This window comes from Glaciimonas soli (assembly GCF_009497155.1).
GTDB classification, from domain to species: domain Bacteria; phylum Pseudomonadota; class Gammaproteobacteria; order Burkholderiales; family Burkholderiaceae_D; genus Glaciimonas; species Glaciimonas soli.
Window position 1 is genome coordinate 115,343 of sequence record NZ_WINI01000006.1, and the last position, 57,671, is coordinate 173,013.

The 57,671-nt window shown below is 48.9% G+C and carries 52 protein-coding genes (2 of these 52 running past the window's edge); 19 read left to right on the forward strand and 33 right to left on the reverse strand.

The features are described from left to right. The 5 genes in view from GEV47_RS11690 to rfbB are tightly spaced (at most 2 nt apart) and all read right to left on the reverse strand, a layout consistent with a single transcriptional unit that may run on beyond the window. A protein-coding gene (locus GEV47_RS11690; RefSeq protein WP_153234955.1) for a flippase crosses the window boundary here: on the reverse strand, positions 1–80 show its start. 1,198 nt of this gene lie to the left of the window's left edge; only the first 80 of its 1,278 coding nucleotides appear in the window; it begins with the start codon at positions 78–80; the stop codon falls past the left edge of the window. Then, entirely contained in the window at positions 80–1,009 is a 930-nt protein-coding gene (gene rfbD / locus GEV47_RS11695; protein WP_153234956.1) for a dTDP-4-dehydrorhamnose reductase, read from the reverse strand. Before rfbD ends, GEV47_RS11690 begins: the two co-directional genes overlap by 1 nt. Next, positions 1,006–1,551: a dTDP-4-dehydrorhamnose 3,5-epimerase gene (gene rfbC / locus GEV47_RS11700; RefSeq protein ID WP_153234957.1), complete on the reverse strand. Its 546-nt coding sequence runs from the start codon at positions 1,549–1,551 to the stop codon at positions 1,006–1,008. The genes rfbD and rfbC overlap by 4 nt, the downstream gene beginning before the upstream one ends. A gap of 2 nt (positions 1,552–1,553) precedes the next feature. Beyond that, positions 1,554–2,447: a glucose-1-phosphate thymidylyltransferase RfbA gene (gene rfbA / locus GEV47_RS11705; RefSeq protein WP_153234958.1), complete on the reverse strand. Its 894-nt coding sequence runs from the start codon at positions 2,445–2,447 to the stop codon at positions 1,554–1,556. Further along, positions 2,444–3,526 (reverse strand): dTDP-glucose 4,6-dehydratase, encoded by a 1,083-nt coding sequence (gene rfbB / locus GEV47_RS11710; protein WP_153234959.1) that lies wholly within the window; start codon positions 3,524–3,526, stop codon positions 2,444–2,446. The genes rfbA and rfbB overlap by 4 nt, the downstream gene beginning before the upstream one ends. Before the next feature lie 489 nt (positions 3,527–4,015). On the opposite strand from rfbB, the gene GEV47_RS11715 reads away from it, so the two are divergent. Continuing rightward, complete coding sequence (locus GEV47_RS11715) at positions 4,016–4,879, forward strand: symmetrical bis(5'-nucleosyl)-tetraphosphatase (protein WP_228124679.1); 864 nt, start codon at positions 4,016–4,018, stop codon at positions 4,877–4,879. A 1-nt stretch (position 4,880) separates the two neighbouring features. Here GEV47_RS11715 and GEV47_RS11720 read toward each other — a convergent pair whose 3' ends face one another. From GEV47_RS11720 to GEV47_RS11780, 13 genes are all read right to left on the reverse strand, one after another. Next, positions 4,881–5,633, reverse strand: a complete 753-nt coding sequence (locus GEV47_RS11720) for a lysophospholipid acyltransferase family protein (protein ID WP_153234960.1) — start codon at positions 5,631–5,633, stop codon at positions 4,881–4,883. Between the two features lie 11 nt (positions 5,634–5,644). Next, positions 5,645–6,940, reverse strand: a complete 1,296-nt coding sequence (locus tag GEV47_RS11725) for a dihydroorotase (RefSeq protein ID WP_153234961.1) — start codon at positions 6,938–6,940, stop codon at positions 5,645–5,647. A gap of 1 nt (position 6,941) precedes the next feature. Next, positions 6,942–7,901 (reverse strand): aspartate carbamoyltransferase catalytic subunit, encoded by a 960-nt coding sequence (locus tag GEV47_RS11730; protein WP_153234962.1) that lies wholly within the window; start codon positions 7,899–7,901, stop codon positions 6,942–6,944. 3 nt (positions 7,902–7,904) lie between these two features. Beyond that, positions 7,905–8,426, reverse strand: coding sequence for a bifunctional pyr operon transcriptional regulator/uracil phosphoribosyltransferase PyrR (pyrR, locus tag GEV47_RS11735; RefSeq protein ID WP_153234963.1), 522 nt, complete (start codon positions 8,424–8,426; stop codon positions 7,905–7,907). Between the two features lie 59 nt (positions 8,427–8,485). Next, positions 8,486–8,866 carry a Holliday junction resolvase RuvX gene (gene ruvX, locus GEV47_RS11740; protein ID WP_153234964.1) on the reverse strand — a complete coding sequence of 127 codons (381 nt, stop codon included), beginning with the start codon at positions 8,864–8,866 and terminating at the stop codon, positions 8,486–8,488. A 27-nt stretch (positions 8,867–8,893) separates the two neighbouring features. Next, entirely contained in the window at positions 8,894–9,532 is a 639-nt protein-coding gene (locus GEV47_RS11745; protein WP_228124680.1) for a YqgE/AlgH family protein, read from the reverse strand. A gap of 260 nt (positions 9,533–9,792) precedes the next feature. Continuing rightward, the gene (locus tag GEV47_RS11750; protein WP_153235062.1) at positions 9,793–10,194 is read right to left on the reverse strand and encodes a DUF3224 domain-containing protein; all 402 of its coding nucleotides are present in this window, start codon (positions 10,192–10,194) and stop codon (positions 9,793–9,795) included. Between the two features lie 147 nt (positions 10,195–10,341). Then, positions 10,342–16,344, reverse strand: coding sequence for an Hpt domain-containing protein (locus GEV47_RS11755; protein ID WP_153234966.1), 6,003 nt, complete (start codon positions 16,342–16,344; stop codon positions 10,342–10,344). Between the two features lie 172 nt (positions 16,345–16,516). Continuing rightward, complete coding sequence (locus GEV47_RS11760) at positions 16,517–18,763, reverse strand: methyl-accepting chemotaxis protein (RefSeq protein ID WP_153235063.1); 2,247 nt, start codon at positions 18,761–18,763, stop codon at positions 16,517–16,519. Between the two features lie 441 nt (positions 18,764–19,204). After that, a complete protein-coding gene (locus GEV47_RS11765; RefSeq protein WP_322741619.1) occupies positions 19,205–19,816 on the reverse strand; it encodes a chemotaxis protein CheW in 612 nt (203 codons plus the stop codon). Between the two features lie 54 nt (positions 19,817–19,870). Then, the gene (locus tag GEV47_RS11770; RefSeq protein WP_153234967.1) at positions 19,871–20,242 is read right to left on the reverse strand and encodes a response regulator transcription factor; all 372 of its coding nucleotides are present in this window, start codon (positions 20,240–20,242) and stop codon (positions 19,871–19,873) included. A 104-nt stretch (positions 20,243–20,346) separates the two neighbouring features. Further along, complete coding sequence (locus GEV47_RS11775; protein ID WP_228124681.1) at positions 20,347–20,829, reverse strand: response regulator; 483 nt, start codon at positions 20,827–20,829, stop codon at positions 20,347–20,349. A gap of 285 nt (positions 20,830–21,114) precedes the next feature. Then, complete coding sequence (locus tag GEV47_RS11780) at positions 21,115–21,267, reverse strand: rubredoxin (protein WP_153235065.1); 153 nt, start codon at positions 21,265–21,267, stop codon at positions 21,115–21,117. Between the two features lie 98 nt (positions 21,268–21,365). Between GEV47_RS11780 and thiD the strand changes: the two genes are divergently transcribed. Together thiD and hemL are read left to right on the forward strand one after the other, a co-directional pair. After that, entirely contained in the window at positions 21,366–22,238 is an 873-nt protein-coding gene (thiD, locus tag GEV47_RS11785) for a bifunctional hydroxymethylpyrimidine kinase/phosphomethylpyrimidine kinase (RefSeq protein WP_322741620.1), read from the forward strand. 82 nt (positions 22,239–22,320) lie between these two features. Continuing rightward, positions 22,321–23,613: a glutamate-1-semialdehyde 2,1-aminomutase gene (hemL, locus tag GEV47_RS11790; RefSeq protein WP_153234968.1), complete on the forward strand. Its 1,293-nt coding sequence runs from the start codon at positions 22,321–22,323 to the stop codon at positions 23,611–23,613. Positions 23,614–23,687: 74 nt separating this feature from the next. Here the strand turns inward: hemL and corA are convergent, their stop codons facing one another. From corA to mpl, 8 genes are all read right to left on the reverse strand, one after another. Then, positions 23,688–24,653 (reverse strand): magnesium/cobalt transporter CorA, encoded by a 966-nt coding sequence (gene corA / locus GEV47_RS11795; RefSeq protein WP_153234969.1) that lies wholly within the window; start codon positions 24,651–24,653, stop codon positions 23,688–23,690. 106 nt (positions 24,654–24,759) lie between these two features. Next, positions 24,760–25,455 carry a monofunctional biosynthetic peptidoglycan transglycosylase gene (gene mtgA / locus GEV47_RS11800; protein ID WP_153234970.1) on the reverse strand — a complete coding sequence of 232 codons (696 nt, stop codon included), beginning with the start codon at positions 25,453–25,455 and terminating at the stop codon, positions 24,760–24,762. A gap of 151 nt (positions 25,456–25,606) precedes the next feature. Beyond that, positions 25,607–26,431 (reverse strand): shikimate dehydrogenase, encoded by an 825-nt coding sequence (gene aroE / locus GEV47_RS11805; protein WP_153234971.1) that lies wholly within the window; start codon positions 26,429–26,431, stop codon positions 25,607–25,609. 17 nt (positions 26,432–26,448) lie between these two features. Next, the gene (locus GEV47_RS11810) at positions 26,449–27,345 is read right to left on the reverse strand and encodes an energy transducer TonB family protein (RefSeq protein ID WP_322741621.1); all 897 of its coding nucleotides are present in this window, start codon (positions 27,343–27,345) and stop codon (positions 26,449–26,451) included. A gap of 79 nt (positions 27,346–27,424) precedes the next feature. Beyond that, the gene (locus GEV47_RS11815; RefSeq protein WP_153234972.1) at positions 27,425–29,521 is read right to left on the reverse strand and encodes a ribonuclease catalytic domain-containing protein; all 2,097 of its coding nucleotides are present in this window, start codon (positions 29,519–29,521) and stop codon (positions 27,425–27,427) included. A gap of 37 nt (positions 29,522–29,558) precedes the next feature. Beyond that, positions 29,559–30,170, reverse strand: coding sequence for a chorismate--pyruvate lyase family protein (locus GEV47_RS11820; protein ID WP_153234973.1), 612 nt, complete (start codon positions 30,168–30,170; stop codon positions 29,559–29,561). Further along, a complete protein-coding gene (locus GEV47_RS11825; protein WP_153234974.1) occupies positions 30,170–30,754 on the reverse strand; it encodes a YqiA/YcfP family alpha/beta fold hydrolase in 585 nt (194 codons plus the stop codon). Before GEV47_RS11825 ends, GEV47_RS11820 begins: the two co-directional genes overlap by 1 nt. After that, positions 30,754–32,175, reverse strand: a complete 1,422-nt coding sequence (gene mpl, locus GEV47_RS11830; RefSeq protein ID WP_153234975.1) for a UDP-N-acetylmuramate:L-alanyl-gamma-D-glutamyl-meso-diaminopimelate ligase — start codon at positions 32,173–32,175, stop codon at positions 30,754–30,756. The genes GEV47_RS11825 and mpl overlap by 1 nt, the downstream gene beginning before the upstream one ends. 110 nt (positions 32,176–32,285) lie before the next feature. Between mpl and GEV47_RS11835 the strand changes: the two genes are divergently transcribed. The 10 genes from GEV47_RS11835 to GEV47_RS11880 all read left to right on the forward strand — a co-directional run bounded on the left by GEV47_RS11835 (position 32,286) and on the right by GEV47_RS11880 (position 40,973). Then, positions 32,286–32,921 carry a hypothetical protein gene (locus GEV47_RS11835; RefSeq protein ID WP_407646237.1) on the forward strand — a complete coding sequence of 212 codons (636 nt, stop codon included), beginning with the start codon at positions 32,286–32,288 and terminating at the stop codon, positions 32,919–32,921. Positions 32,922–32,965: 44 nt separating this feature from the next. Further along, complete coding sequence (locus GEV47_RS11840) at positions 32,966–33,490, forward strand: TlpA family protein disulfide reductase (RefSeq protein WP_194270655.1); 525 nt, start codon at positions 32,966–32,968, stop codon at positions 33,488–33,490. A gap of 139 nt (positions 33,491–33,629) precedes the next feature. Next, a complete protein-coding gene (gene aroQ / locus GEV47_RS11845; RefSeq protein ID WP_153234977.1) occupies positions 33,630–34,067 on the forward strand; it encodes a type II 3-dehydroquinate dehydratase in 438 nt (145 codons plus the stop codon). Positions 34,068–34,286: 219 nt separating this feature from the next. Beyond that, the gene (accB, locus tag GEV47_RS11850; protein ID WP_153234978.1) at positions 34,287–34,751 is read left to right on the forward strand and encodes an acetyl-CoA carboxylase biotin carboxyl carrier protein; all 465 of its coding nucleotides are present in this window, start codon (positions 34,287–34,289) and stop codon (positions 34,749–34,751) included. Positions 34,752–34,985: 234 nt separating this feature from the next. Next, a complete protein-coding gene (gene accC / locus GEV47_RS11855) occupies positions 34,986–36,356 on the forward strand; it encodes an acetyl-CoA carboxylase biotin carboxylase subunit (RefSeq protein ID WP_153234979.1) in 1,371 nt (456 codons plus the stop codon). Between the two features lie 84 nt (positions 36,357–36,440). Beyond that, complete coding sequence (gene prmA, locus GEV47_RS11860; RefSeq protein WP_153234980.1) at positions 36,441–37,352, forward strand: 50S ribosomal protein L11 methyltransferase; 912 nt, start codon at positions 36,441–36,443, stop codon at positions 37,350–37,352. A 2-nt stretch (positions 37,353–37,354) separates the two neighbouring features. Continuing rightward, positions 37,355–38,806, forward strand: coding sequence for a DUF3426 domain-containing protein (locus GEV47_RS11865; protein ID WP_153234981.1), 1,452 nt, complete (start codon positions 37,355–37,357; stop codon positions 38,804–38,806). A 201-nt stretch (positions 38,807–39,007) separates the two neighbouring features. Further along, the gene (locus GEV47_RS11870) at positions 39,008–39,949 is read left to right on the forward strand and encodes a carbohydrate kinase family protein (RefSeq protein ID WP_153234982.1); all 942 of its coding nucleotides are present in this window, start codon (positions 39,008–39,010) and stop codon (positions 39,947–39,949) included. A gap of 136 nt (positions 39,950–40,085) precedes the next feature. Beyond that, positions 40,086–40,322, forward strand: a complete 237-nt coding sequence (locus GEV47_RS11875; RefSeq protein ID WP_153234983.1) for a hypothetical protein — start codon at positions 40,086–40,088, stop codon at positions 40,320–40,322. 108 nt (positions 40,323–40,430) lie between these two features. After that, positions 40,431–40,973, forward strand: coding sequence for a peroxiredoxin (locus GEV47_RS11880; RefSeq protein WP_153234984.1), 543 nt, complete (start codon positions 40,431–40,433; stop codon positions 40,971–40,973). A 74-nt stretch (positions 40,974–41,047) separates the two neighbouring features. Here GEV47_RS11880 and GEV47_RS11885 read toward each other — a convergent pair whose 3' ends face one another. Continuing rightward, positions 41,048–42,298 carry an MFS transporter gene (locus GEV47_RS11885; RefSeq protein WP_153234985.1) on the reverse strand — a complete coding sequence of 417 codons (1,251 nt, stop codon included), beginning with the start codon at positions 42,296–42,298 and terminating at the stop codon, positions 41,048–41,050. 162 nt (positions 42,299–42,460) lie between these two features. On the opposite strand from GEV47_RS11885, the gene GEV47_RS11890 reads away from it, so the two are divergent. Next, positions 42,461–43,393, forward strand: coding sequence for a hypothetical protein (locus GEV47_RS11890; RefSeq protein WP_153234986.1), 933 nt, complete (start codon positions 42,461–42,463; stop codon positions 43,391–43,393). Between the two features lie 112 nt (positions 43,394–43,505). Here the strand turns inward: GEV47_RS11890 and GEV47_RS11895 are convergent, their stop codons facing one another. Continuing rightward, positions 43,506–44,114: a glutathione S-transferase C-terminal domain-containing protein gene (locus GEV47_RS11895; protein ID WP_153234987.1), complete on the reverse strand. Its 609-nt coding sequence runs from the start codon at positions 44,112–44,114 to the stop codon at positions 43,506–43,508. Between the two features lie 167 nt (positions 44,115–44,281). Between GEV47_RS11895 and purB the strand changes: the two genes are divergently transcribed. Next, the gene (gene purB / locus GEV47_RS11900; protein ID WP_153234988.1) at positions 44,282–45,649 is read left to right on the forward strand and encodes an adenylosuccinate lyase; all 1,368 of its coding nucleotides are present in this window, start codon (positions 44,282–44,284) and stop codon (positions 45,647–45,649) included. A gap of 256 nt (positions 45,650–45,905) precedes the next feature. Continuing rightward, complete coding sequence (gene ggt / locus GEV47_RS11905; RefSeq protein ID WP_153234989.1) at positions 45,906–47,729, forward strand: gamma-glutamyltransferase; 1,824 nt, start codon at positions 45,906–45,908, stop codon at positions 47,727–47,729. A gap of 568 nt (positions 47,730–48,297) precedes the next feature. On the opposite strand, the gene secF is transcribed toward ggt, so the two are convergent. The 5 genes from secF to queA all read right to left on the reverse strand — a co-directional run bounded on the left by secF (position 48,298) and on the right by queA (position 54,049). Next, positions 48,298–49,242 (reverse strand): protein translocase subunit SecF, encoded by a 945-nt coding sequence (gene secF, locus GEV47_RS11910; RefSeq protein ID WP_153234990.1) that lies wholly within the window; start codon positions 49,240–49,242, stop codon positions 48,298–48,300. A gap of 110 nt (positions 49,243–49,352) precedes the next feature. Continuing rightward, the gene (secD, locus tag GEV47_RS11915; protein ID WP_153234991.1) at positions 49,353–51,224 is read right to left on the reverse strand and encodes a protein translocase subunit SecD; all 1,872 of its coding nucleotides are present in this window, start codon (positions 51,222–51,224) and stop codon (positions 49,353–49,355) included. Between the two features lie 96 nt (positions 51,225–51,320). Next, on the reverse strand, positions 51,321–51,668 hold the full coding sequence (yajC, locus tag GEV47_RS11920; RefSeq protein ID WP_153234992.1) for a preprotein translocase subunit YajC: 348 nt from the start codon (positions 51,666–51,668) through the stop codon (positions 51,321–51,323). A 190-nt stretch (positions 51,669–51,858) separates the two neighbouring features. Further along, on the reverse strand, positions 51,859–52,986 hold the full coding sequence (gene tgt / locus GEV47_RS11925) for a tRNA guanosine(34) transglycosylase Tgt (protein ID WP_153234993.1): 1,128 nt from the start codon (positions 52,984–52,986) through the stop codon (positions 51,859–51,861). Between the two features lie 10 nt (positions 52,987–52,996). Beyond that, on the reverse strand, positions 52,997–54,049 hold the full coding sequence (gene queA / locus GEV47_RS11930; RefSeq protein ID WP_153234994.1) for a tRNA preQ1(34) S-adenosylmethionine ribosyltransferase-isomerase QueA: 1,053 nt from the start codon (positions 54,047–54,049) through the stop codon (positions 52,997–52,999). Positions 54,050–54,235: 186 nt separating this feature from the next. On the opposite strand from queA, the gene recG reads away from it, so the two are divergent. The 3 genes from recG to ubiA form a co-directional block, all read left to right on the forward strand. Continuing rightward, positions 54,236–56,347, forward strand: a complete 2,112-nt coding sequence (gene recG, locus GEV47_RS11935) for an ATP-dependent DNA helicase RecG (RefSeq protein WP_153234995.1) — start codon at positions 54,236–54,238, stop codon at positions 56,345–56,347. 8 nt (positions 56,348–56,355) lie between these two features. Continuing rightward, positions 56,356–57,303: a LysR substrate-binding domain-containing protein gene (locus GEV47_RS11940; RefSeq protein WP_153234996.1), complete on the forward strand. Its 948-nt coding sequence runs from the start codon at positions 56,356–56,358 to the stop codon at positions 57,301–57,303. 61 nt (positions 57,304–57,364) lie between these two features. Beyond that, positions 57,365–57,671: the 5' portion of a 4-hydroxybenzoate octaprenyltransferase gene (gene ubiA / locus GEV47_RS11945; RefSeq protein ID WP_153234997.1), read on the forward strand. It continues 548 nt past the right edge of the window; 307 of the gene's 855 nt are visible here — the first part of the coding sequence; it begins with the start codon at positions 57,365–57,367; the stop codon falls past the right edge of the window.

Genomic DNA, 57,671 nt, shown 5'->3' on the forward strand with positions numbered 1-57,671 from the left:
TAGGGGATTGTTATTACACCAAGCAAAAATGGTAATCCACTACCTACTAAATTCCAGACTGTATTACGCTTTAAAGACATTAGACATTATCTCGCTTGAGACATTCATGAAGGCTACGCTCCCAACTATTAACGGGCGCGCTTAATAAGGCTTCTAATTTCGCAGTATTTAGTTGTGAATTAGCAGGTCTAGGTGCTGGTACCGGGTAATCCGACGTGCCGATTGACAGAACAGTAGGGGCATTTTTTTTCAAATGTCCATCAGTTGCAGCTTCAATAAAAATCTGCCGGGCAAATCGGCACCAAGTTGTATATCCAGAATTGACCAGGTTATAAACACCAGCGATTGCCGATAAGCGAGAAGCTGCATCGTCGTGATTTGATGATGTGATTAACTGCTCTTTAATCAACTGTGCGGTCGTATCAGCAATCCAGCCCGACCATGTCGGCGAGCCCCACTGATCATCAACTACTTTCAACTCATCGCGCTCATTTCCCAGTCTCAGCATAGTCAGCAAAAAATTCTTGCCATACGTGGAGTACACCCAGCTGGTACGCAAAATCAAATGCGCGCAACCACTGGCGATAATGGCTTGCTCTCCGGCTAATTTTGTTTTGCCATATACGTTGATTGGATTCGGAACATCATCTTCCGTGTATGGTTCGAATGCCCCTTGTGAGTCTCGCTTGGTGCCATCAAACACATAATCCGTGCTGTAATGAATCATCGCCGCGCCAATTTTCCTGGCTTCTTCTGCCATGACTCCTGGCGCAATACCGTTAACCAGCATTGCCAACTCAGGCTCGCTTTCAGCCTTGTCAACTGCTGTATATGCGGCTGGATTGATGATCAGATTCGGTTTAACTGTCCGAATCACATCGCGCACTTGATCCAAGTTGGACAAATCCATCTGACTACGGTCAACCGCAATAATTTCGCCGAGACCTTGTAAGCTGCGTTCAAGTTCATAACCAACCTGACCGGTCTTACCTGTTACCAGAATCCTCATGCAAAAACCTCGGCATCGGCCAATAATTTACCGATTTGATCTTTACCAGAAAGTAATGGCTCGCCGGTTATCGGCCATTGAATACCGACGGCGGGATCATTCCATAAAATCGAGCGCTCGAATTCCGGTGCCCAATAGTCTGTCGTTTTATATAAAAACTCTGCATTATCGCTAGTAACCACAAAGCCATGCGCGAAGCCTGGCGGTACCCATAATTGGCGCTTATTCTCAGCCGACAACACGACACCGACCCAATGACCAAAAGTTGGCGAGCTTTTACGAATATCCACCGCAACATCAAATACCTCACCCGCGACCACACGCACTAACTTACCTTGTGGTTGCTGAATTTGATAATGCAAACCACGCAAAACATTTTTTGCTGATTTGGAGTGGTTATCCTGAACAAAATTTGCAGTAACGCCCGTCAATTCGAGGAAGCGACGTTCGTTGAAACTCTCGTAAAAAAAACCTCTGTCATCACCAAATACTTTTGGCTCAATGATGACAACATCTGGTATTGCTGTAGTTTGAATTTGCATAATTAATAAACCTTTTCGGTCAGTAAGCGCAGTAGGTATTGCCCATATCCGTTTTTCTTTAACGGCTGTGCCAAGGCTTCAAGCTGAGCTGCTGTGATATAGCCCCGACGGAAGGCGATTTCTTCTGGACATGCTACTTTCAATCCCTGGCGATTCTCTATGGTTGCGATAAATTGGCCTGCTTCCAATAGCGACTCATGTGTGCCGGTATCTAGCCATGCCATCCCACGGCCCATTAATTCAACGTTGAGTCGATTATTTGCCAGGTAAGCGCGATTGACATCAGTGATTTCTAACTCGCCGCGTGGAGATGGTTTGATGCTGGCGGCAATATCACAAACCTGTTGATCATAGAAATACAAACCTGTGACGGCATAATTTGATTTTGGTTGTAGCGGTTTTTCTTCTATGCTGACAGCGCGGCGGTTGTTATCGAATTCGACCACGCCGTAACGCTCCGGGTCATGTACATGATAGGCAAACACGGTTGAGCCCTCAGTACGCGCAGACGCGGCACGGAGTTGGCTCTCAAAATCGTGGCCGTAGTAGATATTGTCACCAAGGATCAATGCTGACGGTGCATCACCGACAAATTCACGGCCGATAATAAATGCCTGTGCCAATCCGTCGGGTGTTGGTTGCACCGCATATGTTAGTTGAATACCCCATTGACTACCGTCACCTAACAACTCTTTGAAGCGCGGCGTATCCTGCGGCGTCGAAATGATCAAAATTTCGCGGATGCCCGCCAACATCAAGGTCGTCAGCGGGTAATAAATCATTGGCTTATCGTAGACTGGCAGTAACTGCTTGGATACTGCCATCGTGACCGGATATAAGCGCGTTCCGGAGCCGCCGGCGAGAATAATACCTTTACGATTTTGTACAGTGGTCATTTTGCAACTCCCGCTGTCGTTTGACGCTCCTGATAATTTTTTGCTACCCATTTCAAATAGTCGCCAGATTGCACATCACTGACCCAGTCCTGATGATCCAAATACCACTGTACCGTTTTGCGGATGCCAGTCTCGAAAGTTTCTGCTGGTTTCCAGCCTAATTCGCGCTCAATCTTGCGTGCATCAATCGCATAGCGCCTGTCGTGGCCTGGGCGATCTGTAACGTAAGTGATCTGATCGCGATAACTACCTGCTGCTTTAGGATCAAGCTTGTCCAAAATGTCGCACAGTACATGCACCACGTCGAGATTAGCTTTTTCATTCCAGCCACCGACGTTGTAAACTTCTCCCGGTTGACCGGCTTCCAGCACACGGCGAATAGCCGCACAGTGATCACTCACATAAAGCCAGTCGCGCACTTGTTGACCGTCCCCATAAATCGGTAATGGCTTGCCTGCGCGGGCGTTAGTGATAATCAGCGGAATTAACTTTTCTGGGAAATGATACGGACCATAATTGTTAGAGCAATTGGTGGTTAATGTCGGTAAGCCGTAAGTGTGATGATACGAGCGTACTAAATGATCCGAGGCAGCTTTAGATGCCGAATAAGGGCTGTTAGGTGCATATTGCGTGGTTTCAGTAAATGGCGCATCGTTTGCGCCTAGCGTGCCGTACACTTCATCAGTAGAAACGTGCAGAAAACGAAATGCCGCTTGTTCCGCCGCGGGTAAAGCGGTCCAATGCGCACGCACAGCCTCAAGCAGGCCGAAGGTACCATTAACGTTAGTTTCAATAAATGCGGCTGGACCGTGAATCGAGCGGTCAACATGACTTTCCGCTGCAAAATGCACGATGGCGCGCGGTTTATGTTCTGCGAGCAATGCCGCAACATGTTCGGTGTCACCAATATCGCCCTGTACGAAAATATGGCGCGGGTCTTGGTTAATAGTTGCCAGATTATTCATGTTTCCCGCGTAGGTTAACTTATCGAAATTAACCACTGGCTCGTCGTTTTGTGCCAGCCAGTCAAGTACAAAATTCGAACCTATAAAACCTGCACCGCCAGTAACAAAAATCATTTTATTATCCTAATACGATTGCGTAGAAAGCAGCCCTTTTGAACATACAGAAAGGGCGCAATAAAGCGCATATAGTGAATACATGTTAGCAAGCCGGGATTATCCACCATTGCAGATAAAAAAGAGTTATTAAATAGGCACTAATCGAAACATTGACACATCCCGTTACAAACAAATCGCCAATAAATACCTAATTTACAAATACTTGTATGTAAATTCCAACTCCTTAACAGGTGCCCGCGACTCGTGGCACCTGAGCCCGGCGCACAGGAATAAATTATGTGAAACGACGCATAATTTAGAACCGGAGAAAATATAAATTTTATTCGAATGTTTTGGAAATAATTTATCCTCTTCTATCTCACAGATTTAAGCGCGTACCCGCGGAAAACGCTATCTTCATGCCGAAATATTCACGTAACAACAATCCAGATAGGTAAGGCGCAAGTCGCCAGCCGGGATAAAATCGATGCATTCGATAATATGCTGATGAAGCGCATCAATAACTCCGACCCTATGACCTCCACGCCCTCCAATCTTTATGCCATCGGTGACTTACAAGGTTGCCATAGCAGCCTCGTCGCATTATTAGAACGTATAGAGAGCATTACGCCGAATGCCCAATTGATTTTTGTGGGGGATCTGGTCAATCGAGGCCCCTCGTCGCTGGCAACGTTAAGATTGATTCGCTCTCTCGGCGCTAGAGCGCAGGCAATATTGGGCAATCACGACTTGCACTTGCTGGCAGCCGCTCATGGCATACGCAAACTGCATCGCAGCGATACATTGGATCCGATACTCAATGCTCCCGACCGCGATGAATTGCTGGAATGGCTGCGGTATCAGCCATTGGCGCTACTGCAAGATCAACATTTGTTTGTACACGCAGGTGTGTTGCCGCAATGGTCTGGCAGCAAAACTTTCGCATTGGCGCAAGAAGTTGAAGCCAAGCTGCGAAGCACAGACTGGTTAGATTTTTTGGGGGAAATGTACGGAAATCAGCCCGCGATGTGGAATGATGCGCTAACGGGCAATGCGCGTTTGCGCTGCATCGTCAATGCATTGACCCGCATACGGTTTTGCACTGAAGCTGGCGAAATGGAATTCGCTGCCAAAGAAAGTGCCGGCTCCGCTTTACCCGGCTATTTGCCATGGTTCGATGCGCCACAGCGACAAAGTAACGATGTCACTGTGGTGTTCGGTCACTGGTCAACCCTCGGCCTGACTTTACGTCCCAATCTGATCGGTTTGGATACCGGCTGCGTGTGGGGTGGAAAATTAACCGCAATACGCTTAGCTGATCGCGCCGTGCTTCAGGTCGATTGCCCTCAAGCGCAAAAGCCGGGTAAATAATTTACAGTGCTTCTTTCGTTTGTCCAAGCGCCGCAGCAATCGACGCATGGGCCATCGTCGCCAGTTCTCGTCTATGCTTAGACGTGCTTGTCAGCGGTGTTAATTGAATCAACTCGGCCTGCATCGCTGGTGCTTTCAATATCGTGACCATACTTTGCGCGAACGTCATATCACCAATAAAATCTGCGGCGGGATGCAAGCTGCCATCGGCATTCAGATAACGTACAGCATATGGTTGAATCTGCGCCTGCGCATCAATTGCCGCCTCGAATAAATTCGCATGGAAAGGCAATACACCGCCTTGCGCGGCAGTCGTCCCTTCAGGAAAAAAAGCCACTCGCTCTCCTGCCTGAATGCTGTGCACCAATCCCTGAAATATCCGCCGCACATCGCTTTGCTTGCCACGCGCAATAAAAATTGTCCCGGATTTATCGCACAACCATCCAATTAATGGCCAGCTACGAATATCCGATTTGGCGACAAAACGACACGATTGCACTGAGTTGATCACAAATATATCCAGCCATGACACATGATTGGCAACGATCAAAGCATGTGATGCCGCCGCCAACTGAGCAGGATTATGGAGCTGCACGCTGACTCTGCAAATGTCCAATAATTTGATCGACCAACGACGAATAAGCCGCCCTCGCCCTGCTGTACCGATGAAAGGAAAAATGAAAGCACAGGTCGATAAACCAGCGATCAAATGCAATATCACGCGCAGCAAACGACAGAACAAAACAAAACGCATACTCTTCATGCTTATTGAGCGCTACGCACGTACGCAATATGGCCGGCAACGATAGTGGCCTGTACCTGGCCAGTCAATTCGTAACCAAGAAACGGCGTGTGTTTACCTTGACTTGCCAAAACCTTGGCATCGACCTTCCAGCGCACCGCAGGATCAAAGACGCAAACATCGGCTACACTGCCAATCGCCAGCTGCCCTGCGGACAAACCTGCAACTTGCGCTGCATCAGTGGTCACTTTTGCCAAAGCACGACTCAGCGCATGCTTGCTGTTGTCAACGTTTTCATCGGCCCATTTCAGCGCCAATGACAATAGCAATTCCAATCCGGTTGCTCCAGGTGTTGCTTCACCAAACGGCAACAGCTTTTCATCATCATCGACTGGTGTATGGTCCGAACAAATCGCATCTATCGTCCCATCCAATAAGCCTTGACGGATCGCATCACGATCCCGTTGCGCACGGAACGGTGGCGTCATGCGCGCATTGGAATCGAAGAAGCCAATATCGACTTCCGTCATATGAATATGATGTGCGCCGACATCGCAGGTAATCGGCAAGCCTTCTTTTTTAGCAGCACGAATAAGTTCAATTCCCGCTGCGGATGAAATGCGGCAAATATGCACGCGTGCGCCAGTAGAACGCACCAATTCAAAAATGGTGTAGAGACGTATGGTTTCGGCCATCACTGGCACCCCAGACAATCCTAAGCGCGACGCCACCGCACCACTGTTGGCAATCCCGCCATCTGCCAAATACGGATCTTGTGGTCGTAACCACACGGCGTAATTAAACGTCTGTGCATACTGCATCGCACGCAGCAAAACCCGTATATCCAAAATCGGTTCTTCTGCCTGAGAAAAAGCGATGCAACCAGCTTCCGTCAGCTCGGCCATTTCTGTCAGCGCTTCTCCCTTCAAGCCCACAGTCAACGCCCCCAATGGATAGACATGCGCCTGGTTTAAAGACTTGGCCCTATGCTTCAGCATTTCCACCAAACCCGGCTCGTCCAACACCGGATCGGTATCCGGTGGGCATACCAAACTGGTGACGCCACCTTGCATCGCGGCTTGCATTTCAGATTCCAGCGTAGCCTTATGTTCATACCCTGGCTCTCGCAAACGCGCACTTAAATCAACCAAGCCTGGCGCGACGATCAAACCATTCGCATCGAAAACTTTATCCGCTTCAAAATCTTCGGGCGCTTGTCCAATGCCGACTACTTTTCCAGACGAAATAAAGAGATCTTGTTGTGCGTCGATACCGTTTGCGGGATCAATCAAATGACCATTTTTAATATGCAATTTCATCTTAATTCCCCGCCAAAATACTCATTACCGCCATCCTCACCGCAATCCCGAATGTCACTTGCGGTAAAATCACCGCCTGTCCACCATCAGCAACAGCAGAATCAATTTCGACACCACGATTCATTGGCCCCGGATGCATCACAATCGCATCAGGTTTTGCCAACGCCAAACGTTCTTGAGTCAGGCCATAATTCTTGAAGAATTCTTGTGACGATGGCAGCAACGCGCCCGTCATCCTTTCATTTTGCAGACGCAGCATGATGATGACATCGACACCTTTCAAGCCTTCATTCATATCGGTAAACACACGCACACCCATTTGCTCCAAACCACTCGGCAGCAAAGTGCGCGGGCCGATCACGCGCACTTCCGGCACGCCCAAAGTGGTCAGAGCATGAATGTCAGAACGCGCTACACGACTGTGCAATATATCGCCAACGATCGCCACTGTCAGATTGGTGAAGTCTTTTTTATAGTGACGGATGGTGTACATGTCCAGCAAGCCTTGCGTCGGATGCGCATGACGCCCGTCGCCGGCGTTGACCACATGGACATGTCCTTGCTTGGTATCGATCAAATGTTTGGCAATCAGATACGGTGCACCAGATTGCGAGTGGCGGACCACGAACATATCTGCATGCATCGCCGACAAATTGTCGATCGTATCCAATAATGACTCGCCCTTGCTGGCAGAGGATGCGGAGATATTCAGATTAATCACATCGGCCGATAAACGCTTGGCAGCAATTTCAAACGTGGTGCGGGTGCGGGTCGAGTTTTCAAAAAATAAATTGAAGACGCTTTTTCCACGCATCAACGGCACTTTTTTTACATCTCTGTCACTGATGCCTACAAACGATGATGCGGTATCAAGAATGTTTGTGATCACAGCCGGCGGCAATCCTTCGATCGTCAACAGATGTTGCAATTCGCCGTTTTTATTTAGTTGAGGATTAAGCATGGATTATTTATGGTCGTCAGTATGCAAAGTCAATGAAAGTGTGCCGTCATCAGCACGATGAAGTTCCAGCGATTCGCCAGTTTTAAGAGTTACTGTATCGGCGAAAAAATCAGCCGCAATCGGCAATTCCCTACCACCACGATCAACCAAGGCAGCCAACATGATTTTGTGCGGGCGGCCATAATCAAACAGTTCATTAATCGCCGCACGTGTAGTACGCCCGGTATAAAGCACATCATCGACCAGCAAAATCGTCGCGCCATCCACATCGAAAGAAATCTGCGTTGGCTTGATGTCCGTACGCAATCCCTTTTGAGCAAAATCATCGCGATAAAAAGAGACGTCGATAAAGCCCAGACGGCCACTATTTTCCAACTTCAGTGCTTTCATCAGACGTTCGGCAAGCCAGGCACCGCCGGAATAAATTCCGACAATGGCAACGTTATCCGCATGCGTCAGGCCAGCTTTGACTTGCGCTTCCAACACTTGATACAGTGCTTCGGCATCGAGTTTTTTATTTGTCATGTTCTATATTTCTTAAAGTAAGTAAGCCGGCATAAATATTTATGCTCGCTTGCTTAGGTCTACAGATCATTAAAGTATTGCTGCAAGATGATGGCCGCAGCCTGATCATCAATCATTTCACCGCGCTGATGTGTAATCACCGCTGAAGAGTAACGCTCATCCACCAATACCGTGTCGACTCCGTAACGTCCTTGCAATTGATTCGCAAAACGGCGGCAACGTACACTCATTTCGTGATCCGCTCCATCGGGATGCAAGGGCAAACCAACGATACAGCGTGCCGGTTGCCACTCCTTGATCAGCAGCGCAATTTCTGCAAACTTCGCATCGTTACTCACGGCGCTGATAATCGTTAAAGGCTGCGCTTGCCTGAGCAAGGTATTTCCGACGGCAACGCCAACGCGTTTCAGCCCAAAATCGAAGCCTAGTATGGTTTCCATTGCATTCAAATCACAAACTCCCTGGGCTTACGCACGTCCAGATCCTGCCGATAACAGATACGGATCGATCCCCAACAATTTTATTGCGGCCGCAAATCGCTCCGCAATCGGCATTCCGAAAATGATCTCCGGATCGGCCGCAACAGTTAACCAATCATTACGTGCAATTTCATTTTCCAGTTGTCCCGGTGTCCAGCTCGAACAGCCTATGCTGACCAACATCCGCTCCGGGCCAATTGCATGTGCAACCTCTTCCAACACATCTTTGGAAAAAGTAATTGCGACTTGATCGCTCACTTTTACGGTGGAAGAGTAGGCAGTAGGTGGTGAATGCAAAACAAACCCGCGCTCGGCTTGTACCGGCCCACCAAACATGACCGGACGCTTGGTCAGAGGCAGTGTAATTTTGTCACCCTTATCGGCGCTGGCATTTGCACTCGTCATGCGTTCCATTAACGGCGATATCTGTGGCGACACAACGTCATCCGAAATCAGTTTCAGATCTATCCGCTCCAACAAGATGTCCATCGTCATATCGGTGGCTTTATTGATCACCACCCCCATAGCACCATCGGCATTATGCTCACAAAGAAACACGACCGACCCGCCAAATATGGGGTCTTGCATTGCTGGCATCGCTATCAGGAAGTGATTGCTCAAATCCATCTGCAAAGGTTCGGAAAATTTAAGGGCTGCCGTCTCGGAATCGGACGGGGATACGGGAGAGGAAACGCTCTTTTTTGTCTGTTGCTTAGTCATCCCGCCATTTTATCAGTTTTGAAATTAAGGCTGACGCAAAACAGGACTGACGATTGCATTTTGTATTCATATTAAAAATGCAAGCAGAAGAGCAATGAATGACAACTGAAATGACAGCATTAGCGCGCACGCCATGACAATTCAATTTGGCGCGTATTCTCGTTACATCACTCTAGCGTGTAGACGAAGGTATAAGTATGCGTTTTATCCGGTGCAATAATGATATCCATCTTGCCGGCAAGCCCCTTCAATTCGCCGGTCCCGGAGTCTGGAACAACGGTAACGGATAGCTCTGGAACGCCTCGAGTCATTGTGCCGCTGTGCTGCAGCACAAAGCTGCCTTCACGTCCGCCCAGCTTCCCGGTAACGCGCTCCAGCGCTACGTAACCCGCAGAGCCTTTGACCTCCGATTGCACGGCCATCATCTCGCCCTTGCTGGTGGCATCAAGTTCGCCATGAAACTGCTTGTCTATTGTCATGCGACCAACATGAGAAGCCGCCGCCACATCGCTATCCGGCTTCTGCGGCGCCAGCGTCACCTCAAATGTACCGCTGGCGTGTTGCGTCATGCCCGCTATATCCATTGTTCAAGTTCCCCCTGAAGAAGAATTTTTACAACGCCACCTCTTAGTAATCTCGCATAACTGTTTAGACTAGGCGCTCCGACGCAGACAGTACGATAGTACGGCAAGGCGGAAGCAACGACGTATAAACCGTTATGCGGGAATACTTTTTTGCATAAATCCACTAATCGCGCTCAACAAAGCATCTTCCTGATACGGCTTACCAAGATATTCATTGACGCCCAATTCCATCGCATAAGCCCTGTGCTTGGTAGCGGTACGTGAAGTGATCATGATAATAGGGATATGACGCGTGCGTTCATCACTGCGAATGTTACGCGTCAAATCGAAGCCGTCCATCCGCGGCATTTCAATATCCACCAACATCACATCCGGCGTAATCGCCTGCAGTTGCTGCAACGCATCGACACCATCTTTTGCCAACACGACTTGATACGATTCGCGCATTAACAAGCGCTGTGTGACGCGTCGCACTGTCAACGAATCATCGACCACCATAACGATTTTTTGCGTGCGCAGGCCTTGCTCTAACTTGACAGTCGGTGCGATGACTCTGGCTTCCATTTCAGCTACAGCACCAACGCCTTCGACAGCATGAACAGTTTCCGTGGTCATGCCCGAGCGAGGCGCGCGTACTTCTTGCGCAAAGCGCTGCGCTAATGGCACCGGATTCAAAATCAACACGATGTCGCCAGAACCGAGCACTGTCGCACCGACAATACCGATCATACGAGACAATTGCGGTCCAATATTTTTCACCACCACCTCGCGGTTACCAACAATCGTATCCACGTGCAGTGCGACGCGATTATTGACACTGTTACCGCTTTTTAAAATCACAATCGGTGTGTATTGCTGCGCCGCCGGAACGGCTTCATGCTCGCCCAATAGAGCCGACAGATAATGCAGCGGCACGCGCTGTCCTTGCCACAACAACGTGCCTTCGTTATACGCCTGTGCCAGCATCGGTGCTTTCAACTGCTGCACTTGCTCCACCAATGCTGATGGCACAGCATAAGTCTGGCCACCAGTTGAGAAAATTACCACTTGCGTCACTGCCAATGTCAACGGCAAATGAATTGCAAACGTAGTGCCTTTACCCGCTTCAGTGTTGACCGCAACACGACCACCTAAAGAGGTTGCTTCAGAACGCACCACATCCATACCGACACCACGACCTGCCAATTCGGTCACTTCCGTTGCGGTCGAAAATCCTGGTTTGAAAATCAGATCAGTAACTTCGCCATCAGACAATAATAGATCCGTACTGATCAAGCCGTTACTTTGTGCTTTCTCGCGTATCCGCGACAAATTCAAACCTTGACCGTCATCGGTTAATTGAATCAATACCTCATTACCATCTTGAAGAATTTCGATTTTTAATTCGCCGACATCGCTCTTACCAGCGAGACGACGTTCGTCGCGCGTTTCGATACCGTGGACAATCGCGTTACGTAATAGATGCTCAAATGGTCCGACCATTTTTTCCAGAACGCCGCGATCCATCTCCACTGTGCTACCAAGAATATCCAGCGTCACACGCTTATCGAGCTCTTTCGATACCTGTCGAGTGAGGCGATACAAACGCTCAGCAACACTAGCAAATGGCACCATGCGGACATGCATCAGGTCTTGTTGCAGATCACGAGTCAACAAACCTTGCGCAACCAAATCGGCACTGGCATCATCGGCCGACTTTGTCAGTGTTTTTTGCAAAGTGGCTACGTCATTGACACTCTCTGCCATCATCCGTGTCAGCTCTTGCAAACGGGTAAAACGGTCAAACTCAAGCGGATCAAATTCGCGCTCACCGGCTTGCGTCATCCGAGAAGATATTTGCGTTTCCGCCTGCATCTCAATTTCACGCAACTGCTCACGCAAACGCACCACGTTTTCATCCAACTCCGATAGTGACGACTGCAAAGTACCAACCCCGGATTCCAAACGCGAACGCGCGATAGAAACTTCACCGGCCTGATTTACCAAACGATCAAGAATGTCGGCATTCACACGCACTTGCTGCACCGGTGCTTTGACTGGCAATGGTGTTGCAGCTGTCGTTGCGGCGATTAATCCCGCCATCTTTGGCACTATCACTGACGTCAATGCAGACGACGCTCCAACTGGGGCCACCGTGCTTGTTACGCTTGCTGCACTTGCTGCAATTGCTTTAGGTTTTGGTTGTGGCGAACACAGATCTTCAAACAGCTGCACTCCATGGTCGTAGTGCGCGAGCAGCTCTTCTACTTTATGCAGAATATGCTCAGCCTTGCTCTGATCATCGCTGCTGTGTGAAATGATTTCAATCTGGCTTTCCATCTCATGCATATGCTGACCAAGCACCATCGCACCGGCCATCCGTGCGCTGCCTTTAATGGTATGCAAATGGCGCAAAATTGCCTGGATGATAGCGGTCGGCATTGCAACAGAAGTTTCCTGTGCTGACTGTTGCCAGTCACGCAAAGCACCACCGATTTGCGGCAACATATCTCGCGCTTCTTCGATAAAGACCGGCAATAAATCCTCATCCAAATCGTCGCGCAAAGTTAAGTTGGCATCCAATTCTTCCGTGCTTTGCTCGAACAGACGCGGCACTACTGGCGCCATAGTTTCGATTAACATTGGCTCTGTCTCTGCTATTGCAGTGACAGATTCAAGCACGTGCAGATGCTGAACATTATCGGATGATGGTGATAGACTTTGCAGCACTTCTGCGTCGTCATCTTTGCGCGGCTCGTCATTCGCATGCATCAGTGCATTCAAACCACTTACCAATGCCGGTTCGTAATACGGCATTTCACCTTGCGCAAATTCCTGCAACATCGCTTTTGCCTGATCAACTGCCAACGTGATCATAACAAAATCTTGTTCTTGCATAACCGTTGGTTGCAAAGCGGCACGCTGCAATAACATTTCCAACGCATGCGCCAGTTCCTGCAACGGTTTAAAACCAACCGTGGCCGAGCTGCCCGCCAAAGAATGTGCAGCATGGATCGCTTGTACGGCAACAACACGCTCAGGCTCATGCCGCCACTCAGAGAAGTCACGCGCTAACAAACGGACTAACTGATCTGTTTCAGTTAAATAAATGTTGTATAACGGCAGACTGATCTGCAATTCACCAATTTTTTTAAGACTGTCATCTGGACGACTTTCCGGCACGCCCGGGAAAGCAATCACTTCTGCGCTTTCCGCTTGATGTTGCGGTTGGTCGGGCGGTAATTGAAGCGCATCAACATTGTGTTCTGCATAGCTGGCCAGCTCGACCACTGGCGACTCAGTGCCAGTATGCTCGCTAGCAAACAGCGCGATAGCGTCGGCAAATTCGTCTTCCGACACCTCAGATAACTGAATGTCAGAAGGCTGTAATTCTGTCGCCTGCACAATGAATGCTGGCGAGACTACTTCGTCAGTCAATTCAGCGCTTAACTCAGCGTTTAACTCAGCATCATCGCTTGTATCAAGCACTGCAGATATGACGTGTGCAGGTAAAAATTCATGGCCATCGCGGACCTGTTGCGCAGATGCACTTAGCGCTTCTGCTGTCCGATGCGATGTTCCCATCGCCCGAATATCTGCAATCCATCCCTCAAAATACTGCGTCGCCTCATCTAGCAACGCATACAGTGACGGCGTGCCGTTCCGTGCTTCAGACAACCACAGATTGAGCACCTGTTCTATGCTCCATGCCGCCTCGCCGAATGCGGTCAAGCCTATCATGCGGCTACTGCCTTTCAAGGTATGAAAAGCGCGACGCAATACCGTTAAATGTTCTTGATTGTGTGGGGCAAGACGTGCTTCCGGCAAAGTCTCGTGGACACAAGCACAGACTTCATCTGCCTCTGATAGAAAAATCTCCTGCAACTCGGCGTCGGCTTCTTCCTCACTGGTCGGCATTGGTGCCGACAACGTGATTTCCGGGCTGTGATTTTCTGTATGCGCAGGAACAATCGCAGTCACCAACTCTGCAATTGTTGCATTGGGCGCAGCCAACAGATCAATCGCCGCTTGCGCGCGATCGCTCGCACTGTGATCGTCGCTTAATCTGGCGTCAGCGCGCACTTGCACCAACGATGCTTTTAATTGCTCTTGCAACTCCAGATTCTGCGGTTCATTCGACAACGATATCGCCAGTTCGGCAGCTTGCTGCTGATGTTGCAACAGCTCTTCTTCTATCGTCGGCAAATGCGGAAAAGAGAGCGCGGGAAATTCATCATGCGCAGCACTAGCTGACTCGCCAGATGTCGCCGCTTCTGAAACTAATGGCGCAAAATTTTCTGCAACCGGGACTATCGCCGAAACCGGAACGGCTGGAGCCACGACATGCACCACTGGTTCACTCACCACGGTTGATGCAGTACGCTCTAATAGATTAATCCGAAATACCTGGCGCTCTTCATCAAAATTCAAACGGCAATGTTGATGATCCGCATGACCAGATTGATGCTGTAGCATCTCCAGATAAAAGCTCAATGCGCCAATATTTTGCGCGATCCGCTCAAACTCTATCTGCTCCGGCAATTGGCCATCTTCTGCATCAGAGAATTGCTGCAACGTGGCGCGTGTATGCGTGATCACTTCAGCGGCATCTGCATTGGATTCAACATGATCCAGAATTGACAATGCACCTTGAATTTGAGACAGGACGTGATCAATTCTGGTCAGCACCGTACGTTTGGCGGGTTCGGAAAAATACTCATCAAGCATTTTTTCAACCTGACGCAAACTGACTAACATCTCATGCGCCAATGTTTTTACATTTTGCCGCTGTTGCGCTGCTTGATAAATTTCACCCAACCAATGTGCTGGCTCGGTTGGTGTTTCACCTGACATCACCGATAGCAAGCGTGCGCTCATCGCGTCGGCACGCTCAGAGAAATTCTCTGGCAATCGATGAATGTGGCTTAGGGTGTTTTCAATAAACAATAAGCTGGTCGCAATTTCTATACCAATCGCATCACCCGGCTTGGCATAGGCCGCATGGCGTGCAATGCCACTTAATTCACGCAGCAATTTAGCCAGTGATGGCGCATTTAATTGGCCGCCGGATTCACTCAACGCATGCATCTGCTGCTCGAAATTTTGCGCTGGCGCCGGATTCCCCGAAGCCAGGTTATCCCACATATTTTTAGCTTGCGTCAGATGTTCTTTGGCTGCTTGCAGTGCGACAGGATTAACCTGATCGTAATGACGTGCCTGATAATCCGCTGGAACCGCGCCTTCCAAACGATATGCAAGACGAATTTGCTGATTTTTCGCTGATGGCGTTTGTATGCCCGCGATAAAAAACAAAGCGTCACGCAATAAGCGCTCGGAGATACTCGACGATCCTTCGCTTAAACGACGCAGTTGCAAATTAATCCGTGCAAACAATTGTTTGACGTGCAGCGCATTTCCCTCATTCGTTACAATATCGGCGTTGGCAACGCCATCGGAAAAGCCATTCATCACCCACCAAAAGGCGCGTGACTGCTGATGCGTTTGTGCCTGCTCTACTTCACCAATCACACTTTGCATGATGGCGGCATTCTGACACTCAACTGTGCTATCGCTGCTTTTCAGGAATGGCAGCAATGCCATTTCAAAGCGTTTACGTAGCGACTTTAAATCTAGTTCGATATTCTGCTGACCTTCCACAACAAACTGTGGCCTGATGCTCAGGTCAGGAAAAAATAAATCTGCCGGATGACACTTTTGCTGCCCCGCTGCCGTCCTGACAACCTGCATTAATGCATGATAATACGGGAATAATTTGACCGGTTGATGTGCGGCGCCAGCCAGCAACTCTTCCAGATAAGCGATCAACGCTTGATATGTTTGACCTATCGTTGCGACCTGCTCTGCGCTAAGAACAGCAACGTTACTGTTCTCATCCGTTTGCGCTGCTTGCGCCTGATCGAGCAACTCTTCAACCGCTTCTGTCAATATCGTCACGCCACTGATATCAACCATCTGCAACGCGCCATGCGCCTGGTGCAAATAGGTTTTTGCAAGAAGCAACTGGGTGCTTTGATCCTTGTTCTGATCGCTAGATAATTTTTGCAACGCTGTCGCAGATTGCGTCAGCGCCTCTTGAATTTCGTTCATGACCCATGACAATGGACCGGTGTCTGGTTGAGAAAATGCGGTGGTCATGACTGCCTTATTGGTTTTGAGAACCTGTTTTACTATTATTAATGATATGTTTTCTCTTCTCTCTCACATATAGGAGAAAGATCAGGCGAGATGGAATGCATCATTGAAAATGTCTGAACACTCCCTCTCCCCCAACCCCTCTCTCGCTTGTCTGAGAGGGGAATCAGAGTAATCAGCTCGTACGGAAACGCGATACTGAACTCTTCAAATCTTCTGCCAGTTTCGACAATTCACGAATCGACAACGCAGTTTGACGCGTACCTTCTCGTGTTTTATCCGTTACGGCAAGAATGTTTTGAATGTTAGTAGCAACCCCGTTTGCTGATGTTGCTTGCTGTTCCGTGGCGCTGGAAATACTTTGAATCAATTCCGCCAGTCGGTTCGAAACGCTACGAATCTCAGACAAGGAAGCACCAGCGGCATCAGACAATTTCGCTCCCTCAACCACACCCGCCGTGGATTTTTCCATCGCCACAACGGCATCGTGCGTATCTGTTTGAATCGTCCGCACCAACGCACCAATCTGTTTGGTCGCAGCACCGGAACGTTCCGCCAGGCGCTGCACCTCTTCCGCAACCACCGAGAAGCCGCGTCCCGCTTCACCGGCAGACGCCGCTTGAATCGCCGCATTCAACGCCAATACGTTGGTCTGTTCGGTAATGTCGGAAATCAGTTCAGTAATTTCACCAATCTCTTGTGACGACTCACCCAAGCGTTTAATACGCTTGGACGTTTCTTGAATCTGATCGCGAATTTCGTTCATACCGGCGATCGCATTTTCCACGGCCTTGGCACCACCTTCTGCCGCCGTAACCGACTGACGCGCAACGTCAGCAGACTCACTCGCCGATTTTGATACATCGGTAATCTGCGTCGCCATGTCCAGAACTGCGTTGGTAGTTTCCTGAATATCGCGTGACTGTCGCTGCGATGCCGCCAACAGTTCGATCGAAATACTTTGCGCCTGATCCGATGCTGTCGTCACTTGCTGTGCAGTGGCAGTTACGCGACCAACCAAGCCGCGCAATTCTTCAACCGTATAGTTAACCGAGTCGGCAATCGCACCGGTAATGTCTTCCGACACCGTCGCTTGCATAGTCAAGTCACCATCCGCAACTTCTTGCAGTTCATTCATCAAACGCAAAATCGCGGCCTGATTCTGGTTGTTCGTATTTGTCGCATTAATCTCGTGTTGAATCGCTTGCAAACGTTGATCATCGGCAGCCTGACGACGTAAATCCGCTTCTTGCGTACGGCGACGACCTTCTTGCAACTGTACCCATGCAATACTTGCTGCAGCCAACAATGCTACTAACGCAGATAACAGCATCAAGATAAATGGCAAACTCACTGAATCTTCCGAAGCGCGGTATTTATCCTGCAACGCCGTCAATTGTTGTTTCAACGATTCGTTTTCGGTAAAGATCAATTGTTCGGACTGTTTCGCGGACACGAAATTTTGCATGTTGCCCAATACCGCAGCGACCGATACCTGGTACTCGCCAAAAGATTTTGCCAGTGCAGTTAAGATCGCGCGCTCATCTTCATTTTTACTTGCTGGCAAACGCAAGATATCACTACCATTCAAAAAGCCATTGATGATGTCGCGGAAAGTATTCGTATCTTTCCCGAGCAAGAAAGCTGTTTCTGGATTCACACCTTCGGAGGTCAAAAATTCATTGGCGCTACGTCCTAAACGTTGCGTCAACATGACCAGTTGTGATGCTGCGGAAATTTCATGAGGAGTTGCACCACCTTGCATTTTGATGGTCGAAATTTGCTCTGACAAATCTAACAATGTCGGTGACAAATCATTCAGTTTTTGCAGTGTCACACCAAAACCGGTCAATTCTTTTTGCTGCTTCAAAATCGTGTCTGCAGCTTTGTCGGTATTGGACCAGGTTTTTTGCACCTCGGCCAAAACCGGTTGCATGCTTGAACTTGATGCCGCAATTGCACGACCTTTAAAAATACCGCCTTTGGTCAAGACTGCAATGTCTTTATTGAATTCATTGCGACTATCTGTCAACTGCTTAAACGCTTCTGGATTACCTTGAATCGCATTCGGAGTTGCTTTACCTATACGCTGCGAGTGCATCAGCGCATCATCGGCAATTTGCGTGTGGATTGAACTTAAGGTTGCATCTCTGGTATTGAGCACCAGGAAAAACACCGTCAAGATCAATGCTCCCACCAACGTCATCAACAAGATTCGCACTTGCTGCTGTTGCGGCAACTTGCCAATCAGCGGTAGTGGCTTATCTTGATATGCAGATGCCAGTGCTCCCATTGCACCCGCCGTTGCTTCGGCTTTTGGTGCGACAGGCGCCGCAACTGGGGCAGCTGCTTGCGCGGTCTCAGTGTCATGATAGGTGGAAGTATCAACGGTTGCGCTTGATGCTGGCGCTACCTTTTCCATAAAAGCTGACGCTGCTGGCGCAGGAGTTGTCGGCACATAGGACGCAGCGGTTAATGTTGTCGGAATCTCTTCTGGGAAGGGATCGAAAATAGTCGAGGCAGAATCGAATGATGATGCATCCATTTCTGTCGCGCCAGCCGATTCAATCCAAACTGTATTTGACAAGGCATGCTCATCACCGTTCTGCGGATTCGCATGCTGATTGGCTTCTGCTGCGGCAGCATACGCCGCAAAGTCTTGATGATCGTGCCCAGAATCGTGACCGAAAAACTCGCCACCTTCTACCTGTTCTTCTTTAGCTGCCTTGAACAGTGACGGTAATTTGAACGCCATTACAAAATCTCCTCATTACACATTCGATGTCGCCGCTGGTGAGCGTCAACGTGGATACCAACCAACTGGCTTTTATTTGCTTTTATTGCTGTTTACAACTCACCACACCTACAATCCCACCTGCAAAAAACGCGGGTCCTGTATCAACTGCGCCAACTTCAATTCAGTCCACAATTGACCATCACTATCGAGATAACGTTTGCTGCCGTCGTCGCTCAGCTCGTCCGACGGAGTCTGCAGTTGCATCTGTTCGAGATTACGCAAACCCAGCACGCGCTTGACTAACAAAGCACTGTTAAATTGCAGACGGGAAGAAAAAGCGACGATGCGACTGTCTTTGTCTATCGATGTTAATGGTTCGCCTTGAAAGCGCGCAAAGTCCACTACGCTGATTAAAGAACCGCGGATATTGGTCAAACCAAGATACCAGTCTTGCGCCAACGGCACTTTCGTGATGCGATCAATTGCGACAATTTCACCCGCTTCTTGCAAATCCAATAGCCAGCGTGTTTGCCCAATCAAAAAACCTAAATGATTTTGATGTGTCGCGACGCCACTACGCGCTGCCTGCATACGCTCCAGAAAATGTGCCTGAAACTCGCGCAAGCGGGTACGGCGCTGCTCCATGTCCCGGCTTGCATTATTCCTGCTTGCATTTACATCTTGCACAGGTTGCAGCGCGGGTATCTGCGCGCGCAGATCCGAGTTTGATTGGCTCATAATTTCGATAGTATGGAAGTGTATGCGGGAGCTATGGTTGTACGATTATGAGAATCAGGCCGCGCTCAACGCTGCGATCTTTGCCAGTAATTCTTGTGGATTAATTGGCTTCACCAAGTAATCCTTTGCCCCTTGACGCATACCCCAGATACGATCCGTTTCCAGACCTTTGCTGGTGCACATAATGATGGGAATGCCTTGCAGTTCTGGATCTTTGGTAATCGAGCGCGTGGCCTGGAAGCCATTTTGTCCTGGCATCACGACATCCATCAAAATCAAATCGGGCTTGTCAGCCTTGATTTTTTCCAGAACGCCTTCTGCGCTTTCGGAAGTCGATACCGAATATCCCTGTTTTGCCAAAATATCGGTCAAAAAATACCGCTCTGTAGCGGAGTCGTCGACGATGAGTACTTTTTGTATTGCCATGTTGATCCAACCTTTACTTTTAATTTTGCGTTACTACGTTTGCCTAAGTACGTTCACTTTATTACGGCTACGTTATTGCGAATTACATCAAATACTTCAAAAATTTACCGCGCGGCCAACGCGAGTTCAGACATCGCTTCGGCAACTGGCTTGATCTGCGCTACAGAAACAGCTGCAGCAGTGCTATGAGCCTGCTGTGTATATTGGCGCACCGTCTTGAGCAGACTGTCTTTAGTAAAAGGCTTGGTAAGGTATTCACTAGAGCCGACCATCGCCCCGCGCGCGCGATCAAATAATCCGTCCTTGGAAGACAGCATAATCACGGGGGTGTCATGGAATTTGGCGCTTTTTTTGATCAAAGCGCAGGTTTGATATCCATCTAGCCTAGGCATCAAAATATCGCAAAAGATCAGGGCCGGCTTATGATCATGCACTTTTGCAAGCGCATCAAAGCCGTCCTCCGCAAGCACCACCTGGTAGCCTGCCTGACTCAAAAAGATTTCTGCTGAGCGCCGAATCGTACTGCTATCGTCAATCACCATCACTTTTAAGTTGCTGTGCTCACTGCTTTGCTCAAGTGCCGTCATTTGATGTGCTTTCAAACCAAATTTAAATTTACGGCATCACTGTAACAAAGATTGTGATTCTTTAAAACAACATTTCTCAAAGTCATTGAATGATGTGTGTTTTTTATGAAATCACGCATTTTGAAACGCATTTCATGGTTTTTTTTGCAATTATTGTTAACCGTACGGCATCACATTGGTGTATTACACAACATGAACGTTGTATAAAAACAAAAAGGCAGATAAGCACCCGATTGGGTGCTTATCTGCCTTTTCATTAGAAATCCGGCGAAATGTTGGTAAAAACTAAATCGCCACCATTTCAAAATCTTCCTTGCGAGCGCCGCATTCCGGACATGTCCAGTTCATCGGCACGTCGGCCCATAAGGTTCCCGGAGCGATGCCTTCCTCTGGCAAGCCAGCCTCTTCATCGTAGATCCAGCCGCAAATCAAACACATCCAGGATTTGTATTCAGGCTTATTAGTTTCGGTATTGCTCACGGCGACTATCCTTCAATCAAGTAAAATGCAAAGTCAGCTATCTTAATCTACTCACCGTGCAAAACCAAACTTCTCCCACTATTTCTCCGTTGATATTAACCTTCGGTGTTGCAGATCCAGTTGGTGCCTCTGGTATTCAGGCCGATCTTGCCACATTTGCAGCAATGGGCTGTCATGGTCTTTCTGCCATCACTTCCATTTTGATTGGCGACACCGCGCGAATCGAAGATACCCAGGAAATCGACGCCGATTGGGTTGCCGATCAAGCCCGTGTGCTGCTGGAAGACATGCAAATTTCTGCTTTCAAAGTCGGTGCCGTTGGCTCGATCGAAAGCGTTTCTGTCATTGCCGAAATCGTTTCTGATTATCCAGAAATGCCTTTGATTCTGGATCCGTTTTTGACGATGATGCCAGATCAAGGTCAAGACAGCGAAGATTTACTTACCGCTATCCGTGAATTATTGATTCCACAAACCACCGTCATGTTTGTATCGGCGGTTGAATTATCGCGACTTGCGGAAACATGGCGCGAACCGTCAACCGAAGACATGTGCGCCGTTGACGCCATGCACATCATCGGGCTGGGTTGCGAATTTCTGTTCGTCACCGGTACCCCGAGCAATGCAGGAACGGTCAGCAATATATTATTTAACGATACCGGAATCGTGCGACAAGATAGCTGGCAACGCGTATCGGGCGCATTCATCGGTGCCGGCACCACACTTTCTGCCGCTACCGCTGCCATGCTCGCCAACGGTTTAGACGTGCCGGAAGCCGTCACAGAAGCACAAGAATTCACCTTGGCAGCAGTCACTGCAGCGCAGCGGATAGGGATGGGAAAGCTAGTGCCAGATCGTTTTTTCTGGGCACGCGAAGATAATCCTGGCAATCCTGATGCAGTTGATGATGGTGACGAAACATCACCTTAACCAAGCCCATCTTCCCTCGCCAGCATGGGGAAGATAAGAAAAGCATCCAATTTTCCAATTTTCTGATACGACAAACATCACCATGACTTCTACAACATCGAACAACGACACCCTCTTCGCCCGCGCTCAATTGACTACACCCGGCGGCGTCAATTCGCCAGTACGCGCTTTCCGCTCTGTCGGCGGTACGCCGCGCTTTATCACGCGTGCCGAAGGTCCTTATTTCTGGGATGCCGACGATCAACGCTATATTGATTATATCGGCTCATGGGGTCCGGCCATCGTCGGTCATGCCCATCCGACTGTAATCAAAGCCGTGCAAGATGCTGCTGCACGCGGCCTCAGTTTTGGCGCGCCAACCGAAGGTGAAATTCTGATTGCGGAAGAAATCTGCAAGCTGGTGCCGTCAATTGAACAAGTACGTTTAGTTTCCAGCGGCACCGAAGCCACCATGAGCGCCTTGCGATTGGCGCGTGGTGCGACCGGCCGCGACAAGATCGTCAAATTTGAAGGCTGTTATCACGGTCATGCAGATTCGCTGTTGGTTAAAGCCGGCAGTGGCTTACTCACTTTCGGCAATCCGACTTCATCTGGTGTGCCGGAAGATTTTGTTAAACACACTTTGGTACTTGACTACAACAACGTCGAACAACTGGAGGAAGCATTCAAGAACATAGGCGATCAGATCGCTTGTGTGATTGTTGAGCCAGTTGCCGGCAACATGAATTTGATACGCGCCACACCGGAATTTTTACAAGCAATGCGCTCGCTGTGTACAAAATATGGTGCCGTATTAATTTTTGATGAAGTGATGTGTGGCTTCCGCGTCGCGCTTGGCGGTGCGCAAGCTTTGTACAACATTCAGCCGGATATCACTGCCTTAGGAAAAGTCATCGGCGGCGGTTTGCCAGTGGCTGCCTTTGGTGGTCGCGCAGATTTGATGAAACACATGGCGCCATTGGGCGGTGTATATCAAGCAGGCACTTTGTCCGGCAATCCCGTCGCGGTGGCAGCTGGCATGACAACCCTGAAATTGATCCAGGCTCCCGGCTTCTATGACGCCCTCAGCACACAAACTTTGAAACTCACGCAAGGCTTAACTGCTGCGGCAAAAGATGCCGGTATTGAGTTCTGCGCTGATGCCGTCGGCGGTATGTTCGGCTTGTATTTCGCCAAACAAGTGCCGGGCACGTATGCTGAAATGATGACGACCAATAAAGACCGTTTCAACAAATTCTTCCATGCGATGCTAGATGCAGGCGTTTATCTGGCGCCGTCCGCATTTGAGGCGGGCTTTGTGTCGGCGCAGCATGATGATGCGGTAATTGCGGCTACGGTTGAAGCGGCGCGTGGCGCGTTTGCTCAGTTGAAATAATGAGTTGAAAGTATCATCGGAATAAAAATGGCGAGGAGATTAATCTCCTCGCCATTTTTTACGTGCGTAGCATGTTAATTGAACCAGCCACGTCGTTTGAAATACCAAAATGGCGCCACTGCTGATGCGATCATCAACAAGATCGAGAAAGGGTAACCATAGGTCCATTTAAGTTCTGGCAATATCTCAAAATTCATACCGTAGATACTGGCGATCAAGGTTGGTGGCAAGAACGCGACCGAGGCAACTGAGAAAATTTTAATGATCTTGCTTTGATTTAAATTAATAAACCCGATCGAGGCATCCATCAAGAAATTGATTTTATCGAACAAAAATGCGGTGTGACCGTCGAGCGACTCAATGTCGCGCAGAATCTGCCTTGCATCTTCAAACTGCTCGGGGTTGAGCAAACGACCGCGCATCAAATAACTGACAGCACGGCGGGTATCCATCATGTTACGCCGGATGCGTCCGTTTAAATCTTCTTGATGCGCTATCGCGTTCAGTGCAGCAGCAGCCTCCTGATCAGTGATTTGCTTTTTCAGCACGCTGCTGCTGACCTCTTCCAAATCACTGTAAACACCTTCCAATGCATCCGCCGAATATTCCGCATCTGTTTGGTATAAGTCGAGCAGTACATCTTTGTAATCGCCAATAGAGCCTGGACGAGAACGGGCGCGCATGCGCACCAGACGGAACACCGGTAAATCTTCGCTATGTACGGAAAACAGGATATCGCGTGCCAAAATAAAAGCGACAGTGATGGTGGACGATTGACCGTCATCTTGCTCAAACAGGAAATCGGTATGCAAATGCAAATCGCCGTTTTCTTCTTCGTAATACCGTGCTGAAGCTTCAATGTCTTTGACATCATGCTCACCCGGCATGGAAACGCCGTATGCCTGTTTAACCCAGGTGCGCTCTTCACTGGTGGGATCTGTCAGATCAACCCAGACTGGCGCAGCTTGCTCAAGGTCCTGCCTGCTCTCGATATTGACCTGATTGAGACGGCCATTTTGCAATACGAATACGTTAATCATGTGACCTCGCTGGGACAAAAGACTGAGTCGAAATTCGCGCAAGTGTACTTTTAACTAATAGAGCCAGCAAGCGCAATCATCACAAGAAATATTGACCAATAAATCGTTAAGGTAAGTCTGCCGAACCCATGCGTCGCAAAATCAATCCTGTGCGTCTGGCCAGATAAGCTGAGCCACGATTTTTATCGTAGAACCGTGGATTAGGCAGCATTACCGCCATCCGTGCGGCCTGGCTTGCGCTCAAATTGGCAGCAGAGGTCCCGTAATAATGACGGGCCGCGGCTTCCGCACCAAAAACACCATTGCCCCATTCAACCACATTCAGATAAATTTCGTAAATTCGCTCTTTATCCATCCAGAATTCCAACATATACGTGATGATGAACTCCTGGCCTTTTCGTATATAACTACGTTCGCCCGACAAGAATAAATTTTTTGCCAACTGCTGTGTGATGGTCGAGCCGCCACGCACCACCTTGCCCTTCTTTTCATTCTTCTCGTAGGCTTGTTCGACCGCACTCCAATCGACGCCATCGTGCTCAGTAAAATTGGCATCTTCCGAAGCGATGATGGCGCGTTTCAGATTGGGAGAAATACGGTTATAAGGTACCCAGGTGAATTGCAATTGCGCATTGGGATTGGTTTCTCTTAGCGCCGATAATTGCTGGCTCATCATGCTGGTCGAACCAGGATTATGATCAACTAACCACCAAACCCGCGCAAAAAAATATAGCTGCAAAGCCAGAATAGCGATCACCGCAAACAACACTATTTTCAGCAGTAATTTGCTAACTGGTTTCATGTTTTATTTCCAAAAATATTTACATGGGTCTTGCGCAATAGAGAGAAAGCGACCTCGTCATTCCCGTGAACGCGGGAATTTATGTTACGCAACTTGGATCCCCGCGTTCGCGGGGACGACGATAATCTTCAAATTGCTTATTTAGAATGACTCACAACTGTGCGCGTAATGCCGCATATACGTCAGCCGTCTGCGGCCGCACACCACGCCACACAAAAAAAGCTTCCGCCGCCTGCTCCACCAACATGCCCAATCCATCCCGGACGCTGGCGCCATGGGCGCTGGCAAACTGCATGAAAACCGTTGGCTGTTGGCCGTACATCATGTCATAAGCCAGTGTCGATACGCCAAAAACATGCGGCGGAATCGGCGGCACATCGGCTTGCAAACTGGCTGAAGTCGCATTAATGACGATATCAAACTGATCCTGCAAGTCGGCAAATTCACAAGTAGTTATGCGCGCTTCATTGGGGAAATTTAGTGCGATTTGTTGTGCCAAGTCTTCAGCCTTGGCGAGCGTTCGGTTCGCTAGCACCAGCTGCGACGGTTGGGTCTGCAACAAAGGTAATAACGCACCACGCGCCGCACCGCCGGCACCTAATAACAAGATGCGTTTTCCCGTCAAACCGACACCCGCGTTGCGCACAATATCAGTGACCAAACCGATGCCATCGGTGTTGTCACCCAAAATAGTGTCACCATCGAACTTGAGCGTATTCACCGCACCGGCAGCTTCCGCGCGATCGGTGAGAATAGTCGCCAAAGCATATGCGTCTAGCTTAAAAGGAACCGTGACGTTCGCCCCTTTTGCGCCTTCCTCAATAAATTTTTGAACCGTCGTTGCGAAACTATCCAATGGCGCCAACAAACGCGTGTATTGCATCACTTGCCCTGCTTCCTGCGCGAAGCGTGCATGGATTTCTGGTGATTTGCTATGAGCGATTGGGTTGCCAATGACGGCGTATAGATCAGGCATAATTATTCTTACTCATCTTAGTTATCAACTGCGCGCAACTCTGTCGTCAGTTGTCCCTCATGAGAAAATGTCATTGTCATGATCACTTCCCATACATCATCTTTGCCAGTTGATCGCATATTTTGCGGGAAGCGACCAAACGGTGCGGCTCTCTCGATGATACGCACCGCCTCCGCATCCAGGCCCGGCACTTTAGAACTAATCTCAACCTGAACGCCGCCGTCTTTTTGATACAGCGAGCCATCCTGATAAATCGGTACCGAGACAACTAATTTCCCATGTAGTGCATTGCCATTTTTCTTCGGGAAATTCAATGTCCCCATACGCTCTACTTTATCGGCAAATGCGCGGTAATACATCGCGTATCCTCTTGCGCTCGTGCTCGGGGTAATTTGCGTCTTTTTAGGCCGTTTGTTGTAGTCCTCGATACTCTTGGCAATTTCAGCTTCTTTGCGGCGCAAAGCTTTGGCATCCGCCAAATTATCGGTGCCGTCATCTTGCTGAGTTTTATCTACCTGCTTATCTTGCGGCGTTGGCTCTGATACGGAAAAGGCCGTTTTCCTTTGCATTTGCGCCAACATTTTCTGCTGTTGCTGTTCCAGTTCGACGATCCGGCGTTTGGTCGTATTGAGACTGTCACCATCTTCCGATAAATGCATATCCGGCAACGGTGACTTGGCACGCCCGGCATCGGCATTGCCGCCGCCATCCAGATTCACCTGCGCCAAGGCCTCTGCTTTCACCGGTTTGGTATCATGCTTGGCATTGACCAAAATGACTTCCAGCGACGGATCGGTTGGCTTGAATTTAAAGGCGTCTGGCGCACCAAAGTGCACGGCGAGTAGAACAGCATGCGCCAATACCGAAATGCCAATGGCGCCCACTAAAATGCGATTTTCAGGAAGTGATTTCACGCTAGTAGATGGTTAAAAGGATAGCTAAAAAATATATCAAAATGGGCACAACAAACCCTTTATCAGTGCCCTACGCTTTTTATGCCCCTGAGACTGGGGTGCCATTTTCGGCTTCTTCATTTTCTTCTGCCGTTTCATCAACCGGCACTTCCAACGGTATTTCCAGCGACTCATGCGGCATATCCATCGCAGCGTCGAGTTCTTCCGACTCCAGCTCATCTGCAAGCGCATCATCTTCTTGCTCTTCAAGCTGATCGGAGGCCGGTGGCGTCAACACTTCTAGCAAACGCACTTCTATACTCAGATCAACTTCATCCCAGCGGAGGATATCAAGTTTAACTTGGGCGCCACGCGCAACAGCAGGCATACCTGGCAATTTGATGACTAAAGGAATATCGACCAGACGCAAAATTTCGTCTTTCAACACGACCGCTTCGACTTGTTTTGCGCGGCCTTCTTTTTGTTCCTGTCCCAACCAACGCAAACACCAATAGCGCTCCATATTCGACTGAAAATCGCCATAGCCGGAATAAGCCGCATCGAAAGCAGAAACAATCGCAAACAGATCCGCATCACGTGGTTTGAACGGCGCCACCAATGGCGCTGCTATACCTTTTTCAGCGCATGCCAGAATCTGCCATTGATTCACCAAGTCGGTGTAGCGTCGCAACGGTGAAGTGCTCCAGGCATATTGATCGACGCCCAATCCTTGATGCGGCGCAGCGTGCGTGACCATGCGCACTTGCATTTTCGCAGCCCAGCCACCGCTTCCACCGCCTTGTGCGCGATAAATACCTGGCACGCCGTGATCCGCCATGAATTTGCCCCAAGTGCTATTGGCGAAAATCATCAGTTCAGCGACGATTTTATCGAGTGGCGCACCACGTTTACGGCGGTCTATAGTGACCACATCATCGGTCACGTAAAAATTGAAATCGACGCGATTGTTTTGCTCTGGTCGCAACCCGAAACTTTCGCGCTTGGCCATCCGGACTTGCTCCAGCACTTGTACCCATTGCCACAACACGGCGATATCGGCTTTATGCGGATAATCACCTTCACCACTGGCCAAGGTTGCCTCTGTCACCAATGCGTCCAAAGTGTTGTGGCGCAAGTTGGCAGAAATCGGTACGGCTTCGACTTTGGTTTCAGTGCTGATCAGAGTCCAATCGGCGGGATTAAGCGTCGCATACAACGATAGAGCCGGACAGTTTTTACCTTCATCCAGCGAAAAAGCGGCAACCAATTCATCCGGCAACATGGTAATTTTGTCGCCCGGCATATACACGGTTGACATGCGATGACGCGCAATCGCATCAATCGCATCGTCACGCTTTATGCCCAAACCCGGCGCGGCGATATGAATACCGATACGGACATTGCCATCGGCAAGCGTGACGACCGATAAGGCGTCGTCAATTTCAGTCGTGGTCACATCATCGATAGAAAACGCTTTGACATCCGCCACTGGCAACGCGGCCACGCTTGGAACGGTGATCGCCGGGAAGCCCACACCTTTCGGGAAAAATTCATAACGGAATTTAGAGAAATGCAGTTCTTTCGGTGACGCGATACCACCGACCGCCAGCATCAAACGTTGCGGCGTGGTTTGCAATTCATTACATGCTGCATCCAACGCTTTATATTCAATGCTATTTTTATCTGGTTTGAAAAGTAAATGCAGTACGGATGGCTGCATCACCTCGGGCAATTGATTTGCCTTCAGTTGCTCTACATACTGTGCTTGAATCACGGCCTGCTGCTGCTTCTTTTCGATACCTGCCTGTGCCGCTTTCAGCGATGCTTCCGGCGCAGCTTTATAACGACCGCGACCTTTTTTATAAAAATAAATCGGCGAACTATGCAAACGCATCAGCAATCCTGCCGCTTCGGCTGGTTGTGGTGCATGGCCAAAATATTCTGCGCCCAATTCTGCAAAACCAAACTCTTCCTGTCCCGCCACTTCCCACAGAAAATCAACGTCAACATCTTGCGCTATTTTTTGCGCGTCTTCCAATAATTGATGCGGCGTCGGCGCGCTGTATTGCAACAGCACGTCTTTGGATTTGATTTTGCTGCGCTTGCCCGTCGGCAGTTCGACCTGATAGGCCTCGCCTTGCTGCGACAAAACCGTACCTGCTTTAAAGTCGCCGGACTCTTCAAAAAATAGATTCATTGTTTGTTCAAAACTTTACAAGACGAATTTCTAATACTTAAGGCTGCCGACGTAACGCAACTATCGCCGGAAAAAAAACTTCTGTGACCAACATCACGCCACCTTTGCGATGAAAGGTCGAACGTCGCGCCAGCCATGATGTTGCGCGCTTATTGTCAAGCACATTGCCAGACTCATTGCCAGATTCATTGCCAGATTCTCTCACGCCAACAGCCGCAACCATGCGCCGCACCAGTGGATGATTGCTATATAACCGTGCGTATTGCATCTGACCGCGCCGCACCAGCGGATCATGGAATAAAGTGGTTCCTAAAGAGCGCTCGCCCAATGTGCTAAAAAATGGCCACTCGGTCGTCGTTGATGCCAACGATAAAACGGTATGACCGAATACCATCGCTTCATCATCACAACGCAGCACGACTTCACGCTCTTGCACTCGTACACGGGATGGCAAAGCTATCGCCGCATATTCATCAGCCAGACAGAATGCGTGTCTCTGATGCAAACGCTGAACCCGGAATTGTTCACAATGCGCCATTAATTTATAGGTCAGTGATGCACGATCAGTCAGCCAATCACGCATCAACGCCGTTGGCCGCACACCGTTGGCATGATCGTGCCAATGCGCATAAGCGTGTGAACGTGGCATTACTTTCCAGCCCCCAGGCTGATTCCAGCAAACGCCAACACCGAATCCGCATAAGCTGCAAACTCGCTGATCCCATGATCACTGCCGTCAATAATCAATTGCTTGGCGTGCCGGTAATGCGCGACCATTTCGCGCCAGTCGAGGACTTCATCGCCGGTGGCGGCAATTAAAAAATAACGAGGCGGCCGCGTAATATGTTTTATTGTCAACGCCTGCAGTTCTGCGATGTATTCACGCTTGAATTCAAATGGCAGATCGGAGTGATAGTGATGATGAATGCCGATATATTTTTCCAGATCACGCGGCGGTTTCACAGCGGGATTCAATAACACCGCACGACAACCATATCGTTCTGCCAGCCAGGTTGCGTAAAATCCGCCCAGAGAAGAGCCAACGATGGTCAGATCGGTCGGAGCGCGCTCTGCGATTAATCCTTCTGCCAATGCAATTGCTTCCTTCGGAGAAGCGGGTAGTTGTGGGCAGACATAGTCGTGAGCCAACCCCACAGACTGCATGCGTTCACCCAACAAGCGCGCTTTAAAGGACAACGGCGAAGAACGGAAGCCGTGCAGGTACAAAATCATCAGACTTGGTCCGAAGTGACAAGCACGGCCGCTAACGCATCAAGAATCTTTTGATGCACGCCACCAAAACCGCCATTACTCATTACCAGCACGTGATCACCCGGTCGCGCTGCGTGCACCACTGCCGCCACCAACTGATCTAAATCATCGTAAGCACAGGCTTTGTCGCCCAATGGCGCCAAAGCCTGTGCCAAATCCCAACCGAGTGCCGCTTTGCCAGTACCTTTGACGCCGTAACCGAATATCAGATCAGCGTCCGTCAAACTGCCCGGCAAGGCATCTTTCATGGCGCCCAATTTCATAGTGTTGGAGCGCGGCTCTAACACAGCCAGAATCCTGCCGCCTTTTCCGACTTTCTTGCGCAATCCCTCTACCGTCGTCGCAATCGCCGTCGGGTGGTGGGCAAAGTCGTCATAGACCGCAATTTGCTGTACCGTGCCGCGCAATTCCATACGGCGTTTGACGTTTTCAAATTTTGCCAGCGCTGCAACTGCTTGCGCTGGCACGATGCCGACATGGCGTGCCGCAGCAATGGCGGCCAATGCGTTCATGCGATTATGCTCGCCGGTTAAATCCCAATGCACGGTTCCTTGTTTGACGCCATCCAGATTGATATCAAAATCACCATTATCATGCGTCATCATGGACCAGCCAGCGCTCCAATCTACTGCGCCCTTCTCGGTGCCATTTTCGACGCCAAACATTACTTGCTCACTCCAGCACCCACGCGACATCACGCGTTCTAATGCCGGTTCGCGCGCATTCACCACCAGACAGCCGACGCCAGGCACGGTACGCACTAAATGATGGAATTGGGTTTCTATCGCGGCAAGATCAGGGAAGATGTCAGCGTGATCGTACTCAAGATTGTTGAGGATTGCGGTTTTTGCGTGGTAATGCACGAATTTGCTGCGCTTATCGAAAAATGCCGTGTCGTATTCGTCTGCCTCAATGACAAAAAATGGCGCATCAGTCAATCTTGCGGAGATCGCGAAATTCATAGGCACACCGCCGATCAGAAACCCTGGATTGTAACCAGCGTCTTCCAGTATCCATGCCAGCATGGCCGAGGTTGTCGTCTTGCCGTGAGTACCCGCTACCGCCAATACCCATTTATCACGCAGAATATGCTCGCCTATCCATTGCGGACCAGAGATATAAGGCAAACCGCGATTGAGAATCTCTTCCATCAGCGGATTACCGCGTACGATGACATTCCCGATCACATACAGGTCTGGCTGTAACTCAGTCTGTGCTGCACCAAAGCCTTGGATTAACTCTATCCCTTGCGCTTCAAGCTGCGTACTCATCGGCGGATAAACGTTTGCGTCGCAGCCGGTTACTTTATGACCAGCCTGTTTTGCTAATACCGCCACGCCACCCATAAAGGTGCCGCAAATGCCGAGAATATGAATGTGCATACTAGAGTGCCAATATTCGTTAAAAATAGAATCCTAGATTTTACCTGAGCAACGAACATGAACGTGATATCTGATGCGACTATTGCCTATTAAGAAGAAGAAAATGTTTTATGATGCCGTTTATGGCCAGCAAACACTCCCCCGAATTTGATCAAATACGCGCCCAAATCGCCGCCAGCGCTGCGCGCATGATCGCAGAAGACGGCGCCGACTATGGCACCGCCAAGCAGAAAGCCGCGCAACAAGCTTTCGGTAACAGCCGCGTTCCCGGCAATTGCATGCCGGATAACAGCCAAATCGAAGAAGAAGTCCGTTTATATAACGCCTTGTTCTTTGCTGACTCACAACCCGCGCGATTAGTCCATTTGCGCACGTTGTCCGTGGAAATGATGACGGAACTGGCGGCGTTTAATCCTTATTTGACTGGTGCGGTACTTAACGGCACGGCCGGTGAGCATGCAGACATCCATTTACATTTGTTCGTCGACAGCCCAAAAGAAGTTGAAATTTATCTATTAAATAAAAATATTCAGTTCGAAATTTCTGAAAGCGACAATTTCAATCGCCCGGAAAAGCGCCGCGGTCGCAGCGACGTTGAACCGCAAGAAACCTTGAGCTTCATGTACAAGCAAGAAAGCATCCATTTGGCACTTTATGATGCCAATGACTTACGCAACACCAGCACTGCCAGCGGCAAGCGTATTGAGCGCGCAAATCTGGCGACCGTGCTTGCCCTGCTAAAATAGCCAGCTGGCGACAAACCCAAACCAAAACTGACGAAAGTATGCAGATGAAACGCAAATTGCTCATATATATTCCTATCGCACTCCTATTTGCGGCTATCGGCGCTTACTTTAATCTGCAACGCCTGGAACCCAGCTCCCCTGAAACACTGGCAGTAAATCAACTTTTCGCTCAACCCATGGTCACTGCGAACGGCATACAAGTTCCGTTATCGCAATGGAAAGGCAAACCATTAATCGTCAATTTCTGGGCAACCTGGTGCGGACCTTGCGTTGAAGAAATGCCCGAGTTGAATAATATGCAAGTAGAACTGCTAAAGAAAAATATTCAAATTATTGGCGTCGGCATAGACTCCCAGGAAAATATTACAAAGTTCGCCGACAAATATAAAATTACTTACCCGCTGTACGTTGCAGGCACGGACGGCACAGCATTGCTACGTCAATTCGGCAATGCTGCAGGAGGATTGCCATTCACTTTATTAATTGGCGCAGATGGTAAAGTGAAAAAAACACTCCTCGGTGGCATCAATTTTGACGAATTAAAGAAAGATTTGGAATTGCTACAGTAATAACAAATGGTGCCCTATCATCAGTGACATATAGTCAGTAATAGCCTATGGATCTTGGCTAGAAACAAAAATTTCCTTGCCAGTTAAAGCCATTTGACGGCAAAATGCGCCCATCGTCGTCAAACGGAGCTTTATCTCCATGGCAAAAAATATACTTCTACTCAATGGCCCTAATTTGAATTTGCTGGGCATACGTGAGCCGGAAGTCTACGGATCCACCACGCTAGCTGAAATAGAGCAAGCGGCTCAAGCACAAGCTGCGGCGGCTGGCGCTCAGCTTGCGTGCTTCCAAAGCAATCACGAAGGTGCATTGATAGACCGAATTCATGCCGCCCAAGCGCAGGGTGTGGATGCGATCATCATCAATCCTGGTGGCTTGACACATACCAGCGTTGCTTTGAGAGATGCTTTGGCAGGTATCGCCATTCGCTTCGTTGAAATCCATATCTCCAATGTTCATCAACGCGAAAATTTCCGCCATCATTCTTATTTATCGGGTATTGCCGTTGGCGTCATTTGTGGATTTGGCGTGGAGGGCTATCAACTTGCGATAGAATTTGTGCTTAAAAAACTTTAATTTAACCTTAAGCCTTAAAATATTGCACTATCGCAATAAAATTTACACCCCAAATACATATAATTTGCTGTAAATTCGCCTATCCGCCAATAAAGAAGAAGAATGGCAGTTATTTTTGGCGATAATTTTTAACTTTTATACTAATTGTTTGTACTGAGCTTGTTGCAACTCAGGTTGCGACTAAGCCGTACAAATCATAACCATTTTGAAGGAATGCACATGGATTTGAGAAAACTCAAAACGCTGATCGATTTAGTCGCAGAATCGGACATCGAAGAGCTGGAAGTGACAGAAGGCGAAAGCAAAGTACGCATCGTCAAATCATCCGGTCAGCAAAATCACATGGTCATGATGCAACCGCAAATGGCGCAAAACCCAACGCAAGTTCAAGTCGCAGCACCGGTTGCCGCTTCGGTTGCGCCGGCTGCAGCAGCTCCGGCAGTACCTGAAGGACATGTCGTCAAATCGCCTATGGTTGGTACTTTCTATCGCTCTTCATCACCTGGCACGCCGCCGTTTGTTGAAGTTGGTGCTGAAATCAAAGAAGGTCAGACCGTATGTATTATTGAAGCCATGAAATTGCTCAATGAAATTGAAGCAGATGCGTCGGGCAAAATTCTGAAGATTTTGGTTGAAAATGGCCAACCGGTCGAATTCGGTCAGCCTTTGTTTATTATTGGTTAATACATGCCTTCGTTACGCCTGAACTGACTTAAGTTAAGGCGTAAAAAAGCAAAGCATGAATTTGAAGCTGCAATACAGCTGCCCTTTGCGGCTGTATTGCAGGCTATTTAACTGTAACGTAACTGAACCGCTGGCTTAATTGCTGCATAAATGCTAACTTAATTTCCACATTAATTGCTGCTGCATTAATTGCTGTATTAACCGCTGAAATCCTAGCGACGGATAAATCACTATATGTTTGAAAAAATCCTTATTGCCAATCGCGGCGAAATTGCCTTGCGCATTCAACGTGCCTGCCGTGAATTAGGTATCAAGACCGTAGTCGTGCACTCGGAAGCTGATCGCGAAGCCAAATATGTGAAACTGGCTGACGAGTCGGTCTGTATCGGTCCGGCACCGTCGAGCTTGAGCTATTTGAATATGCCAGCCATCATCAGCGCTGCAGAAGTCACTGATGCCGAGGCAATCCACCCTGGTTATGGCTTCCTTTCTGAAAATGCCGATTTTGCTGAGCGCGTTGAGCAATCCGGTTTTGTCTTCATCGGCCCGCGCCCAGCCAATATTCGCTTGATGGGCGATAAAGTATCGGCCAAACAAGCCATGATACGTGCCGGCGTACCGTGCGTTCCAGGTTCGGAAGGTGCGCTGCCGGACGATCCTAAAGAAATCATCAAGATCGCCCGTAAAATCGGCTATCCAGTCATTATCAAAGCCTCTGGCGGCGGCGGCGGACGCGGTATGCGCGTGGTGCATACCGAAGCGGCACTGGCCAATGCAGTCGTCATGACGAAGACTGAAGCTGGCGCAGCGTTTGGTAATCCTGAAGTGTATATGGAGAAATATCTGGAAAATCCACGTCACGTGGAAATCCAGATCCTGGCCGATCAATTCAAAAATGCGATCTGGCTGGGTGAGCGCGATTGCTCCATGCAGCGCCGTCACCAAAAAGTTATCGAAGAAGCGCCGGCACCCGGCATTCCACGCAAGCTGGTTGAAAAAATCGGTGATCGTTGCGCCGAGGCTTGCCGCAAAATGGATTATCGCGGCGCTGGAACGTTTGAGTTCCTGTACGAAAACGGCGAATTCTATTTCATCGAGATGAATACCCGGGTTCAGGTTGAGCATCCGATCACAGAAATGATTAGCGGTGTTGACATCGTCCAAGAGCAAATTCGTATCGCTGCGGGCGAAAAACTTCGCTATCGTCAACGCGATATTCAGCTGACTGGCCATTCCATCGAATGCCGGATTAACGCCGAAGATCCATTTAAATTTACGCCTTCTCCTGGCAAAATCTTGTCTTGGCATGCTCCTGGCGGCCCTGGCATTCGGGTTGATTCGCACGCTTATGCTGGCTATGTTGTACCGCCATATTATGACTCCATGGTCGGCAAAGTAATTTCTTACGGTGCCACCCGTGAACAAGCGATACGACGGATGCAAATCGCCTTATCAGAAATGGTGGTCGAGGGCATTCAAACCAACATTCCATTGCATCGCGAATTGATGGTTGACGCACGCTTTATCGAAGGTGGGACTAATATTCATTATCTGGAAAACAAACTGGCTGAAAGGCCAGATTTGACCAAACCGGTTAAAAAATAATTAGTTCTGATGCATTGGGGCACCGAGGGTTTTTACCGTTTGTGCCCCACTATACTGCCCTACATCGTCACCACGGAAATATTCATGAGCTGGACCGAAATTGTTATTGAAGTCGCCCGTAATCAGGCCGAGGCGTTATCCGATGCCTTGATGGAAGCTGGCGCCTTGTCGGTTTCGGTGGAAGATGCGGATGAAGGTACCGACGCCGAACAACCATTGTTTGGCGAGCCCGGCATGGAGCCAACCGAGTCCGCCTGGGAGCGCAGCCGTGTGGTTGCACTAACCGATGTTGATAGCGATCACGCCGCCATCGTCAGCGCTGCTGCACTGGCTTGTGGGTTACCTGCACCCGCTTTCGAGTTACGCCCAGTCGGCGAACAAGATTGGGTAAGACTAACCCAATCCCAATTTACCCCTATGCAGATAGGCAAGAATATCTGGGTAGTCCCAAGCTGGCATGACACGCCAGATCCGGGTGCATTAATACTAGAATTAGATCCCGGTTTGGCCTTTGGCACCGGCAGTCATCCCACTACGCGCTTGTGCATGGAATGGCTGGAAACGCATATCACCGAAAATCCTGCCCATCCGATCACCTCGGTACTCGATTACGGTTGTGGCTCTGGAATTCTAGCGATGGTGGCTAAGAAGTTAGGCGTGCCTAAAGTCATAGGGGTTGATATCGATCCGCAGGCCATTGAGTCGGCAAGCTTTAACAGCATCCGTAATCAATGTGAAATTGCGTATGCTCTGCCGGATGAGTTTGCCAAAAATTCAGCGCAATTCGACATCGTGGTTGCCAACATTCTTTCTGGTCCGCTGCAAGAAATGAGTGGCATGCTTTGTGGACGTATAGCCAAAGGCGGCAGTTTAATTCTGTCTGGCATATTGGCGACTCAAGCGCACGAAGTGATTGCCGCTTATGCGCCATTCATCACACTCTCTGTCTGGCGCCAGCAAGAGGATTGGGTGGCACTATCAGGTAAGTTGAACTAGTCATGGCACTGGCGACCCAATGTCCGCATTGCCTGACGACCTTTCGGGTCGCTAACGACCAGTTGAAATTGCGCGCAGGTTTGGTACGTTGCGGTTCCTGTCGCGAAGTATTTAACGGTATTGAGCATTTGATCCGTCCTGAGAGTACTGCCGGCGTCGAAATGGCAGTAGCAAAAGATGCGGCACACCCGACTGCTTCAGTTACCGCCGTCACGCCACAGCCACCACAAGCATCATCCGCGCCCTCATTCACAGAGGTACGCCGAGTAGTTTCGCCCGACGCTACACAAAATGAGGTGCAACACTTAACAGAAAATGATGTCGCGGAACCACTCGCCGCACAAGCAGGTGTTGTACCTGCACCCACCAATGAAGAAATAGCAGCAGAAGCAAAAAAAGCTGCTCTGGTTGCCGAACTTGATGCGGCGGCATCGGCAGAATCAATTGCGGCAGATTCTGCCGTCACGCCAATCAAGCCGCACGAACCTCAGGTTTGGCATCGCCTCGGGGCAGATGCCGAGACACCTCCGTCAGTTGCGACCACAAGCGCTGAGAACGACGAAGTCATTAAAGTTGATGACGATCCGCTGCAGCGCATGACCTTGTTTCAAGTGGCAACGCAACATCGTCCAGACGACAGCGAAAATCAAACGCAAGAGAAGTACGCGAAAAGCGCGTCAGAAGAAGATGAGGAGTTAGATCGACTCATTGACGAGCTGCAAAATCGGCCTTGGCCTCAATCGCAAAAAAGCGAGAAAAGCGATACAGAAAAATCGTCTGCCGCATTGTCTGCAACGCAGAATGATGCACCAAATGCGATTTATGGCGATGTCCGCCATGATTATCGTATGGAAGCGCGCCGCAACGATAAAGCGGAAAAAAATCTAGACAAGAAACTTGAAAAAGCTGCAGCAGAAGAACCTGAATTTATCCAGCAAGCCAAACGTAAGCAACGCTTTGGTGGCAAGGTACGCACGGCAATATGGGTCGGCAGCGCACTGCTCTTTTTTGCAGCAATAGTCCAAACCGGCTTCACGTTCCGCGACCAACTTGCTGCACGCGTACCAACGCTAAAACCTGTGTTGGAAAAGATGTGTGCGCCGTTTGATTGCAAGATAGCTTTACCGATGAAAATCGATGCTATTTCAATTGAATCCAATGAATTACAAGCGCTATCAACCGGATCCAATTCTTCTGGCAATCAGTTTGCGTTGAATTTGCTAATGCGCAATACAGGTAGTACCGTGTTGGCGTGGCCGAATGTCGAACTAACCTTAAAAGATGTCAACGACAAGCCACAGGTACGTCGCGTCTTTACGCCGCATGATTATCTGCCGGCGGCTATCAATACCAGCCAAGGCTTTGCGCGTAATACAGAACAGTCTGTCAAATTAGCATTCGAATTGCATCAGCTAAAAGCCTCGGGTTACAGTGTTTATTTGTTTTATCCCTAATTTCTAAAACTTACGCAAAATAGGGTTGGGTATGGGATTTTTTGATCATAAAAGCGCGAGACTGATCAAGAAAAGTACTAACGTTGCATGGCGAAAAATCGGCATCGCTGCTTGCCAATTCTGCGCCATAAGACGCGTGATCAAAAATCCCATACCCAACCCTGTTTTGCGTAAATTCTCATCTATCCAACAAGGCCACCCATGACCGCGCTCATCTCTGGTTCGTTAGCTTACGACGTTCTCATGCAATATCCAGGCCGTTTCGCAGATGCTTTACTGGCAGATCAATTACATAAAATCAATGTGTCGTTTCTGGTGCCGACTATGCGCCGCGAATTTGGTGGTTGTGCCGGCAATATCGCCTATAACCTGAAATTATTAGGTGGCGACCCACTGACCATGGCGAGCATTGGTAACGATGCAGCACCTTATTTGGAGCGATTTCAGCAATTAGGTATTTCCTGCGAAGCGATCCATACCGTCGCGTCTATCTATACCGCGCAGTGCTTCATCACCACCGATGCTGGCAACAACCAGATCACCGCCTTTCATCCAGGCGCAATGACCTATTCGCACGAGAACAAATTAGCCCATCTTGCCAAACGTGACGACATCAAAATCGCCATCGTCGCACCAGATGGCCGCGATGGCATGTTGCAACACGCTGAAGAAGTGGTTGCACACAACATCCCGTTGATTTTTGACCCGGGTCAAGGCATGCCGATGTTTAATGGCAAAGAGCTGGAACATTTTATCGAGCTTGCCAGCTACGTTGCCGTTAATGATTATGAAGCGGAATTACTGACCGCCCGCACCGGTTTGAGCCTGGCCCAAATCGCCGAGCGCGTAAAAGCATTAGTCGTCACGCGCGGCGAGCTAGGTGCAGAAATTTATACCGCCGGCAGCAAAATCGATATTCCTTGTGTTAAAGCTGAGCAAATACTCGACCCTACTGGCTGTGGTGACGCTTTCCGCGCTGGCATGCTATATGGCTTAACCAATGACATGGATTGGGCCACCACAGGGCGTTTAGCCAGCCTGATGGGCAGCATCAAGATCGCTTCGCAAGGACCGCAAAACCATGCGTCTAGCCGGGCAGAAATTAACGAACGATTCCAATTAGCATTTGGTTATCAATTGTAATTATCACTACAAGCACATGTATCGAGGCTGATACATGTCGCAACCGCCGTGCTAAAAATGTAATGAGAAGTATCAAGTCCGAACTTAGCACGGCCTCTCGTGATCAAATGGAGTACCAAGGTCAGGGAGACAAATCATGAAAAAGCTTCTATTACTCGGCACTATCGGTGCCACCATGCTGCTAGGCGGCTGTGTTGCCGTTCCTTACGATGGCTATGGTTACGGCGCAGTTCCTGCTTATGGCACACCGTATTACGCTCCATATGGCGCTGTAGACAGTGCTTACGTCTATCCAGCCATCGGTGTGGGTGTCGGTGTTGGCTATTACCGTGGTTGGGGCTGGGGACGTGGCGGCGGTTGGCATGGTCATTAATTGATAACCCTGCCAGCTCACTGGCAGACACTAAAATGTCACAAGCAAGTGTTGGACAAACAAACGGACTCGTCGCATCATGATGCATATTCTTTTCAAGGAGATGTGATGAAAAAACTGATAACCGGTCTGGTTGTTTGCGCCGCAATAATTCCTGCATTTGCACTTGCTGCACTTGAAGTTGGCACCAAAGCACCACCGTTTACTACCCAAGCCTCGCTCGGCGGCAAGGTATTTACTTATTCACTCGCCGATGCGCTCAAAAAAGGCCCGGTAATCCTGTATTTTTATCCGGCAGCATTTACGAAAGGCTGCACCATCGAAGCGCATGATTTCGCTGATGCTACCGACAAGTATGCGGCACTCGGCGCCACTGTCATTGGTGTATCTCATGACAATATTGATACGCTCAATAAATTTTCAGTCAGCGAATGCCGCAGCAAATTTGCCGTAGCGGCGGACACGGATCAGAAGATCATGAAGTCCTATGACGCAATACTGGCAATCAAACCAGAGTATGCCAATCGCACTTCGTACGTGATTGCTCCGGATGACACCATCATCTACACATACACCAGCCTGGATCCGGCAGACCATGTGAAAAATACGTTGGCTGCACTGGAGAAATGGAACCAGGAGCACAAGAAGTAAGCCCCTCTAATTCGCCTTAAAAAAAAGCGCATTTACTTTTCAGTAAATGCGCTTTTTTCATTTCAGCGTCATCATCAGCTCGTGGCCACTTTTCGTCGATGCGATTCAATGTCTGGTAAGAACGCCGCCAGCAAACCAATCAGCGGCAAGAATGAACACACATGATAAACAAAATTAATGTCTGTCACGTCAGCTAACTTACCCAACGCAGCAGCACCAATCCCGCCCATACCAAAAGCAAATCCAAAGAACAAACCAGACACGGTCCCAACTTTACCTGGCACCAATTCTTGCGCGTACACCAAAATCGCCGAGAATGCCGAAGCCAAAATCACACCAATCACTGCGGTGAGCACGCCAGTCCAAAACAGATTGGCGTAAGGCAGCATCAACGTAAATGGCGCAACGCCAAGAATAGAAACCCAGATCACGATCTTGCGGCCAACCCTGTCACCGATCGGACCACCCATGATGGTACCGGCAGCCACAGCAAACAAGAACACAAATAAATGGATCTGCGCCGATTGAACCGACAAGTGGAATTTACTGATCAAATAAAACGTGAAGTAGCTGCTGATACTGGCCATGTAAAAATACTTCGAGAAAATCAGCAACAACAAAATACCCACGGTAAATATGACTTTGTTGCGCGGCAAACCGACGTAAGCATGATGGTCTTTGGCCGGTTTCTTTTTGGCGACACGGCCTTGATGTTTATACCAGTTACCAATTCTCCATAACACGGCAATCGCTAATAACGCGGCCAATGAAAACCAGGCAATACTCGGTTGTCCATGCGGAATGATGATCCACGCAGCCAACAATGGCCCCATCGCACTACCGGCATTGCCGCCGACCTGAAAGATCGATTGTGCCAGACCATGCTGACCACCCGATGCCATACGCGCCACACGCGATGACTCCGGATGAAAAATCGACGACCCGGTTCCCACCAGTGCTGCAGCAATGAGCAAGACGCCATAGCTAGGAGCGATCGACATGAGCAACAAGCCGATCAAAGTGAAGCCCATTCCTAAAGCCAGCGAATACGGCTTAGGGTGTTTATCGGTATATGACCCGACCACCGGCTGCAAAATCGAAGCGGTCATTTGGTAAGTCAACGTAATCAATCCAATCTGCGTAAAACTCAGATTGAAGTTTCCCTTCAGCATAGGGTAAATCGACAAGATCAAAGACTGAATCATGTCGTTTAAGAAATGCGCAAAACTGATGGCACCTAAAACGCGGAATTTAGTAGTTTGCTGAGGAGCCGGATCACTATTAATCGAGGGCGAAGCAACGGGCGAAGTTTGTGCAGTTGACATGGTAAATGGGGGAAATGATGGGCAACGAAGGAGAGATTTTAGACCTTTTGACGAAAGTTTGTTTTTCTACCCTGAATATGCTGACTGCATAGCCCTCGACAAAACCGAATTTCACAGGGCGTCTGCGTTACAATATTTCCATAAATCAACTACGGAATTTATATGTCATCTCGCTCGCGCAAATTAGCATTACCTATTCTTGCAATAACCATCATGCTTTCTAGCGTGCCGTCCTTTGCTGCCGATACGGTCAGTGAGGCGCAATGGTTGATAAATCTAGTGAGTCAGAATGATGGCAAAGCTTTCTGCCTGCCTGAAAATGCGACGCTAAATGATGTTAGTTACGCAAATGTTAAATTTTCAAAGGAGCATCCGGAGCTCCATGATCATTTAACCGACAGGCAAGTGATTCAAGGCATAGCAGAGAGTTATCCCTGTGCCGCAGTAACAAATACGCCTACACCAAATCTCAACACAAAGAACGTTGAGGTTGCTCCAAAAGGCGAATTTTCCTCGATAGATACGAAGCCAACAATGGCAATCATGCAAAGGCTGAGCAGCACAACAGGCCACGAAAATGATGATCTGGTTAACCAGATTGTCAAAAATCCGGGAAATTATATGCCGCCTATTTTTTTTGCTCTGGCTAACCTGTTTTACAGACAAGGCGACATAGATAACGCAATATTTTGGTTTAATGCCGCCCGGCTGCGAGGTAGTTTTGACGCAGATATTTGTACGGATGTAACCGCTCGTTCAGCGATCTCTGGATTGGTTCAGCAAATACCGACAGATCTGAGAAAAAAGCAATTTGACGATATTCCAAAACTAAAAAACATCACCGCCCGCGTTCTTAAATGGGATGAAATAACTCCCTATAACTATGATCATCGCTGGATCAGTCTTCATGGAATGAATGCGATCAATAGCGGTCTCGGGAATGCAGCATCAACCGCGCCACTGACTGTCCCGCGTGAAAATTGGGCGGCCTTGGCTCAAAAGAATCGTGATCAATATAGAGCAAGTTTGGATTCGGCTATTGATATGGTGCAAAAACAAAGGGCAAATACCAACCCGCTACCAACAGGTAGTTAACGTATTCATAGTTCCATTTTTCTGTGCGGTCAGAAGCTTTCAATCAATAGCCGCAATAAAAAAGCGCGATGAACTTGCATTCATCACGCTTTTTAAATTCACTGCCAACGCATTACTTCGGCACAGTGTCTTTAAACGACTGCCGCTCAGATAACTTATCAAATAATTTGGCTAGCGTCGGATAATCGTCGCGCCACTTTATTTCCGGGAAGCGGAAGGAGAACCAGCCTAACGCGCAACCAACTGCAACATCGGCTAAGGTGAAATGATTGCCAGTGCAAAATGATTTCTCGGCTAAACCGGTTGCCATCGCTTTAAATCCGGCGTCGACTTTCGTGCGCTGACGTGCAACCCACGCTTCGCTTTGTAATTCTGGCGGACGCTGCAACCGTTCCAAGCGGATCAACACACCGGCATCCAACACACCATCGGCCAATGCCTCCCAGCATTTGACTTCGGCACGTTCGCGCGAATTAGGAGGAATCAGTTTGCCTACCGGCGACAACGTATCCAGATATTCGACGATCACATGCGAGTCAAACATCGCACCGCCATCCCCCATGATCAGGCAAGGAACTTTGCCGAGGGGATTAGTAGTTTGAATCGTAGTGTCGGCTGCCCAAACGTCTTCTAATACAAAATCGTAATCGAGCTTTTTTTCCGCCATCACGATGCGAACTTTTCTGACGAAGGGACTACCTAGGGAACCAATCAGTTTCATATATTGCTTATAGAAATAATGTGGCGCGATTATAACATCCGGATTTTACATTTTTTGTTTGTTGTTATGACAAGTCTCTAAGTCATCAGCGTAAATGGTAAAATTCGTCCCTTGTCGACGTTACTCGACGTTACTTATTCCCACTCTTTCTGTTCAGATCACCCACCATGCCTCTTACCTCATTGTCCGCCCTTTCCCCTCTTGATGGTCGTTACGCAGCAAAAACCGACAAACTCCGTCCTATCCTGTCCGAAGCAGGGTTCATGCACCATCGGGTCAAGGTCGAGATATCCTGGCTGCAAGCGTTATCGGAAGCGGGTTTCGCCGAGATCAAGCCGTTCTCAAGCAGCGCAACTGCGTTACTTGACAAGATTGCCAGCGAGTTTAACGAGACCCATGCGGCGCGGATTAAAGAAATCGAAGCAGTCACTAATCATGATGTGAAGGCTGTTGAATACTGGTTAAAAGAACAAGTCAAAGATGTTCCGGAATTAGTCACCGCTTCCGAATTCATTCACTTCGCTTGTACCTCAGAAGATATCAACAATACTTCGCACGGCATGATGTTGCTGGCAGCGCGTGATCAGGTTTTATTACCTTCATTGAATCAACTCATCGCCAAGTTGACCGAACTGGCACACGACAATGCAGAACTACCTATGCTGTCGCGTACCCACGGTCAGCCAGCCAGTCCAACGACACTAGGCAAAGAAATTGCCAACGTCGTCGCTCGTTTGCAACGTGCCAGCAAGCGCATCGCTGCAGTAGAAGTATTGGGGAAAATGAATGGCGCAGTCGGCAATTACAACGCGCATTTATCGGCTTATCCCGACTTCGACTGGGAAACTTTTTCGAAGAACGTCATTGAGCAGCGTCTGGGTTTAGTCTATAACCCTTACACCATCCAGATTGAGCCGCATGATTACATGGCTGAAATGTTCGATGCCTTCGCTCGTGCCAACACCATTTTGCTCGATCTCAATCGTGATATCTGGGGTTATATTGCAATGGGTTATTTCAAGCAACGCTTGAAAGCTGGCGAAATCGGTTCGTCGACCATGCCGCACAAAGTCAATCCAATTGATTTTGAAAACTCAGAAGGTAATCTCGGCATGGCCAATGCGATTCTCAAGCACATGGCTGAGAAATTACCAGTATCCCGCTGGCAGCGTGACCTGACCGATTCAACCGTATTACGTAATATCGGTGTTGGCCTTGGCTACACCTTATTGGCGTACGACAGCTGTTTGCGTGGATTGAATAAACTGGAAGTCAATCCTGGCCGTTTGGCAGAAGATTTGGATGCCACTTGGGAAGTCTTGGCTGAGCCAGTGCAAACCGTGATGCGTCGTTATGGTATTGAAAATCCATATGAGCAATTGAAAGAACTGACACGCGGCAAAGGCATTTCAAAAGAAGCGCTGCGCGAGTTCATTCTGAAATTAGCAATTCCGCAAGATGCCAAGGATTTATTGTTGGCGATGACACCAGCAAATTACATTGGTCATGCGGCGAAGTTGGCGAAAAAAATCTGAGCACCTGTTCTGCGCACTAGGTTTTAAATCAAATGGCTACCACTCCGGTAGCCATTTTTTATTTCTCCCACTCATTTTTAACTCTTGCTGTACGATATCGCAAAAACAATAATTCATTTACATCTATTAAGTGTCCCAAGAAAAACTGTTCAGACCAGGCGTCCCAACGCAGACAGTGCTGTGTAGTAGAGCAAAGTGGGACAACAACGCGTAGACAGTTTTTTGGAAATACTTAGCATCTAATCAGGAGAAATAAATGTTAAAACCTCAATGGACACCGCGCCCAACATATCGCCTCAGTATTCTCGCTGCCGGCTTATCGCTTGCTTTAGCCTTCTCGGCCTACGCTGATAATGCCGCAGTTACCAAGACGACGGGGACCATCGCTCCGGCAGTTGCAACAGCACCTGCTGCGGCGCCTAAGCAGCCCAACATCAATTATGACCTTGGCTATGAAATCATCAGCCCGGCTCATGCGCTACATGGCATGGTCGCTAGCGAACAAGGTTTGGCTAGCCAAATTGGTCTCAACATTCTCAAGAAAGGCGGGAATGCTTTTGACGCCGGTGTTGCAGTCGCTTTTGCTCTAGCGGTCGCGTTGCCTAACGCCGGTAACATCGGCGGTGGTGGCTTCATGGTGATACACGATGCCAAGACTGGAAAAAATATCGCCATCGATTTCCGCGAAATGGCCCCAACCAAAGCCTTCCGCGACATGTATCTGGATGAAAAAGGTAATGTCGTTCCCGGAAAATCTCTGTATTCCCATCAAGCTGTCGGCATTCCTGGCACTGTAGCAGGGATGACACACGTCTTGAAAAAATACGGCACCATGTCACTCGCTGAAGTCATGGCACCCGCCATCAAATTGGCTGAGACAGGCTATCCGGTCAGCGATCAATTGGCCAGCGTGCTCGCCGCAGAGCGTGAACATTTAGAAAAATATCCCGCCACGACTGCGATCTTTTTCAAAGATGGTCGTCCATTACGCGCCGGTGAATTACTAGTACAAAAAGACCTCGCCAACTCCATGCGTTTAATCGCCAAGCAAGGTCCATCGGCATTTTATGAAGGTGAGATCGGCCAAAAAATCGCTGCTGAAATGGCACGCCATGGTGGAGATATCACACTGGCCGATTTGAAAAAATACAAAGTGGTAGAACGCGAACCGGTCACTGGCATGTATCGTGGCTATGAGATTGTCTCGATGCCGCCACCGAGCTCCGGCGGTGTACACATCATCCAGATGTTGAATATTCTGGAACGCTATCCGCTGAAAGATTACGGCCAAAACAGTGCGCAAGCCTTGCATTTAATGGCTGAAACCATGAAGCTGGCTTATGCCGATCGTGCCGAATATCTGGGAGACCCTGACTTCGTTAAAATCCCTCTCAAAGGCTTGATGTCTCGTGGCTACGCTGACGAATTGGCTAAGAAAATTGATCCGGATCACGCCACACCGTCAGCACAAATCAAACCGGGCAAACCGCAACCGTATGAAAGCGATCAAACCACGCAATATTCGATCGCTGATAAAGATGGCAATCTGGTCAGCACAACTTACACGCTCAACATGAGCTTCGGCAGTGGTATCGTCGCCGCCGGTACTGGCATTTTATTGAACAATGAAATGGATGACTTCTCGGCCAAACCTGGCGTTGCCAATGGCTTCGGTCTGGTTGGTGGTGAAGCTAATGCAATTGCGCCGTTTAAACGTCCATTGAGTTCGATGTCGCCGACGATAGTGCTAAAAGATGGCAAACCCTTCCTGATCACCGGTACCCCGGGTGGTAGTCGCATCATTACTACGACATTGCAAGAGATCATGAACATCATTGACTTCGGCATGAATCCCGCCGAAGCAACGATTGCCCCGCGCATCCATCATCAATGGCTGCCAGATGAACTACGCGTGGAAAAAGGATTGAGCGTCGACACGATAGCGATCTTGAAACAGAAAGGGCAAAACGTTGTGGTCAAACCGGCAATGGGCAGAACACAAACCATTGAAATCAATAAAGATGGCTATTTTGGTTTTTCTGATACCCGCAATCCTGACGGCAGTACATTGGGCTATTAATTAGATGTTGGTAGCAGGTCGGAAAAGTGCAATGCTTTCCGGCCTAGCTACTGTGTTTTGCGCGGGTTTTATAACGATTAAATAGACCCGTGACAACTACAACTAGCCACATAGACAGGCCTAAATCTGAAAAAATTTTCGATGGTATGTAACTCGGAACATGCCAACCTTGATACCTCAATAATGCAAAATCCAACACCAAAAGACCAGCGATGCTACATAGTGATGCCATTACGTTGCTTCGTAATTTCACGGCACGCTCGAATAAACCCCACACGCCTACAACTAGCAAATAACACCCGGCCAGCCATGCTGACTCAGAAAAAATAACACTGTATACCAAACATATAGCAAGACCTGTTTTCGCTCCTATTTTCAATAGCTCATTACGCATTCGACTCTCCAAACTTCAATAAGAATAGAGAAATAATACTCACACAAATATATCTTTGCGGCAATTTATTTTAGGCAAAAGCAAAAATACAAAGCATGAGTTGTGAGCACATTTTGCTGAAAATACGCGAAAAAAAACCAGCCCGAAAGCTGGTTTTTCTGATGCAAACGATACTTAAACCACCGCACCGTCATTCTCATCTTTTTCTTTAATCGGCTTAATCAAATCTTCACGCTTCACACCCAGCCACATCGCAATCGCAGCAGCAACGAAGACGGAAGAATAAATACCGAACAAAATACCAATCGTCAGTGCCAGAGCGAAATAATGCAATGTAGGGCCACCGAAGAAGAACATCGACAACACCATGATTTCAGTACTACCGTGGGTAATGATGGTACGTGAAATCGTGCTGGTAATCGCGTGGTTCAACACATCTGCCGTTGGCATTTTTCCGTGTCTACGGTCACGGAAAGTTTCGCGCACACGGTCAAATACGACCACCGATTCATTCACCGAGTAACCCAGCACTGCCAACGTTGCGGCCAATACCGTCAGCGAAAATTCCCACTGGAAGAAGGCGAAGAAACCAAGAATAATCACCACGTCATGCAAGTTAGCGATAATCGCGGCGACGGCGTATTTCCATTCGAAACGGATAGCCAGATAAACCACGATGCCGATAATCACGAACGCCAATGCCATCAAACCATCATGCGCCAATTCATCTCCCACCTGCGGGCCGACAAATTCAGTTCGCTTTAAAACCACATCGGGATTTTGCTGTTTTAAGGCAGCGAATACCTGATCATTTTGCTGCGCCGAACTGACATCTTTTTTCGCCGGCAAGCGCACAATCACGTCTTGCGCTGTACCAAAACTTTGTACCTGATTATCAGGGAACCCGGCTGCATCTACGGTATTGCGGATTGCTTCAATATTGGCCGGCTGACTGTAGGTGACTTCCATCACGGTACCGCCAGTGAACTCAATCGATAAATGCAAACCCTTGGAAAACAGGAAGAACACGGCCAAGACAAACGTTATCGCCGAGATCGCATTCAAGATCAATGCGTGACGCATAAACGGAATATCTTTTTTGATTCGGAAAAACTCCATCACATTCCTTTCGGTGTGAGCTTGCTCTTATTTGGAAGCAAGCTCTCAATTTTTACTATTCGATGACTACAGGACGTTGTTAGATTCTGCGTTGATATGTTCTGTACAACTTACGCTTTTTCAGCGCCTGGTTTCCAGATTTTACCAATCGACAACGTCGTCAATTTCTTACGACGGCCGTACCACAAGTTCGCCAAGCCACGTGAGAAGAACACGGCAGAGAACATCGAAGTCAAAATCCCCAGGCAATGCACAATCGCAAATCCACGAATCGCGCCAGAGCCAAACACATACAACGCAATACCGGCAATCAACGCCGTAACGTTGGAATCAAGAATGGTATGCCATGCATGTTCAAAACCTAGTGCAATTGCCGCTTGCGGCGTATTGCCTTTGCGTAGTTCTTCGCGGATGCGTTCATTGACCAGTACGTTGGCATCAATCGCCATACCCAGGGTCAACGCAATCGCCGCGATACCTGGCAAAGTCAAAGTAGCTTGCAAAGTAGAAAGCACAGCAACCAGCAACAACAAGTTCACTGACAGAGCGACCACACTGAATGCACCAAACATCAGATAGTAAATAATCATGAACACCGACACCACTGCAAAACCGTACATGACAGAATCAAAGCCCATCTTGATATTGTCAGCACCCAGTTGTGGGCCGATGGTACGTTCTTCGATGATTTCCATCGGTGCAGCCAGGGAACCGGCACGCATCAGCAAAGCCAAATCGGCAGAAGCTTGCGCTGTACCCATGCCAGTGATTTGGAAATTGGAGCCAAACTCACTTTGAATTGTTGCAACTGACAGGACTTCGCCTTTGCCTTTTTCAAACAACACTATCGCCATCAACTTACCAACGTTGTCACGGGTCAGATTGCGCATGATGCGACCACCATCGCCGTTCAAGCTCACCGCCACTGCTGGCTGATGATTTTGATCAAACGATACCGAAGCGTCGGAAATATAATCACCGGTCAACACTGGGTCTTTGTACAACACCACTGGTGCGCCTTTACCAACCTTAAATAACTCTGAACCAAACGGTATCGCCGCAGTTTCTTCAGTACCGCGTGTCACCGTCTGATCGACCATACGCACTTCCAGCGTCGCGGTACGACCGATAATATCTTTCGCGCGCGAAACATCCTGCACGCCTGGCAATTCCACCACAATACGGTCAGCACCTTGACGCTGAATCACCGGCTCAGAAACACCCAGTTCGTTCACACGCTTGGACAAGGTCAAGATATTTTGCTGCACACCTTCATCGATGCTTTTCTTTAAAATTTCTGGCTTAAGTGTCGCGATGATCTGTTGATCACTTCCCGCTACGACAGGCGCGTCGGTTAACGTCAATTCCGGCAGTTGATCAGCGAGCAGACTTTTAGCTTTACTGTAAGTGTCTTGATCGCGGAAGCTGATATTTATCGCATCGCCATTACGGTCGAGGCCGCTATACCGTATATCTTTATCACGCAAAATCGAGCGGACACTCGCTTGCAAACCTTGCAAACGCTTAGTCTTGACCGCGTTGGTATCGACTTGCATCAGGAAATGCACACCCCCACGCAAATCAAGGCCAAGGAACATCGGCGCGGCGTGGATGGCTTGCAACCATTGCGGCGTGTTCGGCACCAGATTAAAGGCGGTGATATAAGTCGGATCGGTAGGATCTGTATTTAATGTTTTTTCCAGCAACGCTTTCGCTTTGAACTGGGTATCCGTGTCTTGAAAACGTGCGCGTACCGTTCCTTGACCAGCTGGATCGAAAGACATGCTCGTCGGCACTAAGCCGCCTTGCGTCAAGACTTGTTCGACTTGCGCCTCCAGCGCACTATCCACTTTTAAAGTAGATTTGCCGCTGCTAATTTGCACCGCGGGCGATTCGCCAAAAAAATTCGGTAGTGTGTACAGCACGCCAAACAAGAGCGCGATGACAATCACAACATATTTCCAGAGGGGGTAACGATTCATAATGATTCGGCGTTTTTTTAGAATTGTAGAATTCGTGAAGCTTCATTTGAAGAGAGCACCCATATTGGATGCTCTCTTTCCTAACTTGATCAAAAATTACAAAGTCTTGATCGTGCCTTTTGGCAGCAAAGTCGATACAGCACTTTTTTGTACGGTGATTTCAACACCTGCCGACACTTCCAATGTGATGTAACCATCAGAAACTTTGGTGATTTTACCCAAAATACCACCGGCAGAAATCACTTCATCGCCTTTTGCCAGCGCATCCATCATCGCCTTTTGTTCTTTTTGACGCTTCATTTGTGGGCGTATCATCAAGAAGTACAGCACCACAAACATCAAGATAATCGGTAAGAAGCTTGTCAAGTTGCCGCCCAAGCCGGCAAGACCGCCTGCTGGAGTCGCCGCTGGCGCAGTCTGCGCGTACGCTGTTGTAATGAACATGAGAGTGCTCCCAAAGTAGTAGTTGAAAAATAGCCCCGCATTTTAGCATTGCGGGAGGCCGAAATAGCACACTGCCGGCTCTAAGTAGTCAGAACAGGCAGTGTATTTAGTACAAACTCATGTAAAAAAGAGCTTATTCGCTGTAAATGGCGTCGTTTACAAATTTAACAAGTGTTGCTTCGACATCTATTTATACGCCGCGTGCGCGATCAGCATGGAACTGCGTCACAAATGCAGTAAATTTACCTTCATCCAGCGCATCACGGATGTTTTGCATTAAATCCAGGTAGTAATGCAAATTATGAATAGTATTTAAGCGTGCACCTAGAATTTCGCCAGTACGATGCAAATGATGCAAGTACGCACGCGAAAAATTCTGACAGGTATAACAACCGCAAGTTTCATCCAGCGGCGCGGTTTCTTCTTTATAGCGGGAGTTTTTGATTTTGACGTCGCCGAAACGGGTAAACAACCAACCGTTGCGCGCATTGCGCGTTGGCATTACACAGTCAAACATGTCAACACCGTTTTCCACGCCTGCCACCAAATCCTCTGGTGTACCGACACCCATCAGGTAATGCGGCTTATTGGCTGGCAATTTAGGGCCGATATGCTCCAACACTCGCATCATCTCTTCTTTCGGCTCACCGACTGACAAACCGCCGATAGCAAGCCCGTTGAAATCGAGCTCATTCAAACCAGCCAGGGATTCATCGCGCAAATTTTCGAACATCCCGCCTTGCACAATTCCAAACAAGGCATTTGGATTTTCTCCGCCTTTGAATTCATCTTGCGAGCGCTTGGCCCAACGCAGCGACATGCGCATCGATTGCGCCGCTTCGACTTGCGTCGCCGGACGACCATCAATTTCATACGGCGTGCATTCATCAAACTGCATCACGATATCGGAATTCAGCACACGCTGAATCTGCATCGACACTTCAGGTGAAAGAAAGAGCTTATCGCCATTAATCGGCGACGAGAAATGCACGCCCTCTTCAGTGATCTTGCGCATGGCTCCCAATGAAAATACCTGGAAACCGCCGGAATCGGTCAAGATAGGTTTATCCCATCCCATGAATTTATGCAGCCCGCCAAACTTTTTGACGACCTCCAAACCCGGACGCAACCACAAATGGAAAGTATTGCCCAGAATGATTTGAGCATTAATTTCGTTCAATTCCAACGGCGACATTGCCTTGACCGAACCGTAAGTACCGACCGGCATGAAAATTGGCGTTTCAACCACGCCATGATTCAATTTGACGCGGCCGCGGCGCGCTTTGCCTTCGGTTTTGAGCAGGGTAAATTCGAGCATAATTCTCTTTTTATTTGTAAGTAAGCAGCATGGCATCGCCATAGCTGAAAAAACGATATTTTTCGGCAATCGCATGCGCGTATGCCGCCTTGATCACGTCATATCCGACAAACGCCGACACCAGCATCAGCAACGTCGATTTCGGCAAATGGAAATTGGTGATTAATCTGTCCACTGTTTTAAAGCGATAACCCGGCGTGATGAACAAAGCGGTATCGGCGCTGCCTGCCTGTAAAACGCCGGATTGTGACGCCGATTCCAACGCCCGCAAACTAGTGGTGCCGACCGCAATCACTTTGCCGCCTGCGGCTTTCGTGGCGCGTACCGCATCCACCGTTGTCGCAGCGATGGTGTACCACTCGCTGTGCATCTTGTGTTCAGCCAGATTTTCCACCCGTACCGGCTGAAAAGTACCAGCGCCGACATGCAAAGTGACGTAAGCAAATTGCACACCTTTTTGCTGCAAACGCTCCAGTAAAGCAGCGTCAAAATGCAAACCAGCGGTCGGTGCAGCTACAGCCCCCGGTTGTTTGGCATAGACAGTCTGATAACGTGTTTCATCAAAGGTGTCGGCTTCATGTGCTTCACCTCGTTCGATGTAAGGAGGCAATGGCAAACGACCATGCGCCTCAATCAATTCAAACACATCGGCAGGAAATGTCAGCGTGAAAAATTCACCAACACGCTCACCCACCACCACATCGAAAGCATCTGCCAAACGCAGGCTAGTACCAGCCGGCGGCGATTTTGAAGCACGCACTTGCGCATGTACGGTGCTGTGATCAATCACGCGCTCGATCAATACTTCGACCTTACCACCGGTTTTTTTAACGCCAAAAAACCGTGCTTTGAGCACCCGTGTGTCATTAAACACCAGCAAATCGCCAGCGCTGAGCAGGTCGACAATGTCGGTGAACTGGCGGTCCATGAATGCGGGACTATCAACCGTATTTTCATCCGCATTGATAACATGTAACAAACGTGACGCGCTGCGCTCTGCCAGCGGCAGTTGCGCAATCAGTTCCGGCGGAAGAGTGAAATCGTAATCAGAAAGAGCTTGCATGCTTAAGGTAATGGGAAAGGCTGAGGCAAAAATTAAAGCTATTGTGGCAAAACCATCTTACCAAGGCCGCAACTAGCCTTTACAATAGGATAAACTGGGTTTATATACAGTCTTTTTAAAAGACAACCCTCTATTTTACGTTAGCTGCTCATTTTATGGGCTGATATATACCCATTGCTCTGTACTATGCCCGATTCCACGACAAAGCCTGCTCCCAAAAAACCACCGGCAACTTCACAGGCCACTACGCGTGCCAATAAGTTAGCACGTCTGGGTTTGCGTACGGACATGGACTGCGTGCTGCATCTACCGGCGCGCTATGAAGATGAAACGCAAGTGCTGACCATACAGCAAGCTAGTCATGTCGGTAGCAGTACAGCGCAAGTCGAAGGCATCGTCAGCAGTTGTGATATTCAATATCGCCCGCGTCGTCAATTGATAGTGACCCTGCAGGACGATACTGGTCAATTGGTGATGCGCTTTTTGAATTTTTACGGTAGCCAAACCAAGCAACTTGCCGTCGGTACACGAGTACGCGCTCGCGGCGAAATTCGACATGGTTTTTTTGGCGCGGAAATCGTCCACCCTAACTACAAAATCGTATTGGAAGGAGCGCCGCTGCCATGTGTGTTGACACCGGTATATCCATCCGGAGAAGGTTTATCGCAAACCTATTTACGCAAAGTGATTGCCGATGCGATGCAAAAGGTCAACTGGCAGGACACCTTATCGCCAGCACAATTGCAAACGTCGTCACCTCACACCTTCCAATTGATGCCATTTGAAGCAGCAGTACGGCTGTTGCATAACCCTCCTCCCGAAATTGATGAAGGCGCGTTAGAAGACAAATCGCATCCGGCATGGGTAAGGATGAAGTTTGATGAATTACTAGCGCAACAGTTGTCATTGAAACGTGCGCAAGTTGCGCGACGCGCTAAAAATGCACGGGCCTTGTCGGTGACAGGAACATTAAGCGCGGCGTTTTTACAAGCCTTACCGTTCTCACTCACCGCGGCACAACAGCGTGTGCTGACTGAAATTCGCCACGATTTACAAGCGCCGTTTCCGATGCAGCGTTTGCTGCAAGGCGATGTCGGCAGCGGTAAAACCGTCGTCGCGGCATTAGCTGCAGCGCAAGCAATAGATAGTGGTTATCAAGCCGTGTTAATGGCACCGACAGAAATTTTGGCAGATCAACATTTCCGAAAAATTGCTGGCTGGATGGAGCCGCTTGGCATCAAGGTTGCCTGGCTGACTGGCAGTTTGAAAAAGAAAGAAAAGCTGGCCGCGCAAGAACGGATCGCCTCGGGCGAGGCGCAACTGATTATCGGCACGCATGCATTGATACAAGACAGTGTGCAGTTTGCAAAATTGGGATTAGTGATTGTCGATGAACAGCATCGCTTTGGTGTTGGTCAGCGTTTAACTTTGCGCAATAAAGCAAACAACGGCGACAGTGACATCGTCCCGCATCAACTGATGATGAGTGCAACACCGATTCCACGTACCCTGGCGATGACTTATTACGCCGATCTGGAAATTTCGGTGATTGACGAATTGCCGCCAGGTCGCACACCCATCGTTACCCGCAACATCGATCAAAATCGACGCGATGAAGTAATCGCACGGGTCCATGCCGCCGCACAAGAAGGCAGGCAAGTCTATTGGGTATGTCCGTTAATTGAGGAATCGGAAGCGTTACAGTTGCAAACCGCGACCGAAACGTATGCCGCACTTGCCGAGGCGCTCCCTGATCTGCATATAGGCTTAGTGCATGGGCGTCTGAAGCAAGTTGAAAAACAGGCGGTGATGGAGGCTTTCATTCGCGGCGAGATTCATGTTTTAGTCGCCACTACCGTTATCGAAGTCGGTGTCGATGTGCCGAATGCTTCGCTGATGGTGATCGAACATGCGGAACGCTTTGGCTTGTCACAATTACATCAATTGCGCGGTCGGGTTGGACGTGGCTCGGCAGCCAGCGTATGCTTGCTGCTTTATCAGGCTCCCTTAGGGCAAATCGCCAGGCAGCGTTTGATGACCATGCGCGAAACCACCGATGGGTTTGAAATCGCCCGTCGCGATCTCGATATCCGCGGTCCTGGCGAATTTTTGGGGTCACGACAGTCTGGTGAAGCCATGCTGCGATTTGCCGATTTGTCTACCGATCAATGGCTGGTGGAGCAAGCAAGTAGCCTGGCGCAGAACTTGTTGCAACATACGACGCCGGAGAACAGCGCTACGGTGACTGCGCATTTAGCCCGCTGGCTAGGTGGACGTGAAGATTTTTTGAAAGTGTAAATACCGACATGACTCTAACCGAACTTAAATACATCGTCGCAGTAGCACGCGTAAAACATTTTGGTCATGCGGCAGAAGCCTGCTTCGTCGCACAACCGACACTTTCCGTCGCTATCAGAAAACTAGAGGATGAATTAGGTGTGGTGATTTTTGAGCGCGGCGGTGGTGAAATTTCGGTGACACCGCTAGGAGCAAAAATTGTCGCCCAGGCCGAACGCGTGTTGGAGCAAACCGCCGCCATCCGCGAAATCGCCAATCAAAATAAAGACCCGCTATCTGGCCCGCTGCGTCTTGGCATCATCTACACCATCGGCCCTTATTTGCTACCTGCGCTGGTCAAAACCATGATCGAGCAAGTCCCGCAAATGCCGATGGTATTGCAAGAAAATTTCACCGTACGCTTGTTGGAATTACTGCGTCAGGGTGAGCTTGATGTCGCCATCATGGCGCTACCTTTTCCGGAACATGGATTGATGGTGCAACCGCTGTATGACGAACCTTTTGTCATCGCCATGCCGAAAAATCATCCATGGGCCAACCGTACCAGCATTAGTACCGACGAGTTAAAAACCGAAACCATGCTATTACTCGGCAGCGGCCATTGCTTCCGCGATCAAGTGTTAGAAGTGTGCCCGGAAATGTCACGCTTTTCGACCGGCGGGGATGGTATCGCCCGCACTTTCGAAGGCTCATCGCTGGAAACCATACGTCATATGGTGGCCTCAGGAATTGGCATCACAGCCCTGCCACGCGCATCCGTGACCGACATCAACGATAAGGACGGCATGCTGCGTTACGTTCCGTTTGCAGAGCCAAGTCCCTCACGTCGCGTAGTCATTGCATGGCGCAAAAGTTTTACCCGTCATGAAGCCATCGCTGCTGTACAAAAAGCAGTTCTCGATTGTGGTTTGCAAGGTGTCACTTTGCTACATAACGAAAAAGTGCTTGAAGGCTAATTCAACGAAGTAGGATGCGTGGAATATAACGATACGCATCCTACGATTTATGTAAGTCCACATGGAAAAACTCAAACTCTACTTACGATTGGTTCGTCTGGACAAACCAATTGGCATTTTGCTATTACTTTGGCCGACTCTGATCGCTTTGTGGCTCGCCAGCAACGGTAAACCAGACTGGAAATTAGTCGCTATTTTTTGCATAGGAACGGCATTAATGCGTTCCGCCGGTTGTGCCATCAATGATTTTGCCGACCGCGATATTGATAAATACGTTAAACGCACCGCTGAACGACCACTCACCAGCGGCAAAATCGCGGCATGGGAAGCGGTGATGATTGCAGTGGTGCTGGCGTTGATATCATTTT

Bases quoted from the DNA above. Each gene is read 5' to 3' on its own strand.
- rfbD (WP_153234956.1), bottom strand. From the start codon at position 1,009: ATGAGGATTCTGGTAACAGGTAAGACCGGTCAGGTTGGTTATGAACTT.
- rfbC (WP_153234957.1), bottom strand. From the start codon at position 1,551: ATGCAAATTCAAACTACAGCAATACCAGATGTTGTCATCATTGAGCCA.
- rfbA (WP_153234958.1), bottom strand. From the start codon at position 2,447: ATGACCACTGTACAAAATCGTAAAGGTATTATTCTCGCCGGCGGCTCC.
- rfbB (WP_153234959.1), bottom strand. From the start codon at position 3,526: ATGATTTTTGTTACTGGCGGTGCAGGTTTTATAGGTTCGAATTTTGTA.
- GEV47_RS11715 (WP_228124679.1), top strand. From the start codon at position 4,016: ATGAAGCGCATCAATAACTCCGACCCTATGACCTCCACGCCCTCCAAT.
- GEV47_RS11720 (WP_153234960.1), bottom strand. From the start codon at position 5,633: ATGCGTTTTGTTTTGTTCTGTCGTTTGCTGCGCGTGATATTGCATTTG.
- GEV47_RS11725 (WP_153234961.1), bottom strand. From the start codon at position 6,940: ATGAAATTGCATATTAAAAATGGTCATTTGATTGATCCCGCAAACGGT.
- GEV47_RS11730 (WP_153234962.1), bottom strand. From the start codon at position 7,901: ATGCTTAATCCTCAACTAAATAAAAACGGCGAATTGCAACATCTGTTG.
- pyrR (WP_153234963.1), bottom strand. From the start codon at position 8,426: ATGACAAATAAAAAACTCGATGCCGAAGCACTGTATCAAGTGTTGGAA.
- ruvX (WP_153234964.1), bottom strand. From the start codon at position 8,866: ATGGAAACCATACTAGGCTTCGATTTTGGGCTGAAACGCGTTGGCGTT.
- GEV47_RS11745 (WP_228124680.1), bottom strand. From the start codon at position 9,532: ATGGATTTGAGCAATCACTTCCTGATAGCGATGCCAGCAATGCAAGAC.
- GEV47_RS11750 (WP_153235062.1), bottom strand. From the start codon at position 10,194: ATGACGCAACACGCCAGCGGTACATTTGAGGTGACGCTGGCGCCGCAG.
- GEV47_RS11755 (WP_153234966.1), bottom strand. From the start codon at position 16,344: ATGACCACCGCATTTTCTCAACCAGACACCGGTCCATTGTCATGGGTC.
- GEV47_RS11760 (WP_153235063.1), bottom strand. From the start codon at position 18,763: ATGGAAAAGGTAGCGCCAGCATCAAGCGCAACCGTTGATACTTCCACC.
- GEV47_RS11765 (WP_322741619.1), bottom strand. From the start codon at position 19,816: ATGAGCCAATCAAACTCGGATCTGCGCGCGCAGATACCCGCGCTGCAA.
- GEV47_RS11770 (WP_153234967.1), bottom strand. From the start codon at position 20,242: ATGGCAATACAAAAAGTACTCATCGTCGACGACTCCGCTACAGAGCGG.
- GEV47_RS11775 (WP_228124681.1), bottom strand. From the start codon at position 20,829: ATGACGGCACTTGAGCAAAGCAGTGAGCACAGCAACTTAAAAGTGATG.
- GEV47_RS11780 (WP_153235065.1), bottom strand. From the start codon at position 21,267: ATGTGTTTGATTTGCGGCTGGATCTACGATGAAGAGGCTGGCTTGCCA.
- hemL (WP_153234968.1), top strand. From the start codon at position 22,321: ATGACTTCTACAACATCGAACAACGACACCCTCTTCGCCCGCGCTCAA.
- corA (WP_153234969.1), bottom strand. From the start codon at position 24,653: ATGATTAACGTATTCGTATTGCAAAATGGCCGTCTCAATCAGGTCAAT.
- mtgA (WP_153234970.1), bottom strand. From the start codon at position 25,455: ATGAAACCAGTTAGCAAATTACTGCTGAAAATAGTGTTGTTTGCGGTG.
- aroE (WP_153234971.1), bottom strand. From the start codon at position 26,431: ATGCCTGATCTATACGCCGTCATTGGCAACCCAATCGCTCATAGCAAA.
- GEV47_RS11815 (WP_153234972.1), bottom strand. From the start codon at position 29,521: ATGAATCTATTTTTTGAAGAGTCCGGCGACTTTAAAGCAGGTACGGTT.
- GEV47_RS11820 (WP_153234973.1), bottom strand. From the start codon at position 30,170: ATGCCACGTTCACACGCTTATGCGCATTGGCACGATCATGCCAACGGT.
- GEV47_RS11825 (WP_153234974.1), bottom strand. From the start codon at position 30,754: ATGATTTTGTACCTGCACGGCTTCCGTTCTTCGCCGTTGTCCTTTAAA.
- mpl (WP_153234975.1), bottom strand. From the start codon at position 32,175: ATGCACATTCATATTCTCGGCATTTGCGGCACCTTTATGGGTGGCGTG.
- GEV47_RS11835 (WP_407646237.1), top strand. From the start codon at position 32,286: ATGATGCCGTTTATGGCCAGCAAACACTCCCCCGAATTTGATCAAATA.
- GEV47_RS11840 (WP_194270655.1), top strand. From the start codon at position 32,966: ATGAAACGCAAATTGCTCATATATATTCCTATCGCACTCCTATTTGCG.
- aroQ (WP_153234977.1), top strand. From the start codon at position 33,630: ATGGCAAAAAATATACTTCTACTCAATGGCCCTAATTTGAATTTGCTG.
- accB (WP_153234978.1), top strand. From the start codon at position 34,287: ATGGATTTGAGAAAACTCAAAACGCTGATCGATTTAGTCGCAGAATCG.
- accC (WP_153234979.1), top strand. From the start codon at position 34,986: ATGTTTGAAAAAATCCTTATTGCCAATCGCGGCGAAATTGCCTTGCGC.
- prmA (WP_153234980.1), top strand. From the start codon at position 36,441: ATGAGCTGGACCGAAATTGTTATTGAAGTCGCCCGTAATCAGGCCGAG.
- GEV47_RS11865 (WP_153234981.1), top strand. From the start codon at position 37,355: ATGGCACTGGCGACCCAATGTCCGCATTGCCTGACGACCTTTCGGGTC.
- GEV47_RS11870 (WP_153234982.1), top strand. From the start codon at position 39,008: ATGACCGCGCTCATCTCTGGTTCGTTAGCTTACGACGTTCTCATGCAA.
- GEV47_RS11875 (WP_153234983.1), top strand. From the start codon at position 40,086: ATGAAAAAGCTTCTATTACTCGGCACTATCGGTGCCACCATGCTGCTA.
- GEV47_RS11880 (WP_153234984.1), top strand. From the start codon at position 40,431: ATGAAAAAACTGATAACCGGTCTGGTTGTTTGCGCCGCAATAATTCCT.
- GEV47_RS11885 (WP_153234985.1), bottom strand. From the start codon at position 42,298: ATGTCAACTGCACAAACTTCGCCCGTTGCTTCGCCCTCGATTAATAGT.
- GEV47_RS11890 (WP_153234986.1), top strand. From the start codon at position 42,461: ATGTCATCTCGCTCGCGCAAATTAGCATTACCTATTCTTGCAATAACC.
- GEV47_RS11895 (WP_153234987.1), bottom strand. From the start codon at position 44,114: ATGAAACTGATTGGTTCCCTAGGTAGTCCCTTCGTCAGAAAAGTTCGC.
- purB (WP_153234988.1), top strand. From the start codon at position 44,282: ATGCCTCTTACCTCATTGTCCGCCCTTTCCCCTCTTGATGGTCGTTAC.
- ggt (WP_153234989.1), top strand. From the start codon at position 45,906: ATGTTAAAACCTCAATGGACACCGCGCCCAACATATCGCCTCAGTATT.
- secF (WP_153234990.1), bottom strand. From the start codon at position 49,242: ATGGAGTTTTTCCGAATCAAAAAAGATATTCCGTTTATGCGTCACGCA.
- secD (WP_153234991.1), bottom strand. From the start codon at position 51,224: ATGAATCGTTACCCCCTCTGGAAATATGTTGTGATTGTCATCGCGCTC.
- yajC (WP_153234992.1), bottom strand. From the start codon at position 51,668: ATGTTCATTACAACAGCGTACGCGCAGACTGCGCCAGCGGCGACTCCA.
- tgt (WP_153234993.1), bottom strand. From the start codon at position 52,986: ATGCTCGAATTTACCCTGCTCAAAACCGAAGGCAAAGCGCGCCGCGGC.
- queA (WP_153234994.1), bottom strand. From the start codon at position 54,049: ATGCAAGCTCTTTCTGATTACGATTTCACTCTTCCGCCGGAACTGATT.
- recG (WP_153234995.1), top strand. From the start codon at position 54,236: ATGCCCGATTCCACGACAAAGCCTGCTCCCAAAAAACCACCGGCAACT.
- GEV47_RS11940 (WP_153234996.1), top strand. From the start codon at position 56,356: ATGACTCTAACCGAACTTAAATACATCGTCGCAGTAGCACGCGTAAAA.